Source organism: Rhizobacter terrae, from assembly GCF_003852895.1.
GTDB lineage: Bacteria > Pseudomonadota > Gammaproteobacteria > Burkholderiales > Burkholderiaceae_C > Albitalea > Albitalea terrae.
The window spans coordinates 1-57671 of the sequence record NZ_QUSW01000004.1; the positions used below are offsets into that span (position 1 = coordinate 1).

General features: G+C 67.6%; 46 protein-coding genes (1 of these 46 running past the window's edge). 17 read left to right on the forward strand and 29 right to left on the reverse strand.

Annotation, left to right across the window (positions count from 1 at the left end):
• Positions 1-323 precede the first annotated feature (323 nt).
• The 16 genes from DZC73_RS14920 to guaB form a co-directional block, all read right to left on the reverse strand.
• Positions 324-749 (reverse strand): ExbD/TolR family protein, encoded by a 426-nt coding sequence (locus DZC73_RS14920; RefSeq protein ID WP_235835141.1) that lies wholly within the window; start codon positions 747-749, stop codon positions 324-326.
• A 15-nt stretch (positions 750-764) separates the two neighbouring features.
• Complete coding sequence (locus DZC73_RS14925) at positions 765-1190, reverse strand: ExbD/TolR family protein (protein WP_124541158.1); 426 nt, start codon at positions 1188-1190, stop codon at positions 765-767.
• Positions 1191-1329: 139 nt separating this feature from the next.
• Positions 1330-2169 (reverse strand): MotA/TolQ/ExbB proton channel family protein, encoded by an 840-nt coding sequence (locus DZC73_RS14930; protein WP_124541159.1) that lies wholly within the window; start codon positions 2167-2169, stop codon positions 1330-1332.
• A 91-nt stretch (positions 2170-2260) separates the two neighbouring features.
• Positions 2261-2950: an energy transducer TonB gene (locus DZC73_RS14935; RefSeq protein ID WP_124541160.1), complete on the reverse strand. Its 690-nt coding sequence runs from the start codon at positions 2948-2950 to the stop codon at positions 2261-2263.
• Between the two features lie 139 nt (positions 2951-3089).
• The gene (locus DZC73_RS14940; RefSeq protein WP_124541161.1) at positions 3090-5837 is read right to left on the reverse strand and encodes a TonB-dependent receptor; all 2748 of its coding nucleotides are present in this window, start codon (positions 5835-5837) and stop codon (positions 3090-3092) included.
• A 418-nt stretch (positions 5838-6255) separates the two neighbouring features.
• Positions 6256-8124 carry an ABC transporter ATP-binding protein gene (locus DZC73_RS14945; protein WP_124541162.1) on the reverse strand — a complete coding sequence of 623 codons (1869 nt, stop codon included), beginning with the start codon at positions 8122-8124 and terminating at the stop codon, positions 6256-6258.
• Positions 8125-8134: 10 nt separating this feature from the next.
• Positions 8135-9577 (reverse strand): ABC transporter permease, encoded by a 1443-nt coding sequence (locus tag DZC73_RS14950; protein ID WP_124541163.1) that lies wholly within the window; start codon positions 9575-9577, stop codon positions 8135-8137.
• Between the two features lie 13 nt (positions 9578-9590).
• On the reverse strand, positions 9591-10574 hold the full coding sequence (locus tag DZC73_RS14955) for an ABC transporter permease (protein ID WP_124541164.1): 984 nt from the start codon (positions 10572-10574) through the stop codon (positions 9591-9593).
• A 13-nt stretch (positions 10575-10587) separates the two neighbouring features.
• Positions 10588-12840, reverse strand: a complete 2253-nt coding sequence (locus DZC73_RS14960; RefSeq protein ID WP_235835142.1) for an ABC transporter substrate-binding protein — start codon at positions 12838-12840, stop codon at positions 10588-10590.
• Between the two features lie 304 nt (positions 12841-13144).
• Positions 13145-14050: an LD-carboxypeptidase gene (locus tag DZC73_RS14965; protein WP_124541166.1), complete on the reverse strand. Its 906-nt coding sequence runs from the start codon at positions 14048-14050 to the stop codon at positions 13145-13147.
• Positions 14051-14065: 15 nt separating this feature from the next.
• Positions 14066-14614, reverse strand: a complete 549-nt coding sequence (gene tadA, locus DZC73_RS14970; RefSeq protein ID WP_124541167.1) for a tRNA adenosine(34) deaminase TadA — start codon at positions 14612-14614, stop codon at positions 14066-14068.
• A 23-nt stretch (positions 14615-14637) separates the two neighbouring features.
• Positions 14638-14895: a hypothetical protein gene (locus DZC73_RS14975; RefSeq protein ID WP_124541168.1), complete on the reverse strand. Its 258-nt coding sequence runs from the start codon at positions 14893-14895 to the stop codon at positions 14638-14640.
• A 71-nt stretch (positions 14896-14966) separates the two neighbouring features.
• A complete protein-coding gene (gene thpR, locus DZC73_RS14980; protein WP_124541169.1) occupies positions 14967-15506 on the reverse strand; it encodes an RNA 2',3'-cyclic phosphodiesterase in 540 nt (179 codons plus the stop codon).
• A 26-nt stretch (positions 15507-15532) separates the two neighbouring features.
• Positions 15533-17116, reverse strand: a complete 1584-nt coding sequence (guaA, locus tag DZC73_RS14985; RefSeq protein ID WP_124541170.1) for a glutamine-hydrolyzing GMP synthase — start codon at positions 17114-17116, stop codon at positions 15533-15535.
• 9 nt (positions 17117-17125) lie between these two features.
• Entirely contained in the window at positions 17126-18397 is a 1272-nt protein-coding gene (locus tag DZC73_RS14990; RefSeq protein WP_235835143.1) for an MFS transporter, read from the reverse strand.
• A 75-nt stretch (positions 18398-18472) separates the two neighbouring features.
• Positions 18473-19942: an IMP dehydrogenase gene (gene guaB / locus DZC73_RS14995; protein WP_124541172.1), complete on the reverse strand. Its 1470-nt coding sequence runs from the start codon at positions 19940-19942 to the stop codon at positions 18473-18475.
• Positions 19943-20097: 155 nt separating this feature from the next.
• On the opposite strand from guaB, the gene DZC73_RS15000 reads away from it, so the two are divergent.
• On the forward strand, positions 20098-20589 hold the full coding sequence (locus tag DZC73_RS15000; RefSeq protein WP_124541173.1) for a DUF4124 domain-containing protein: 492 nt from the start codon (positions 20098-20100) through the stop codon (positions 20587-20589).
• 33 nt (positions 20590-20622) lie between these two features.
• On the opposite strand, the gene DZC73_RS15005 is transcribed toward DZC73_RS15000, so the two are convergent.
• Together DZC73_RS15005 and DZC73_RS15010 are read right to left on the reverse strand one after the other, a co-directional pair.
• Complete coding sequence (locus DZC73_RS15005; RefSeq protein ID WP_124541174.1) at positions 20623-20961, reverse strand: RnfH family protein; 339 nt, start codon at positions 20959-20961, stop codon at positions 20623-20625.
• On the reverse strand, positions 20948-21391 hold the full coding sequence (locus DZC73_RS15010; RefSeq protein WP_124541175.1) for a type II toxin-antitoxin system RatA family toxin: 444 nt from the start codon (positions 21389-21391) through the stop codon (positions 20948-20950). The genes DZC73_RS15005 and DZC73_RS15010 overlap by 14 nt, the downstream gene beginning before the upstream one ends.
• Before the next feature lie 35 nt (positions 21392-21426).
• On the opposite strand from DZC73_RS15010, the gene smpB reads away from it, so the two are divergent.
• The 7 genes from smpB (at position 21427) to DZC73_RS29730 (ending at position 32801) form a co-directional block, all read left to right on the forward strand.
• Positions 21427-21885 carry an SsrA-binding protein SmpB gene (gene smpB, locus DZC73_RS15015; protein WP_124541176.1) on the forward strand — a complete coding sequence of 153 codons (459 nt, stop codon included), beginning with the start codon at positions 21427-21429 and terminating at the stop codon, positions 21883-21885.
• Between the two features lie 183 nt (positions 21886-22068).
• On the forward strand, positions 22069-25731 hold the full coding sequence (locus DZC73_RS15020) for a DUF4132 domain-containing protein (RefSeq protein WP_161974601.1): 3663 nt from the start codon (positions 22069-22071) through the stop codon (positions 25729-25731).
• Position 25732: 1 nt separating this feature from the next.
• The gene (locus DZC73_RS15025) at positions 25733-26833 is read left to right on the forward strand and encodes an ATP-binding protein (RefSeq protein ID WP_124541178.1); all 1101 of its coding nucleotides are present in this window, start codon (positions 25733-25735) and stop codon (positions 26831-26833) included.
• Positions 26834-26843: 10 nt separating this feature from the next.
• Positions 26844-29309 (forward strand): DUF5682 family protein, encoded by a 2466-nt coding sequence (locus DZC73_RS15030; protein ID WP_124541179.1) that lies wholly within the window; start codon positions 26844-26846, stop codon positions 29307-29309.
• Positions 29306-30424 (forward strand): VWA domain-containing protein, encoded by a 1119-nt coding sequence (locus DZC73_RS15035; RefSeq protein ID WP_124541180.1) that lies wholly within the window; start codon positions 29306-29308, stop codon positions 30422-30424. The genes DZC73_RS15030 and DZC73_RS15035 overlap by 4 nt, the downstream gene beginning before the upstream one ends.
• Entirely contained in the window at positions 30421-32538 is a 2118-nt protein-coding gene (locus DZC73_RS15040; protein ID WP_124541181.1) for an SWIM zinc finger family protein, read from the forward strand. The genes DZC73_RS15035 and DZC73_RS15040 overlap by 4 nt, the downstream gene beginning before the upstream one ends.
• A gap of 116 nt (positions 32539-32654) precedes the next feature.
• Entirely contained in the window at positions 32655-32801 is a 147-nt protein-coding gene (locus tag DZC73_RS29730) for a hypothetical protein (RefSeq protein WP_161974602.1), read from the forward strand.
• A 16-nt stretch (positions 32802-32817) separates the two neighbouring features.
• Here DZC73_RS29730 and DZC73_RS15045 read toward each other — a convergent pair whose 3' ends face one another.
• The 4 genes from DZC73_RS15045 to DZC73_RS15060 form a co-directional block, all read right to left on the reverse strand.
• On the reverse strand, positions 32818-33990 hold the full coding sequence (locus tag DZC73_RS15045; RefSeq protein WP_124541182.1) for a PLP-dependent transferase: 1173 nt from the start codon (positions 33988-33990) through the stop codon (positions 32818-32820).
• Positions 33991-33995: 5 nt separating this feature from the next.
• A complete protein-coding gene (acpA, locus tag DZC73_RS15050; protein ID WP_124541183.1) occupies positions 33996-35603 on the reverse strand; it encodes an acid phosphatase in 1608 nt (535 codons plus the stop codon).
• A 116-nt stretch (positions 35604-35719) separates the two neighbouring features.
• Positions 35720-36961, reverse strand: coding sequence for a hypothetical protein (locus DZC73_RS30275; RefSeq protein WP_124541184.1), 1242 nt, complete (start codon positions 36959-36961; stop codon positions 35720-35722).
• 86 nt (positions 36962-37047) lie between these two features.
• A complete protein-coding gene (locus DZC73_RS15060; RefSeq protein ID WP_235835144.1) occupies positions 37048-39765 on the reverse strand; it encodes a TonB-dependent receptor in 2718 nt (905 codons plus the stop codon).
• A 251-nt stretch (positions 39766-40016) separates the two neighbouring features.
• On the opposite strand from DZC73_RS15060, the gene DZC73_RS15065 reads away from it, so the two are divergent.
• Both DZC73_RS15065 and DZC73_RS15070 read left to right on the forward strand, forming a co-directional pair.
• On the forward strand, positions 40017-41291 hold the full coding sequence (locus DZC73_RS15065) for a cytochrome-c peroxidase (protein WP_124541186.1): 1275 nt from the start codon (positions 40017-40019) through the stop codon (positions 41289-41291).
• Positions 41292-41408: 117 nt separating this feature from the next.
• Entirely contained in the window at positions 41409-42764 is a 1356-nt protein-coding gene (locus tag DZC73_RS15070; protein WP_198414874.1) for an MATE family efflux transporter, read from the forward strand.
• Positions 42765-42771: 7 nt separating this feature from the next.
• Here the strand turns inward: DZC73_RS15070 and chvE are convergent, their stop codons facing one another.
• On the reverse strand, positions 42772-43839 hold the full coding sequence (gene chvE / locus DZC73_RS15075; RefSeq protein ID WP_124541187.1) for a multiple monosaccharide ABC transporter substrate-binding protein: 1068 nt from the start codon (positions 43837-43839) through the stop codon (positions 42772-42774).
• 260 nt (positions 43840-44099) lie between these two features.
• On the opposite strand from chvE, the gene DZC73_RS15080 reads away from it, so the two are divergent.
• A complete protein-coding gene (locus DZC73_RS15080) occupies positions 44100-45083 on the forward strand; it encodes an aldo/keto reductase (RefSeq protein ID WP_124541188.1) in 984 nt (327 codons plus the stop codon).
• Between the two features lie 117 nt (positions 45084-45200).
• Here the strand turns inward: DZC73_RS15080 and DZC73_RS15085 are convergent, their stop codons facing one another.
• On the reverse strand, positions 45201-46979 hold the full coding sequence (locus DZC73_RS15085) for a GGDEF domain-containing protein (RefSeq protein ID WP_124541189.1): 1779 nt from the start codon (positions 46977-46979) through the stop codon (positions 45201-45203).
• Between the two features lie 110 nt (positions 46980-47089).
• Entirely contained in the window at positions 47090-48073 is a 984-nt protein-coding gene (locus DZC73_RS15090; RefSeq protein ID WP_124541190.1) for a LysR family transcriptional regulator, read from the reverse strand.
• Between the two features lie 115 nt (positions 48074-48188).
• On the opposite strand from DZC73_RS15090, the gene DZC73_RS15095 reads away from it, so the two are divergent.
• From DZC73_RS15095 to DZC73_RS15115, 5 genes are all read left to right on the forward strand, one after another.
• Positions 48189-49211 (forward strand): zinc-binding alcohol dehydrogenase family protein, encoded by a 1023-nt coding sequence (locus DZC73_RS15095; RefSeq protein ID WP_124541191.1) that lies wholly within the window; start codon positions 48189-48191, stop codon positions 49209-49211.
• Between the two features lie 99 nt (positions 49212-49310).
• Positions 49311-50066 (forward strand): molybdate ABC transporter substrate-binding protein, encoded by a 756-nt coding sequence (gene modA / locus DZC73_RS15100; protein ID WP_124541192.1) that lies wholly within the window; start codon positions 49311-49313, stop codon positions 50064-50066.
• 20 nt (positions 50067-50086) lie between these two features.
• Positions 50087-50758 (forward strand): molybdate ABC transporter permease subunit, encoded by a 672-nt coding sequence (modB, locus tag DZC73_RS15105; RefSeq protein ID WP_124541193.1) that lies wholly within the window; start codon positions 50087-50089, stop codon positions 50756-50758.
• A 4-nt stretch (positions 50759-50762) separates the two neighbouring features.
• Complete coding sequence (locus DZC73_RS15110) at positions 50763-51428, forward strand: ABC transporter ATP-binding protein (RefSeq protein ID WP_124541194.1); 666 nt, start codon at positions 50763-50765, stop codon at positions 51426-51428.
• A 15-nt stretch (positions 51429-51443) separates the two neighbouring features.
• A complete protein-coding gene (locus DZC73_RS15115) occupies positions 51444-51824 on the forward strand; it encodes a winged helix-turn-helix domain-containing protein (protein ID WP_124541195.1) in 381 nt (126 codons plus the stop codon).
• A 12-nt stretch (positions 51825-51836) separates the two neighbouring features.
• Here the strand turns inward: DZC73_RS15115 and DZC73_RS15120 are convergent, their stop codons facing one another.
• Together DZC73_RS15120 and DZC73_RS15125 are read right to left on the reverse strand one after the other, a co-directional pair.
• Entirely contained in the window at positions 51837-54122 is a 2286-nt protein-coding gene (locus DZC73_RS15120; RefSeq protein ID WP_161974603.1) for a PAS domain-containing protein, read from the reverse strand.
• Between the two features lie 136 nt (positions 54123-54258).
• Entirely contained in the window at positions 54259-55170 is a 912-nt protein-coding gene (locus DZC73_RS15125; protein ID WP_124541197.1) for a helix-turn-helix domain-containing protein, read from the reverse strand.
• Positions 55171-55226: 56 nt separating this feature from the next.
• Here DZC73_RS15125 and DZC73_RS15130 point away from each other — a divergent pair, with 56 nt between their 5' ends.
• Positions 55227-55631, forward strand: coding sequence for a hypothetical protein (locus tag DZC73_RS15130; RefSeq protein WP_124541198.1), 405 nt, complete (start codon positions 55227-55229; stop codon positions 55629-55631).
• An 18-nt stretch (positions 55632-55649) separates the two neighbouring features.
• Here DZC73_RS15130 and dapA read toward each other — a convergent pair whose 3' ends face one another.
• Positions 55650-56537, reverse strand: a complete 888-nt coding sequence (gene dapA / locus DZC73_RS15135; RefSeq protein WP_124541199.1) for a 4-hydroxy-tetrahydrodipicolinate synthase — start codon at positions 56535-56537, stop codon at positions 55650-55652.
• Positions 56538-56774: 237 nt separating this feature from the next.
• Positions 56775-57671: the 3' portion of an NAD(P)/FAD-dependent oxidoreductase gene (locus DZC73_RS15140; protein WP_124541200.1), read on the reverse strand. It continues 426 nt past the right edge of the window; only the last 897 of its 1323 coding nucleotides appear in the window; its start codon lies off the right edge, out of view; the stop codon is at positions 56775-56777.

A 57671-nucleotide genomic window follows, 5' to 3' on the forward strand; every position in this document is an offset into this window, starting at 1 on the left:
CCTCGCGCACCTTGTCCAGCGCCTGCTTGTACTTGCCGCCCTTGATCAGCTCTTGCGCGGCCTGCAAAGGCTTGCCCACGTCCGGGCGCACGGCTTCCTGGGCTTGCGCGCCCAGCGCCAGCGTCAGCGCAGCTGCGGCCACGGTTTTCAGAAGGAGTTGTCGCATCATCACCATCTCGAATTGGAACCAAACAAGAACGCCCCGCGACCCTCACAAAAGCGAGCGCAGCGAGGCGTCCCCCAAGCCACGCCCGAGGATCCGGCTGTGCCGGTCCTCTGGGCGGCGCCCCTCGGGGGCAGGAGCGCCAGCGACCGGGGGGCCGTTATTTCACGAACTGTTCGTTGCCGACCATGCCCAGCTTGGTCACGCCAAGCCGTTGGGCGCTGGCCAGCACCATCGCCACCGACTTGTACTCAACGAGCTTGTTCGGCCGGATGTGCACTTCCGGCTGGTCAGCTTGTGCTGCAGCTTGTGACAGTTTGCTTTCCAGCGTCAGGCGATCCGGCAGCGCCTCGCCATTCCACAACACCGTCCCGTCGAAATCGATGTCGATCGTGACAACCACCGGCTCCTTGGTCGGCGGCGGCGGGTTGCCCGCGGGCATGTTCAGGTTCACGCTGTGCAGCTGGATCGGGATCGTGATGATCAGCATGATCAGCAGCACCAGCATCACGTCGATCAGCGGCGTGGTGTTGATGTCGACCATCACGTCCGGCTCGGCTCCGCCGCCACCTAGGGTCATTGCCATGTCGTGTACTCCTGTTCAGCCCTTGGGCGGGGGTTCGGTGACGAAGCTGATCTTCAGGATCGCTGCGCGCTGGCAGGCGAAGATCACCCGGCCCACCGATTCATAGCGGCTCTTCTCATCGCCACGGATGTGCACCTCGGGCTGAGGCGTCATCGTCGCGATCTTCTTGAGCCGCTGGAACAGCGCCTCGTTGTCGGGCACCAGCTGCGCGTTCCAGAAGACGTCGCCGTCCTTGTTGACCGAGATCTCGATGTTCTCGGGCTTGGTCTGGCGCGCGATGTTGGTTTCCTTGGGCAGATTCAGCGGCACCGTCTGGGTCACCACCGGAATCGTGATGAGGAAGATGATCAGCAACACCAGCATCACGTCCACCAGGGGCGTGGTGTTGATGGTGGAGACAACCTCATCGTCGCCGCTGTCGCTGCCGACGTTCATTGCCATGTGTGTTCTCCTTGCAGCGAAGACGTGAAACGCGGCAGGTGAAACATGAATCGTTGCCGGCTCGTGGCCCGCAACGTCACGCTTTCATCCCTGCTCACATTTCACGTCTCGCCATTCACGTTTCACAGACGGCGAGCGTTCAGCGAGTCGTCGTACGGGCGCCCATCAGCACGCCGTGCAGGTCGGCGCTGAAGCTGCGAACGGCTTCCATCGTGACCTTGTTGCGGCGGACCAGCCAGTTGTAGCCCAGCACCGCAGGCACGGCCACGGCCAGACCGATGGCGGTCATGATCAGCGCTTCACCCACGGGGCCGGCCACCTTGTCGATGGACGCCTGGCCGGCAATGCCGATGGCCGTCAGCGCGTTGTAGATGCCCCAGACGGTACCGAACAGGCCCACGAACGGAGCGGTGGAACCCACCGTCGCCAGGAAGGCCAGGCCGTCCTGCAGGCGCGACTGCACGTCGTCCACGGAACGCTGCACGCTCATCGTCACCCAGGTGTTGCGGTCGATGTGCTCGGTGAGCGCGCCTTCGTGGTGGTCACCGGCTTCGATGCCCGTCTCGGCGATGAAGCGGAAGGCGCTGCCTTGCTTGAGCGTCTTGGCCGCATCACCCAGGCTGGCGTGCTTGAAGAAGCCCTTGCGCGCGGCCTTGGCCTCGCCGGCGATCTTCATGCTTTCATAAAGCTTGGTGATGAGGATGTACCAGCTGCCCAGCGACATGATGAACAGGATGCACAGCGTGCCCTTGGCCACGAAGTCGCCCTGTGCCCACAGCGCCTTGATGCCGTAGGGGTTGTCGACGGTTTCCTTGGTGGAAATCGGGGCGGGAGCCACCGGAGCCGGGGTGGCCGCCGCAGGGGCTGCCGTGGCGTCAGGGGCACTGGCGGGTGCTTGGGCGTGGGCCGGTGCGATGGCAAAAGCGGCTGCGAGGGTCAGCGCCGCTGCGGCGAGGGTTCGGTTGATACGGGTGAACATGGAGAGATCTCCTGGATATCCGAAAGTCAAAAGTTTGTTTTGGATCACGCCGGTGGCCTTGTGAGCCACTCGGCGACATGAAGAATTCGCGTCAGTTGATGTTGAACACGAACTCCTGGACGGCCTGGGCATCGCCCGCGCACTGGTATTCGCGGATGGCCGATTCGACGGCTTGTGCGAGCAGTCGCTGTGCCTTGCGGTCGCTGGTGCCACGGATCTGGCCCACCTCGACGTTGGCAACCTTGCCGCCCTGGATCGTGATCTTGGCGACCATCGTCACCTGGCCGGTGATGTTCAGACCCGGAAGCTCGGGCTGGGGCATCTTGGCGCAGACGGCGCGGATGTTCACCGGGCCGGGAGGCGTCGGCGCAGCCTCGACCTTCGGCGCCACGGGGCGGATTTCCTGCGGCGGCGGAGGCGTGTCCGACGGCTTGACGGTGATCGTCGGCTGCACGGGCGGCGGCGTCGCGATCTGCACTTCCGGCGGCGGAATGTACGGCGGCGGCGGCGCTTCCATCTTGGGAGGCGGCGGCACCACGATCTCCGGCGGCGGCGGCGGCTTCTTGATCTCCTCGATCACTTTGGTTTCGATGGGCGCGCGCACCACATCGATGATTCGCTTGCCCAGGCCGGAAACGAGGGCCCAAATGACGAGCGCATGAAACGCGATGACAAAGCCGAGTCCGACGGCATGTCGCCGCGGATCGCGTTGTCGCTTGGAAAAGTCCATACCCTGGGATCTCCAGTTTCGGGTCTTCGGTTGCGGCTGCAGGAGCCGCACAGGATAACAAAATGGCCCGCTAGCTTGTGGCCAGCGGGCGCAGAGTTTGTCAGTAACTGTCTTACGCAGCGAGGTCGGCGGCAACCCGGGTTTGCACCCTTGCCGCCGCCTGCTGCGCAGGAAGCCTGGACCCGATTCCTTACTTGAACGTGTAGGTCAGCGTGGCGTACACGAAACGGCCGCGCGGGTCGCCGTATTGCGGGTCGTAGCCCGTCTGGAACGAGGTCTGACCACCAGCGTTGGAGTACGGCGGGGGACGGTTGAAGATGTTCTTCATGCCGACGGTCATGGAGAGGTTCTTCACGCCCGTGTACTGCACCTGCGCGTCATACAGCTCATACGCGCCGACACGGCGGGGCTTCCAGGCCGGATCGCTGGTGTCTTCCAGCGTGCCGGGCAGGTCTTCGTAGCTGTTCTGCCAGCTTTGCGCCAGCGTGTAGCTCCACGGACCGCGGGCCAGCGTGACCGACAGGTAGGTCTTCAGGCGAGGAATCAGACCACCGGTGTTGCTGTTGACCAGGTTGATGTTCGGCGAGAACGTACCGTCGAGGTTCTCGGTGTCGTACTTGGTGAAGTACGTGCCGCTGTAGTTCACCGTGACCTTGCCGACTTCGCCCGCGCTGAAGCGGAACTTGCCGTCGAAGTCGAAGCCGGCGAGCTTGGTCTGGCCGAAGTTCAGGTTGGTCTGGTCGATGTTGATGATGTGGCCATTGGGATTGGACGCATCAGGTGCACCACGGGTCACGAGGTAGCCGTACTTCGCCAGGTCGCCCAGGATCACTGCTGCCGGCACGCCGTTGCCGATCGTGTTCGTCAGGTGGATCTTGAAGTAGTCCACCGCGATGGACGTGCTGCTGGTCGGCTCGAACACGATACCCAGCGTCGTGTTGGTCGACTTCTCGGGCTTCAGGTTCGCATTGCCGCCGTTGAGGATCGGGAACTGCGTCGCGCAGTCACGCACGTCCTTGGACGGGTTGGACGCACTGCAATCGGCCAGCGGGTCGTTCAGTCCGGGCGGGGTCACGCCGGTCGTGTTGGGCGCGTACAGGTCCTGCAGGCTGGGGGCGCGGAAGCCCTTGCCGATGGAGCCGCGAACCAGCACTTCCTTCACCGGCTGGAAGCGCATGCCCAGCTTCGGGGTCGTGGAGCTGCCAACGCCGCCGTACTTGTCGTAGCGCACGGCGCCGTCGAGTTCAAAGCCCTTGAACACCGGGACGTTGATTTCACCGAACAGGGCGCCGACCTTTCGGCTGCGGTCCACGCTCAGGAAGTTGCCACCGTAGCCGGAGATGTCGCCGGTCTGGATGGTGGGATCCGCATTGAACTTGTAGGTTTCCTTGCGGTACTCGCTGCCCACGGCAACCGCCACGGCACCGGCGGGCAGTTGGGCGACTTCACGCGAGCCCTTGAACTGGAAGCTGTCCAGGCTGGACTTGATCTCGAAGGCGTTGCCGCGGAAGTTGGTGGCCTGGATCGCCGCATCGATGGCCGGCGTGTTGGGGCCGAAGAAGTTCACGGTACCGCTGTTGAGAAGCGGCAGGATCTTCGACAGCGAGGGGAAGCCATTGTTGACTTGCTCGACGACGTGGCTGAGCGAGTGCAGGTAGCCGCCGTCCCAGTCCCAGCCGAAGGTCGTGCCCTTGACACCGAAGGCCAGGCGCGGTGCATCGGAGATGTCGGTCAGGTCGCGATTGCCGGCGGCGGCAGCGCGCCAACGCACCAGCAGGTCAGGCGTTGCACCGCCGGTGAGGCCTTGCACATAGGCCGTCGGGTAGAACGGGCTGGTCGGCTTCAGCAGGATGGTCGAGAAGCCGTTGTACGGCGCGACGTTGTACAGCGGGTGGCTCGGCGGCAGCGCGAACTGGTCCGAAATCGGCACCGGCTGGATGACGTTGTTCTGCGAGTTGTGGTTCAGCGAGGCTTCGAGGTAGGCCTCGATGTCCGGCGTGATCGCGAAGCGAGCCTGCGAGAACAGGCTGGTGCGCTCGGCGGTCGGGGTCAGTTGGACCAGCGGTGCCGGGTCGAAGCGGCAGGCCTTGGTGGACAACTGCGGGTCGTACACGGTGTACGGCGCCGGGCAGGCGGGGTTCGAAGGATTGCGCGAACCGAAGGAACCGTCGGCGGCCGCAATGTTGGCCGGGAAGGTGTTGCCCGAGGTCGTGTCATTGAGGCTGTTGAAGCCGACACGGGAGAACGGACGGTCACGGCCGAACAGCGGCTTTTCCTTCTGCCACGACGCCACGAGCATGACGTTGTAGCGGTCCTTGCTCAGGTCACCGAAGCCGAGGGTGGCCGAGCCGCGAACGACGCTGGCGCCGCCGCCGGACGTATCACCATAAGTACCGCTGATTTCAGTGCCGGTGAAGTCCTTGCGCAGGATGAAGTTCACCACGCCGGCCACGGCGTCAGAGCCGTAGATGGCCGAGGCGCCGTCCTTCAGGACTTCGACGCGCTCGACGGCGGCCAGCGGAATGCTGTTGACGTCCACCGACACGGAGTCGCCGGTGAAGCCGATGCCGTACGGGGCGATGCGGCGGCCGTTCAACAGGACCAGCGTGCGGGTGGAGTTGAGGCCACGCAGCGAGATGGAGGAGATGCCGCCGGTGGTGGCGCCGGAAACGGAAGAAGCAGTGAGGCCACCCGAGGAGGTGACCGCGCTCACGGTTTGCAGCAGTTGTTCGACAGTCGTCGCGCCGGTGCGCTGGATGTCGTCGCGGGTCAGCACCTGGACGGGCACCGCGGATTCTGCGTCGATGCGCTTGATCGACGAGCCCGTGATCTCGACCTTCTCAAGCTGCTGCTGCGCGAGCGCAGGCAACTGCATGAGAGCGAGGGAGCCGCCGAAGGCAAGGACGATGCCTTTGCAAACCTTCGTTGTTCTGAACATGTGATCTCCTGTATGAAGCACTGAAAGGTTGATCGATAGACCCAGTCCTTGAGCAAGTCACATGCCGACTTTTTGAATAGGCTGTGGCTCGTCTGCGAAGACGTGTAAAGGAATTGTCACTGAGCGGGTTATTGGCGCTTTCAGGGTATTCCTTGATCGCTCGCATACCGCGCGGCGACAAAGATGTCTAGACCACCTCGCACTCAGCCGCAAAGCCTTATTTCATGCGGGTTTGCGGGCGTTTTACGAGTTGGTGAAACTGCGTTTCATACGTGCGCATCCCAAGCTTTAGGGGCATGTCCCTAGGCGCCGTTCAACCATCTCGTTGGCTGGTCGCAACACGCGCGCCGGGGGTTTGTAAAGGCGCTTGCGAACCCCTCTTGCAAAGTGGTCTAAGCCGCTTCGTCCGGCCGCTGATTCAGGCAGCGGCCGCCTCGATACGGGGCACTGCTGCGAGTAGCGTACGCGTGTAGTCCGTCCGCGGGTTTTCGAGCACCGTTTGGGCGCTTCCGGCCTCCTCGATGCGCCCCCTTTGCATCACCGCGATGTTGTCGGCGATGTACTCGACCACCCCAATGTTGTGCGTGATGAAGAGATAGGACACGCCCAGCTCGCGCTGCAGGTCCTTGAGCAGGTTGAGGATCTGTGCCTGCACCGACACATCCAGCGCAGAGGTGGGCTCGTCGCACACGATGAGCTTGGGCTCCACCGCCAGCGCGCGTGCAATGGCGATGCGCTGCCGCTGGCCGCCCGAGAACTCGTGCGGATAGCGCGCCAACGCATCGCGGCGCAGACCCACCTGGTCCACCAGGCGTTCCAGATTGGTACGCCGCGTGTTCGCATCGAGATCGGGACGCAGCGCCAGCAGGCCTTCTTCGAGAATGTCGAAGACACGCATGCGCGGATCCAGCGAGGCGAACGGATCCTGGAAGATGATCTGGATGGAGCGGCGCGCGTTGCGCAGGGCCTCGCCTTCCTGCGTGAAGAGGTCGGCGCCGTTGAAGACCGCCTTGCCTTCGATCACCGCCTGGTTGCGCAGCAGCTGCACGATGGCCTTGCCGGTGGTCGTCTTGCCGCAGCCCGACTCGCCCACGAGCGCCAGCGTCTCGCCGGCGCGCACCTGGAACGAGACACCGTCCACCGCGTGGAACGCGCCCTGCACCCGGCGCAGCATGCCCTTGCGGATGGCGAACTTCACGCGCAGGTTCTGCACGTCCAGCAGCACATCGCCCAGCGTCTTCTTCACCGGAGCGGCTTCCACGCCGTGCGATTCGGTGACAGGTGCTGCCGCCGGTGCACCGCTGCCATTGCGTGCTGCTTCGGCCACAGCCTCGGGTTCGTAAAGGAAACAGCGCACGCTCGCCGTCGGCGACAGGTGCGTGAGCGCCGGCGGCCGCTTGCCGCAGGTGTCGAAGGCCTTGTCGCAACGCGGCGCGAAGCGGCAGGCATGGAACTCCTGCCACAGCGGCGGCACGGTACCTGCGATGGCGGCGAGCGTGCCGCCACGCTTGCTGCTGTCGGGCAGCGCCTGCAACAGCAAGCGCGCATAGGGATGCTTGGGCGCACGGAAGAACTCCTGCGCCGTCGCCACTTCGATGATCTGCCCTGCGTACATCAGCGCCACGCGATGCGCCATGCCCGACACCACTGCCAGGTCGTGCGTGATGAGCAGCATGCCCATGCCCTGCTCTTTCTGCAGTTGCTTGAGCAAGTCGAGGATCTGCGCCTGGATGGTCACATCCAGCGCGGTGGTGGGCTCGTCGGCGACGATGAAGTCTGGCTCACCCGCCAGCGTGATGGCGATCATCACGCGCTGCTTCTGCCCGCCGCTCATGCGGAACGGGTATTCGTCGATGCGGCGCTCCGGTTCGGGAATGCCCACGCGGCGCAGCCAGTCGATGGCCTTCTCGCGCGCAGCCTGCCCGCGCAGGCTGGTGTGTGCCTCGATGGCCTCCACGATCTGGTCGCCCACGCGCATCACCGGATTCAGGCTGGTGCTGGGCTCCTGGAAGATCATGCCGATCTTGCCGCCACGCACCTTGCGCATCGCCGCTTCGGGCAGCGCGAAGATCTCGTTGCCGTCGATGTCCAGCGTGCCGTTGGTGACCTTGCCGTTCTCGGGCAACAGACGCATCAGCGCCAGCGCAGTCATGCTCTTGCCGCAGCCCGATTCGCCCACCAGCGCGAAAGTCTCGCCGCGCGCGATCGACAGCGTCAGCCCGTCGATGGCCTTGACCAGACCTGCATCGGCGTCCAGCGCCACCTTGAGATCAGAAACGTTCAGCATGGTCGTCGAATCAGGCAGCGGCTGAGGGCTTGCGCGTGCTCATGCGCTTGGGACGGAACACCCGGGCGCGCGGGTCGAAAGCATCGCGCACGCCGTCGGCGAAGAGGTTGGCCGCCAGCACCAGTGTCACCATGAAAGTGAAGGCCGCGGCGAAGCTCCACCACACCACCGGGTCGGTGCTCATCTCGGTGCGGGCGAGGTTGATCATGCCGCCGAAGCTGTTCATGCTCGGGTCGACACCCACACCCACGTACGACAGCACGGCTTCGTAGAGGATCAGCGCCGAGAACTCCAGCACCGTGGTGATGAGCATCAGGTGCGCGACGTTCGGGAAGATGTGCCTGGACATGATGCGCATGGAACCGACGCCAAACGCACTCGCGGCCTGCACGTATTCGAGCTCGCGCAGCTTCATCGTCTCGGCGCGCAGCAGGCGGCACAGGCCCGCCCAGCCCGTGAGGCCGAGGATGGCGCACAGCAGGAAGAGCTTCAGGTCGGCGCGCTCGGCGCCGGTCTCGAAGAGTTCCGGATGCTTGTCGAGGAACACCTGCACCATCAGCACGAAGGCCGCGATGAGCAGGATGTTCGGCACCGACGACAGCACGGTGTAGATGTACTGGATGACCTCGTCCACCCAGCCGCGGAAGTAGCCGGCCATGATCCCCAGCACCACCGCCAGCGGCAGCGTCGCGATGGTCGACAGCGTGCCGATCACGAAGGCCGTGCGGATGCTCTTGAGCGACTGGTACAGCACGTCGTTGCCGGTGCGGTCGGTACCCAGCACGTGGTAGGGACCGAGCAGCGCGATGATGGGCCCGAAGATGAGCGCGACCACCGTCACGGTGATGAGTGCGACGCGCCAGGGAATCGGGGTTTCGCCGTGCCACACGCGCTGCCACATCTCGCCCAGGGAAGTCTTGTTCGTGCGCGCCAGCGCAAAGACCATCGCCAGGCCGAAGAGAACAGACACCACGGCGCCGCCGATCAAGCCCTTGATGGTCCGGGCCGCCACATCACCGGCCCATTCCTGCTCCGGATTCTTCAGATGAGCGCCACCAAACACAAGGCGCGGCGCCACGCGCTCGACCTTGCCGTTGACCTCCACCGATTCCTTGCGGAAACCCACGTAGGCCAGCGGCTTGGAGTACGTCGCTTCGCGCGAGTCGATGAGGCTTTCCAGCATGGCGTCCAGCGTCGAGCGGGTGCGCGGTTCGTAAGCCACTTCCTTGCCCGGTCCGCTGGACAACGCCCGGCGGTAGTGGATGCTGTCGACCGCCGTCACGCCCAGGCACAGCAGCACGACCACGACAGAGGCCAGTGCGGGCGCATCCCGGAACACCTTGCCCCAGCTCACGCGCCAGGTGGGGCTGCGCGACACCATCACGCCGTAGACGAGCAGCAGGATCACCAGTGCCCAGATGACGACGTCGGTCCAGAGGAAAACGAATTTCATCTTTGTTCTTCCCTCAGGCCAGCCGCACGCGGGGGTCGGCCCAGGTGTAGAGGATGTCGATCAGCACGTAGGTGGCGATGTACAGCAGCGAGCCCACGAACACCATGGTGCGCACGATGGCGAAGTCCTGCTTGGTGATGGCCTCGATCACGTAGGCGCCCAGGCCCGGGATGCCGAAGAAGCTCTCGAACACCAGGCTGCCCATGAATACGTAAGGCAGGTAGGCGCCGGCGCTGGTGATGATGGGAATCAGCGCGTTGCGCAGCACGTGCTTGTAGAGCACCACCGTCTCGGCCAGGCCCTTGGCGCGCGCGGTGCGCACGTAGTCGCGGCCGATTTCTTCGAGGAACATCGCGCGGTACAGCCGCGCCTCGGCCCCCAGCCGCGCCAGCAGCGACAGTCCGATGGGCAGCACGAGGAACTTCACCACGTCGAGACCCGGCGCATAGCCCGAGATGGGCGCAAGCCTGAGCACGCGCGAGAACAGGAACTGCCCGACGATGATGTAGAACAGGCTGGAAATCGAGAGCATGAACACGCACGTGACCACGCCCCACAAGTCCCATTTGGTGTGGCGGAACATCACCAGCAGCAAGGCGAAGCTCGTGCTTGCGATGACCTGCAGCAGGAACAGCGGCAGCGCCAGTTGCATGCTCACCCACATGCGCGTGCTGACCTCGTGGCCGATGTTGCCCGCGCTCTCGCCGTCGGCGCGGCCGAAGTTCAGCGAGAACAAGGAGACCGATCGGTCCCAAAAAATCGTCTCGGTGAACTTCTCGGAGCCTTCCTTCTTGTCGTTCCAGTACAGCGGCTTGTCGTAGCCGCGCTCGATCTTCCACTTGGAGATGAGCTCGGGCGTGACGCGCTTGCCGCCGATGTTCAGGCGCGCCATGTCGTCGGGCGTGTTGACGGTGAAGAACAGGAAGAAGGTCGCCAGGTTCACGCCCAGCAACACCAGCGCGCCATAGATGACGCGTCGAGTCAGGTAGGAAAGCATCGGTGGGAAGACCTCAGGAGGCGAGCACTTCGCCGCGCGCATTCGTGCGCTCGCGACGCTTGAAGCTGCGCATGGCCAGCCAGACAATCGCGGCAACGGCCAGCACGCCCAGCACCACAGGCCACCACACGGGCTTGTTCCACTGGGCGATGCGCTGTTCACGCTCCTTGGTGTCAAGCTTGTAGTAGCGGCCCGGGTCGCGGATCAGCACCGTGGGACGCGCGTTGTGCAGCCAGTGCTGCATGGCCGCCGACGAGAACGGGAAGTAGCCGAACGACCACGGCGCATCCTCTTGCGCGATGTGCACCATCTTGTCGATCAGCTCCTGCTTCTGCGGGCCGTCGTCCATGAACTTGAGCTGGTTGAACAGCTTGTCGTACTCGGGATTCTCGTAGTTGGAGGTGTTCTCGCCGTCCGAGCGCGTCTTGCCGTTGGGGCCGTACAGCAGGAAGAGGAAGTTCTCCGCGTCCGGGTAGTCGGCCAGCCAGCCCAGCCAGAACACCTGGTGCTTGCCCTTGCGCACCTTGTCCTGGAACTGGTTGTTGTCGGTGGCACGAACTTCGAGCTGGATGCCCAGCTTGGCGAACTGCTTGACCACCCAGTCGATCTCGGCCTTGCGCTCCGGCGTGGGCAGCGCGTAGTAGTCGTAGTTGATGACCAGCGGCTGGCCGGTCTTCTCGTCGCGGCCATCCGGGTAGCCGGCCTCGACCATCAGCTTCTTCGCATCGTCCAGCGAGCGGCGCACGAGCTGGCCGTTCACCACCTTGTGCGTCACCGGGTTCACGCCGTCGGCCTTGCCGTGGCGCGAGCCGAAGATGCCGCCGGGCAGCGGACCCATGGCCGGTTCGCCGCCCTTTTGCGGGAACACCGTGCTCCACTCTTCCCAATCCATGGCGATGGAGATCGCCTGGCGCAGCTTGCGGTTCTTCAGCTTCTTCTCGGGCGTGTCGCCCAAGCCGATCACCGGATCGAGCATGTTGAAGCCCACCAGCCAGCTGGAGATGTCGGTGGCCTTGTCCAGGCGGAAGCCGCGCTCGTCGTATTCCTTGCGCACTTCGTCGGAGTCGTCCTTCTCGACGATGTACTCCTGGCCGGTGTCCACCCGCTCGAACACCTCGATGTCGTAGAAGCCCTGGCGGAACTTGCCGCGCTGGGGCACTTTCTCGCGCTCGATGGTGGAGACGATGGTGTCGATGAACGGCGTCTTCTTGCCGCAGTCATCGAGCATGCCGTTTTCCTTGTCGCCGGGCATGCCTTCGCAGGGGTACGGCTCGCCGCGGTAGTTCGGGTTGCGCTTCATGACCAGGCGGCGGTCCTGCACGTTCTCCACGAGCATGTAGGGGCCGGTGCCCACCGGCCATCGGTCCAGCGTCATGTTGGCTTCGGCCAGTCCCGGCTGCGCGTAGAAGGCGTCCGCTTCCCAGGCCACGGGGGCGAGGAAGGTCATGGACATCCAGTAGTTCCACTGCGGGTACTTGCCCTTGATGCGCACGCGGAACAGGTACTTCTCGGGCGCCGTGGCGCCGGCCAGCGGCCACTTGCGGAAGTCGAGCATCGGCCGGTCCAGGCTAGCGGGGTCCAGCCCCTTGCGCAGCTTGGCGTCCTCGGCCTTCACGAGCTCCATGTACTCCTTCAGGCCCACCACGTACTCGGAGAAGATGCCCGAGATGGGCGTGGTGATGCGCGTGGTGGCGTGGCGCTTGAGCGCGTAGACGAAGTCCTCGGCCACCAGCTCGCGGGTGCCGGTCTTCTCGAAGTCCATGGGCGTGCGGCGGTTGCCGAGCTCGCCCTTCTTCATCGAGTGGTAGACATAGTGCCCCTGCTCATCCTTGGCGAAGGCCGGATGCGGCTGGAACATGATCCCCTTCTTGATGGGGATGTCATAGACGCTCTCGACCACCTGCTCGCCCGGCGTGTCGGCCGGCAGCTCCTTGCCGTCCTTGTCCAGGTAATGCGGTTTCACCACCTCCTCGGCCGTCTTGGGCACGAGGACGAAGGGGCGCTTGAGGTAGTGGTAGCCGTACAGCGGCTCGTAGATCTGGTAGGTGTAGGGCGTGTCGTTCGACCAGTAGGACGCGGTCGGGTCCAGGTGGCGCGGCGAGCTTTCGATGACGGCGGTGAACAGCGTGTTGGAGCCGGGGCCGTCGTGGGGTTGCGGGCTGTTGTTGCAGCCGGTGGCGAGCAAGCTGCTCAAGCCGACGGCCAACACCGCGAGCAAGCGGCGCGGCGCACGCAGCAGCGCGCCGGCGGATCCGTTTGCGTTCACTTGATCATGACCGTGCATATAGCGGTCGTCCCTTCCAGGCATCGCCGGCTGCATGCGTAAACGCAGCGGGCGCAGAAAAACAATGTGCCTCGGACGATCACCGGCTTGTGGCCGGGTCCCCTCGAGGCAGCCGCGGATGATAAGCGAGGGGCAGAAGGCACCCGCTCAGGGTTTAACCCGTTCGCAAGGCTTGTGCCTGGGGCTTTAGAGCGGGCGCTCCAGATTTGGTGCGCTAGGGAAGTCACCTAGGCGACAAGTGGTCTAGGCCGGTCGGCCCGGGCCCGACATGAAACCGGGTTACGGCTCAGTGCTCGTGGTGGTGTTCCCAGCCAATCAGCACATCGCGGCCATCCACCACGAGCTGCGCCTTGGCGCCCACCGGCAACGTCACCTTGGTCGGCACGTGGCCGAACGGCAGGCCGGTGAGGATGGGCGTCTTCGTGAGCGTCCGAAGGTGCGCGATCACCGTCTTCAGCGTAAACCCTCGGTCCAGCGGGAACTTGCGGTAGTTGGTGAACTCGCCCAGCACGATGGCTTTCTGGGCGTCCAGCACCCCAGCCTGGTGCAATTGCAGCAGCGAGCGCTCGATGCGGTAGGGGTGCTCGTTCACGTCTTCCAGGAAGAGGATGCCGCCCTTGATCTTCGGCCAGTGCGGCGTGCCCAGCATGGAGTTGATCATGCACAGGTTGCCGCCCCAGATGGTCCCCTTGACCTGCAGGCCGTCGAATCCTTCGGTGGTCCGGAAACCCAGGGCTTCCAGCTCGCAGCTCATGGCTTCGAGGAACACCGCCTCGGTGATGTCGTCCACCGTGTCGCCGCCAAAGTCGTCGCACGCCAGCGGGCCCTGCCAGGTCACGCCTTTGGCATGGGCGAGCAAGCCCAGTTGCAAGGCAGTCACGTCGCTCTGGCCGACCCAGTGGGTGCCCTGCTCCACGCTCTTGGCGATGAGCTTCCAGTCGATGCGGTCCAGCAGCCGGGTGAGGCCGTAGCCGCCGCGCGTGGCGAAGGCCACGTGCGGCGCCGCCTTGGCCACGCGGTGGATGGCGGCCAGGCGCGCATCGTCATCGCCGCCGAAGCGCTGGTGCTTGAGCAGCGCCGCCTCGTCGATGCTCACCTCGAAACCGAGTTTCGTGAGCCGCTTGGCGGCACGGCGCACCAGGGCAGCCTTGGGAACCACACCAGCTGGCGTGTAAAGAATCAGGTCGTTCATTGGGAAAGGGAAAAATCAGGGCTTGGCCACGGGCAGGTCGATCTCGACCACTTCGCCCGCGGGAATCGGTTCTTCGGCGATGGTCACCTCGGGCAAGGCGGCAGGCACCGTGCCGCCGCGCCGGTTGCGGAACTGCTCGCGCCGCTCGGCGAAGAAGTCGCGCAGGATCTTGCCGCACTCGTCGGGCAGCACGCCGCTGACGACCTCGGTGTGGTGGTTCAGCCTGGGCTCGCCGAAGAGGTTCACCACGGAGCCGGCCGCGCCGGTCTTGGGATCGGTCGCGCCGAACACCACCCGCTTGAATCGGGCGTGCATCAGCGCCATGGCGCACATGGCGCAGGGCTCCAGCGTCACGTACAGCTCGCACTCCGGCAATCGGTAGTTGCCCAGCAGCGTGGCGGCATGCCGCAGGGCCACGATTTCCGCGTGCGCGGTGGGGTCATGCTCGGTGATCGGCCGGTTGTAGCCGGTGGCGATCACCTGCCCCGCGCGCATGATGACCGCGCCCACGGGCACTTCCCCGACCAGCCACGCGTTGTGAGCCTGGTCGAGCGCGATGCGCATCGCATGTTCGTCTGCCGGGGTGATCACTTCTCAGCGGCCTCGTTGCGGTCGGTGCCCTGCTGGAGCGCCTTGTTCACATCATTGAGCACCTGCTGCTGGATCTGCTGGGATTGCGCACGAACGGTGCTCGCCGCCGGAGCAGCGGTCGTGGCGTCGGCACCCGCCTGCGCGGCGGGACGCGAGGACCCGATGCTGTTCACCGCCTGCAACTGCTTCTTGGCCATGACGCCGACGATGGCCAGGACGACCAGAAGGGACAGCACGCCGAAGATGGCTCTCATGGATGGACCTCGGTCTCAATGGGCCGGCACGTGCGGCCGGATGGTGGGTGATTGTGCCAAGCCGCGGCCGTTCAAACCGCACGCAGTGGCCATTGGCGCAACACGCGATGGCCCTGGCCCGACTCGCTGTGCACGAGGTCGAAGGTGTTCGCCGTCCATTCGATGGGGTCGACTTCGAGCTCGGGCAAGGACTTGTCGTCGTACAGCAAGGTGAGATGAGGCACGAAGCGGCGTTCGGGCCGCGTGCCGACACCGTGGTGAACCAGGGCGGCGGCGAGGTGCTGATGCAGCGCCTTGGCGCCAGGCGCACCGTCGCCGGTCCGCATGACCAGCGGCGCATTGCTCGGACGAGCGAAGCTGCCCACGTGGTCGAAACGCAGTGCGAAGGGCTCGGCGCGGACCTCGTCGGCTCCCCGGCACAAGCCCTGCACCAAGGCATCGTCGAGCGCAGGAAAGCGCCCGAAGAAGTGCAGCGTCACGTGCAGCCTGGCCGCGTCGAACAAGCGCCCCTTGAGGCCATGGTGCTCACGCAGCCGCCGCCCCAGGGCCAGCAGCTTCGCGGCGGCCGCGGCATCGGGTTTCACGGCGAAGAACAAGGCATGCGATGACATGGCCCTCGCCCTTCAGCCGCTGCGGCTCACTCCCACTCGATGGTCGCGGGCGGCTTGCTCGACACGTCGTAGGTCACGCGGTTGATGCCGCGCACCTCGTTGATGATGCGGCCCGAGGTGCGCTTGAGCAGGCTGTAGGGCAGCTCGGCCCAGTCGGCCGTCATGAAGTCGCTGGTCTGCACCGCGCGCAGCGCCACCACGTAGTCGTAGGTGCGGCCGTCGCCCATCACGCCCACGCTCTTGACCGGCAGGAAGACCGCGAAGGCCTGGCTGGTCAGCTCGTACCAGGTCTTGCCGCTGACCTCGTCGCGGGTGTTGCGCAGTTCCTCGATGAAGATGGCGTCGGCCCGGCGCAGCAGGTCGGCGTAGTCCTTCTTCACCTCGCCGAGGATGCGCACGCCCAGGCCCGGCCCGGGGAACGGATGGCGGTACACCATGTCGTGCGGCAGGCCCAGCGCCACGCCCAGTTCGCGCACCTCGTCCTTGAACAGCTCGCGCAACGGCTCCAGCAGCTTCAGGCCCAGCGTCTCGGGCAGGCCGCCCACGTTGTGGTGGCTCTTGATGGTGGTGGCCTTCTTGGTCTTGGCGCCGCCGCTCTCGATCACGTCCGGGTAGATCGTGCCTTGGGCCAGCCACTTGGCGCTCTTGAGCTTCTTCGCCTCGGCCTGGAACACCTCCACGAACTCGCGGCCGATGATCTTGCGCTTGGCCTCGGGGTCGCTCACGCCGGCCAGGTGGCCGAGGAACTGGGCGCTGGCGTCCACATGCACCACCTTCGCATGCAGGCGGCCGGCGAACATCTCCATCACCATCTGGCCTTCGTTCAGGCGCAGCAGGCCGTGGTCCACGAACACGCAGGTGAGCTGGTCGCCGATGGCGCGGTGGATGAGCGCGGCGGCCACGCTCGAATCCACGCCGCCGGACAGTCCGAGGATGACTTCCTCGCTGCCCACCTGCTCGCGGATGCGGGCCACGGCTTCCTCGATGTAGTTGCCCATCACCCAATCGGGCCTGGCCTTGGCGATGCCCAGCACGAATCGGTTGAGCAGCTCGCGGCCTTGCAGCGTGTGCGTCACTTCGGGGTGGAACTGAACGGCGTAGTAGCCGCGCGATTCATCGGCCATGCCGGCGATGGGGCAGCTCGGCGTGGAGGCCATCAGCTTGAAGCCCGGCGGCAGCGCGGTCACCTTGTCGCCGTGGCTCATCCACACCTTGAGCATGCCATGGCCCTCAGCGGTGGCGAAGTCCTGCACGCCGCGCAGCAGCTCGGTGTGGCCATGCGCCCTCACCTCCGCGTAGCCGAACTCGCGGTGGTCGCTGTACTCGACCTTGCCGCCCAGTTGCGCCGCCATGGTCTGCATGCCGTAGCAGATGCCCAGCACCGGAATGCCCAGCTGCCACACCGCATCGGGCGCCTTCAGCTCTTCCGATTCATAGGTGCTGGCATGGCTGCCCGACAGGATGATGCCCTTGGGCGCGAACTCGCGGATGAACGCGTCGCTCACGTCATTCGGATGGATTTCGCAGTACACATGCGCCTCGCGCACGCGGCGTGCGATGAGCTGGGTGACCTGGGAGCCGAAATCGAGGATGAGGATCTTGTCGTGCATGGATGACACTCAGGCGGTGGAGCCCGCCTGCGCGGCGAGCCGTTGGCGGCGCATGCCGCGGAAATGGACGATGGCGAGCACGAGGCCCACGAGCTGCAGGGCCGAGCACAGGTAGAACGGCGAGCCGGTGCGCCAGTCACCCGGCGGCAGGTGCGACACCATGGCCAGCAGCGGCGGCCCCAGCAGAGGCGCGACGACCGACGTGAGGCTGTTGAGCGAACTCACGGCGCCCATGGTCTGGCCCTGCATGTCGGCGCCCGCGGCGCTGCTGATGATGCTCTGGAACGAGGCCGCGACGGCAAAGCCGAGGAAGTTGAGCACGATGATGGCGTACATCATCCAGCCCTCGGGCGCGGCGCCGTAGGCGAAGTAGGCCAGCGTCGACGACACCAGCCCGATGACCGCCAGGCGCTGCGGCGTGTAGCGCTTGAGCAGCTTGCCCAGCAGCACGCCCTGCACGATGACCGACACCACGCCCACCACGGCGAGCGACACGCCGTTGAGGTACGGCGTCCAGCCGAACTTGAACGAGGTGTAGAGCACCCAGCTCGTGTAGAGGATGAACTGCGCCAGGCCGGTGAAGGCCAGCACGGCCACCAGGAGGCCGGCGCCATGCAGCTGGGTCAGTGCTGTCAGCGCGTTGATCGGGTTGGCCCGCTTCCATTCGAACGGGCGTCGCCGGTCGGCCGGCAGGGATTCAGGCAGCACGAAGTAGCCATAGCCCAGGTTCAGCAGCGCCAGTCCGCCCGCCACGAAGAACGGCAGGTGCGGGTTGTGTTCGCCCAGGAATCCACCCAGCATCGGCCCGAGGATGAAGCCCACGCCGAACATCGCGCCCAGGAGGCCGAAGCGGCGGGCGCGTTCTTCAGGCGGCGTGATGTCGGCCACGTAGGCATTGGCCACGGCGATGTTGGATTGCATTGCGCCGCCCACCAGGCGAACGGCCACCAGCATCCACAAGGCCGTGCTCAACGCGGTCGCGAAGAAGTTGATCGCCAGTCCGCAGAAGCCCAGCAGCAACACCGGCCGGCGGCCGTAGCGGTCAGACAGGGCACCCAGGATCGGCGAGCCGAAGAAGTTGGCGATGCCGAAAGCGAAGGTCACCGCCATGTACCAGTACGACTGCTCGGCCTTCGAGCTGGTGAAGGTACCCACCAGTACCGGCAGCACTGGGATGATCAGGCCGATCGAGATCATGTCGATCAGCACGGTGAGCATGATGAAGCGCATGGCCGCCGGCCGTTTGGCGGCTTCGGGGGAGATGGCTTCGGCGTGGGACATGGACTCGGTTTGTCGAAAAGGAAAAATCCTCATCCCGGCGCTCGCCAGGATGAGGCGCTTGGCGAGGCCGAGGCCTCACTCCATCCGGTAGTTCGGCGCTTCCTTGGTGATCTGCACGTCGTGCACGTGGCTCTCGCGGATGCCCGCCGAGGTGATCTCCACGAACTCCGCCTTGTTGCGCATGTCGTCGATGCTCGCGCAACCGCAGTAGCCCATGGACGCCCGCAGGCCGCCGGCCATCTGGAACACGATGGAGACCATCGAGCCCTTGTACGGCACGCGGCCTTCGATGCCTTCGGGCACCAGCTTGTCCGCATTCGGATTCGCGCCGGTGTTGTCCTGGAAGTAGCGGTCCGCCGAGCCCTGCTGCATGGCACCGATGGAGCCCATGCCGCGGTAGCTCTTGTAGCTGCGGCCCTGGAACAGCACGATCTCGCCGGGGGCTTCCTCGGTGCCGGCGAACATGCCTCCCATCATCACGGTGGACGCGCCTGCTGCAATGGCCTTGGCGATGTCGCCCGAGTAGCGGATGCCGCCGTCGGCGATGAGCGGAACGCCCGTGCCCCTGAGCGCGGTGGCCACGTTGTCGATGGCGGTGATCTGCGGCACGCCCACGCCGGCCACGATGCGGGTGGTGCAGATGGAGCCGGGGCCGATGCCGACCTTCACGCCGTCGGCGCCGGCTTCCACCAGTGCCAGTGCCGCAGCGCCGGTGGCGATGTTGCCGCCGATCACGTCCACCTGCGGGAAGTTCTTCTTGACCCAGCGCACGCGTTCGATGACCCCGGCGCTGTGACCATGGGCGGTGTCGACCACCAGGGCGTCGACGCCGGCCTTGACCAGCAGCTCGACGCGTTCCTCGGTGCCCTCGCCCACGCCCACGGCGGCGCCCACGCGCAGCTTGCCGTGCGAGTCACGGGCAGCGTTGGGGAAGCTGGTCTGCTTGGTGATGTCCTTCACCGTCATCAGGCCGCGCAGCTCGAAGGCCTTGTTGACCACCAGCACCCGCTCCAGCTTGTGCTTGTGCATCAGCGACTTGGCCTGCTCCAGCGTCGCGCCTTCGTCGACGGTGATGAGCTTGTCGCGCGGGGTCATGATCTCGCGCACCGGAACGTCCAGGCGAGTCTCGAAGCGCAGGTCGCGGTTGGTGACGATGCCCACCACCTTGCCTTCGTCGACCACCGGGAACCCGGAGACGCCGTGCTGGTGGGACAGCTCCATCACCTGGCGCACCGGGGTGTTCGAACTGACGATGATCGGGTCGCGCAGCACGCCCGACTCGTAGCGCTTGACCCGCGCCACCTCGGCCGCCTGCTGGCGCGCACTGAGGTTCTTGTGGACGATGCCGATGCCGCCTTCTTGCGCAATCGCGATGGCCAGGCGAGCCTCCGTCACCGTGTCCATGGCGGCGGACACCAGCGGCAGGTTCAGGCGAATGTTGCGGGACAGGGAGGTGGAAAGGTTGGTGTCGCGGGGCAACACCTGGGAGAACGCAGGCACCAACAACACGTCGTCGAAGGTGAGCGCTTTGCCGAGAAGGCGCATGAGGAAAGCTCCAGACGCAAAAGCAGATTATACGGATGCGGAACAAGTTCACACCTTGGCGCTTCGTCACATCCTGGTTACCTGTGGCGGATTGCACACCCCGACTACACTGCCGGCATCGGCGAACCGCCGCCAAGTCCCCCCTTGCCCACACCATGCGCCGATTGACTGTCGTCCTCGTTTCCGCCCTCGTCGGCGCCACGCTGGCCATGCCGGCGGCTGCCCAGTGGAAGTGGCGCAGCAAGACCGGGCAGATCCAGTACAGCGACACCCCGCCCCCGGCCGGCACGCCGGACCAGGACATCCTGCAGCGGCCCAACAGCGGCCAGCAGCGCCGCGTGCTGTCGCCGGTCGCGGCCAGCGCGGCGTCCGGTGCCGCCAGCGGCGCCCGCGTCGACCCGGAACTCGAGGCCAAGCGAAAGAAGGGCGAGCAGGACGAGGCCGCCAAGAAGAAGGCGGAAGACGACAAGCTCGCCGCCCAGCGCGCCGAGAACTGTGCCCGTGCCAAGAGCTACCAGCGCACCCTGGACGAAGGCGGCCGCATCGCCCGCACCAACGACAAGGGCGAGCGCGAGATCCTGGACGACAAGCAGCGGGCGGAAGAAGCCCGCCGCGCACGCGACGTCATCAACAGCGAGTGCAAGTAAGACGGTCCTCGACGGCCGGGCCCGGCGCCCGGCCTAGTGGCTTTCGCGCGCCTTCTTCTGCGCTTCCCGCGCCTTCACCGTCTCGCGGTGGCTCTGGTAGCGCTGGCGACGCGCCTCCTTCGGATCGACCTTCAGCGGCCGGTAGACCTCCACGCGATCGGCATCGCGCAAGACATCGCCAGGCTGCCTGAGCTTGCCCCACACGCCCAGCTTCGCCTGGGTCGGGTCGATCTCCGGATGGCGGTCGATGACGCCGCTGGCCTGCAGCGCTTCCAGCACGGTCGCGCCGGCCGGGAGCACCAGGTCCACCTGGTCCACCACCCGCGGCCCGGGGCTGTAGGCCACCACCACGCGGATGTCAGCGCTCGCCATAGACCTGCTCCGCACGCTTGACGAAGCTGTCCACGAAGGTGTTTGCGATGCGGTCGAACACCGGGCTCACCAAGGCCTCCAGCGCCGGGTTGGCGAATGCGTAGGCCATGTCGAACTCGATCTTGCAGGTGTTCTCGCTGGAGCCCACGCGGGTGAACTTCCAGGTGCCGTCCAGCTTGGAGAACGGGCCATCCACCAGCGAGACCTTGACCATCGTGTCCTTCACATGCTCGTTGCGGGTGGTGAAGGCATGGCGCAACCCGGCGTAGTGGATGTGCAGCCGCGCGGTCATGCCACCCTCGTGGGTTTCAAGAACTTCCGCCTTGTCGCACCAGGGCAGGAACTTCGGATAGTCCTTGATCCCGGTGACCAATTCGTACATCTCGTGCGGCGAGTACCAGAGCAGAACGGACTTCTTGACGTGCTTCATACAATGGGTCGATTGTATTGAGCGCAGTTGCCGACATGTCCATCGCGGAAAACCGCCGAGCGCGGTTCGACTACCACATCACCGAACGCTTCGAGGCGGGCATGGTCCTGCAGGGCTGGGAGATCAAGGCCGTGCGTGCGGGGCAGGTCCAGCTGACCGACGGCTACGTGGTCATCCGCGACGGGGAGCTGTACCTCATCGGCTGCCGCATCAACGCCCTGCGCAGCGCCTCCACCCACGTCAATCCGGAGGCCGACCGGACCAAGAAGCTGCTCATGCACAAGGAGGAGATCCGCCGCCTCATCGGCAAGGTGGAGCAAAAGGGCTTCACCCTCGTGCCGCTGGACCTGCACTACAAGGGCGGCCGGGTGAAGGCCGAGATCGCCCTGGCCAAGGGCAAGGCCGAGCATGACAAGCGCGACACCGAGAAGAAGAAGGACTGGGAGCGCGAGAAAGGCCGGCTGATGCGGCACAAGGTGTCCAGCAAGTCCTGACCCTCCACCGGCGCGCGACACCCCCTTTTGGCGGTTCGATCCGCCGCGATGCGCCGCTATAGTTCGCGCCACGCACGAACAATCCAGCGCATCACCAGGGGGGTCGAGATGCTGAAATGGGTCGGAAAGATTCTGGGCGCTTCCGGGAACACGCCCGAGGGCATACCGGACGCATGGGCCAGGGTGCTTGAAAAATGGCTCGAGCGCGTCGACAAGCTGACGCCGGACAAGTCGCCCCAGGGCCTGGCGCAAGACATCCGCAGCTACCTCTTCACCGGCGAGCCGCTCGCTGTCCTGAACACGGTGGCACAGCATGAGGCCATCGCCAAGTCGCTGCACCTGGAGGGCTACTTCAGCCACCTGCCCGACGGCGCCGACAAGCTCCCCGATTTCTACGAACATTTCGAGGCATTGCCGCCGGCGACAGGCCTGCGCTGGGCCAGGTTGATGGAGGCCAGCCTCTCGAAACGGCAATGGACGCCCCGCTTCCAGTTCCCGGCGGGCCGGCATTGGCCCGAGGTCCTGCTGATCCACAACACGGGGCAAAGCGTCAACACCTGGTCGAACCGGTGGCAGGCCGGGGCATTGACGGCGCTGGCCCTCGAGGCGCTGCTCGCCGAAGACGGCCAGCCTGCCTGGGCCGTCGTGCTGTCGGCCTTCGCCACGCCCGTCAGCTCCGGCTACGGCGTGGAATACCGGCTGAAAATGGCGCGCCAGATCCGGGGCTTCGCCGATGCGCTGGACCGGCACCTCGAACACATCCGCCCGCTGCTGCTGCCGGCCGCCGTCGACCAGCGGCTGCACATGCTGGCCATGCTCGAAACGGCCCAGGTGTCCACGCTGGATCGCCTGGCCGCAGAGCTCGCCGAACTCTCCACGGTCAGCAGCAAGCAGGTGCGCGCCGCCGCCGAAGTGCTGCTGCGCAAGTGCGGCGACGTCGTGGCCGAGCCCTTGAAGTCGCTGGGCACGAAGGCCAAGCCGGAACAGCGCCAGCATGCCTTGCGCCTGCTCATGGCGCTGGGCAAGGAGCGCAAGCAGGACGCGTGGTCCACCTTCGCGCGCGAGACCGCGGGTGCCGACAAGGCGCCGTCGGTGTCGGGCCTGCTCATCGAGTGGGACGGCAGCGACGAGACCGCCGTGGCAGCCGCGGAAGCCGTGGCCTACGACTACACCGTTCCCGTCATCGACTGGTCGCCGCAGGCCAACGCGGTGCCGGACGCCTCGCTGAAACGCCTGTTCGACGAAATCGACCAGGCCATCGTCCGCGAGAACGAAGAGCAGCGCCAGCGCAACGAGCAGGCCAAGGCCCAGGGCCACAACTGGGGCCTGCGGCAGATCACGCGCCTGACCGATCGCGATGCCCGGGATCTGCGCCAGTACCTCGCCTCGCCCGAGGCGAAGCCGCCCAAGCGGCCACAGGACATGCAAGTCAGCAACCATGCCTGGCCGGCGATCGAGCGCCTGGCCCTGGACGACGGGCTGACTCCCGTGGCAACGCTCAAGCTGCTGCTGTTCTTCGGGCTGGATGCAAACCACCACCAGGGTTCGCTGGCGCACCAGATGGCTCACGCCATCAACGCCATGCACCAGAAGACTGGCCGGCCGAGCCTGCTGGAGTTCGCGCTGATGCTCGACGAGAGTGGGTTGTCGGGCAAGGCGATCCTCATCAGCTACTGCAACTCCTGGGGCCAGCCCTTCGCCTCGGGCTGGGCGACCGACGCCGTGTGGCCGTACTTCGCGCACCACGTCGACCTGCTGGTGCAGACGCTCACGGCGAACACGTCACAGAACTACTGGTTCGACCGCTCCGGGCTCTTCCGGGCCATCGCCCTGCTGCCCTCGCCGCCGCCGGCCTTGGTCAACGCCCTGTTCAGCCTGGCGCTGGGCACCGCCAAGACCGACCGCATCGCCGCGCAGGACGCGCTGCAGAACCTGCCGGGCAAGGAGGCACGCATCATCGCAGCCCTGGCCGACGGCAAGTCCGAAACCCGCGCCGTGGCCGCAACCTGGCTCGCGCGGCTTCGCCACGAAGGCGCCATTCCCGCGCTGGAACAGGCCGTTGCCAAGGAAAAGCACGACGTCGCCAAGGGCGCCATGCTCGACGCCTTGCAGGCCCTGGGACGGCCGGTGGAGAAGTACCTCGACCGCAAGGCGCTCGCCGCGGAAGCCACTAAGACGCTGGCCAAGGGCGTGCCGGCGGACCTCGCCTGGTTCCCCTGGAGCGCCTTGCCGCCCGTGCGCTGGAACGACACGCCAGACAGCGTGCCCGTCGACGTGCTGCGCATGTTCATCGTGCAGGCCTTCAAGCAGAAAACGCCCGAGCCCAATGCCGTCCTGCGCAAGTTCTGCGGCATGTTCGAGCCGCGCGACCGCGAGGCCTTCGGCCAGTTCGTGCTGGAGACCTGGCTGCGCGAGGACGTGCGGCCGATCTCTGCGGACGAGGCCATGAAGCAAGCCGTCTCCCAGGCGCAGTCCACCCATCGCTGGATGGCGCAGTCGCCGCAGTACTACCAGAACGATCCGAAGCTCGGCAAGTCGGTGGAAGAGCTCACCGCGATGTTCCTGCCCGCGCTGATGCGGCAACCGGCGGGCTCGGCCATCGCCAGCAAGGGCGTCCTCGCGGTGGCGGCGGCCTGTGCGGCCGAACGTGCCGCACCACCGGTGCAGCGCTACCTCAAGGAGTGGTATGGCACGCGCGCTGCGCACGGCAAGGCGCTGATCGCCATGCTCGCGTGGATCGAGCACCCCAGCGCCACGCAGTTGATGCTGTCCATCGGCAGCCGCTTCCGAACCAAGAGCTTCCAGGAAGAGGCCACGCGCCAGGCCGAAGCACTGGCCGATCGCCGCGGCTGGACGTTGGCGGAACTGGCCGACCGCACCGTGCCTTCAGGCGGATTCGACGAGACCGGCACGCTGGAACTCAGCTTCGGCGGCCGCACCTTCACCGCCCGCCTGCTGCCCGACTTCAAGGTCGAGCTCTACAACCCCGAAGGCAAGAAGATCGCCGCGCTGCCGGAACCGCGGCAGGATGACGATGCGGAGCTGGCCAAGGAGGCGAAGAAGGCCTTCAGCGCCGCGAAGAAGGAAATCAAGAGCATCGTCGACCTGCAGACAGAGCGCCTCTACGAGGCCTTGTGCACCGAGCGCGACTGGCCTTTCGCCGACTGGCGCGACTACCTGCAGCAGCACCCGGTGCTGCGCCACCTGGTGCAGCGGCTGGTGTGGGTCGAGCACGCGGACGGCCGCACGCTGCGCAGCTTCCGCCCGCTGGACGATGGCACGCTCACCGACCGCGACGACAACGAGGTGCAACTGGGCGACGACGCGCGCGTGCGCGTGGCCCACGACTCCGTGCTCGGTGCCGACGAGGTCCAGGCCTGGCTGCAGCACCTGGCGGACTACGAGATCAAGCCGCTCTTCCAGCAGCTCGGCAAGGGCGTCTACACCCTGCCCGAGGACAAGCAGCAGGCCGATGCCATCAAGGACTTCGAAGGCCATTTGCTGGAAGCCTTCGCACTGCGCGGCCGCGCACTCAAGCTGGGCTACACCCGCGGTCCGGCGGAGGACGGCGGCTGGTTCCACGTCTATCAGAAACGCTTCCCGACGCTGGGCCTGGAAGCGGTGCTGGAGTTCACCGGCAACCCGTTGCCGGAGGAGAACCGCACCGTCGCCCTGATGAACATGTCCTTCGGCAAGACCGGCGCAGAAGACCGATGGCAGCGCGCGAACCTGCCGCTCAAGCAGATTCCGAAGGTGCTGCTGTCCGAGTGCTACAACGACCTGCGCCTGATCGCAGCCGACGGTCCGGGGTTCGACGCCGAGTGGCGCAAGAAAAGCGAGTACTGAGATGAGCATTCCCACCCAGGCCATCCTGCGGGCGCCCGCCGAGCAACTTCACGCCGAGGAGCTGGCCCGGCTGGTGCAGACCGACACCGGCGCCAAGCCCGAGGGCTGGCGGTTGTCTCCACGCGCCGTGCGCGCCTTCGTCGTGGGCGACGACAAGCTCGGCGTGAAGCGCAAGTTCTTCGGCGACGACGCACTCATCGACCGCTGCATCGTCACGCTGATGAGCGACCGCGGCCTGCTGCTGGTGGGCGAGCCCGGCACCGCCAAATCCATGCTGTCGGAGCTGCTGTGCGCGGCCATCTCGGGCCGCACGGGCTGCGTCATCCAGGGCACCGCTGGCACCACCGAGGACCAGATCAAGTATTCCTGGAACTACGCCCTGCTGCTGGCCGAAGGCCCGACGCCGAGGGCCCTGGTGCGTGGCCCGATGTTCGAGGCCATGCGCGACGGCATGCTGTGCCGCTTCGAGGAAGTCACGCGGGTCCAGCCGGAGATCCAGGACAGCCTGATCAGCCTGCTGTCGGAGAAGCTGCTGCACGTGCCCGAGCTGGACGGCGACGACGGCATGGTGTTCGCAGCGCGCGGCTTCAACGTACTGGCCACCGCGAACATCCGCGACCGCGGCGTGCACGAGATGTCCAGCGCCTTGAAGCGCCGCTTCAACTTCGAGACGGTGCGCCCCATTTCCGACCGCAAGCTGGAGACGCAGCTCGTGCGCGAGCAGACCGAGGCGCTGCTCAAGCGCGCCCGCGTGGAGGTGGAATTGCAGCCGGACGTGGTGGACTTGCTCGTCACCGCCTTCCACGACCTGCGCCAGGGCGTCACGTCCGAAGGCATCGTCGTGGAGAAACCGACCGCGGTCATGTCCTCGGCCGAAGCGGTGTCGGTGGGCTATGCGGCCTGCCTGGACGCCCACTACTTCGGCGACGGCAACGTGGCCGGCGAGCACATCGCGCGGCAGCTGATCGGCACCGTGCTCAAGGACAACCCCGACGACGGCAAGAAGCTGCGCCACTACTTCGACGTGGTGGTCAAGCAGCGCGCACAGCGCCACGCGCAGTGGAAGCGCGTGCTGGAGGCGCGGCGCGAACTCGACCGCTGATCGACCGCCGATGGGTGCCCACACGCCGACCACCTCCGAGGCGATGCGCGCGCTCGGCGCGAGCCTGGTCACGCCCGAGCTCATCGTCTTTCCGGTGCGGCACCACAGCCCGGCCTGCGCCTGGCACCTGCACCGTCTGCTGCAGCAGACCACGCCCAGCGCGGTGCTGGTGGAAGGCCCGCGCAGCTTCACGCCGCTGGTGCCGCTGCTCGTGCATGCCGAGGCGCGCATGCCGCTGGCCATCTACAGCTATGCGGTGGAAAAGGCGCAAGGCGAGGAGTCGCCGCGCCGCCATGCGTCCTACTACCCGATGTGCGACCACTCGCCGGAGCTGGTGGCATTGCGCCGCGCCCAGGCGCTGGGCGTGCCGGCACGCTTCATCGACCTGGACTATCCGGAGCAATCGCTGATCGAGGCCGACCACCAGGCCAGCCATGAAGCCGACCACGAGTCCTCGTCGCTGCTGGATGAGCGGCACCTTCGCCGCAGCCGCCACCTGCACGCGCTGGCGCAGCGGCTGGGCTGCCGCGACCATGAGGAACTCTGGGAGCACCTCTTCGAAGTGCCTGCCACCTCGCGCGATCTCCAGACCCACGTCACCGACCTCGCGGCGTACTGCCAGCTGGCCCGGCTGGATTGCAGCGATGCCGAGCTGCAGGCCGACGGCACGCTGCAGCGCGAGGCGGAAATGGCCTGGCACATCCGCGAGGCCCTCGCGCAGCGGCAGCCCGGCGACGGGCCGGTGCTCGCGGTGGTGGGCGGCTTCCATGCGGTGGTGATGCCCGCGCTGCTGGCCACAGACATCCAGCGCCCGTCCGTCTCGCGAAGCCGCATCGCCGACGAGTCCTCCGCGCTGATCCGCTACAGCTTCGACCGGCTGGACCGCCTCAACGGCTACTGCGCCGGCATGACCTCGCCGGCCTGGCACCAGATGCTGTGGGAACGCATGCTCAAGCACGACAAGGCTGGCATCGCCGCCGGCCCGCGCGTGCGGCAGGATGCGGCGCTGGAGCTGCTCTCAGCCATCGCCCATGAGCTGCGCACGACGCACGGCCTGCCGCTGCCCATGCCCGCGCTGCGCGGCGCCTACGAGCAGATGCTGCAGCTCGCGGCCCTGCGCTCGCGCCCTGCCCCCGCACGCGAAGACCTGATGGATGCCGTCACGAGCTGCTTCATCAAGGGCGAGGCCGATGCCGATGGCGCGCTGGTGCTTGCAGTCGCACGGCGCGCCCTGGGCGGCCAGGCCATGGGCGCAGTGCCGCCGGGCACGAGCCGGCCTCCGCTGGTGCGCGACTTCGAATTCCGAGCCCGCAAGCAACGCCTGAAGATCGACGATTCGCAGCCGCGGCGCGCAACGCTGGACATCTACCGCCGGCCGGAGCATCGCGTCACCAGCCGGCTCATGCACGGGTTGGTCTTATTGGGCGTGCCCTTCGGCGCACGCGTGGCCGGTCCCGACTTCGTCGCGGGCATCGGCCTCGACCGCCTCCAAGAACATTGGGAATACAGCCACTCGGCCGCCACCGAAGCCGCCCTCGTCGAAGCCTCGGTGTACGGCGTGACGGTGCCGCTGGCCGTCGCCAGCCGCTTCGCCGCCCACCTGGACCGCATCGACGCCGGCCATGAGCCGCGTGATGCGCGCACCGGCGCACGGTTGATGGTGCAGGCCTGCGTGCTCGGCCTGCACGACCACCTGCCGCGCGTCGTGGGCATGCTGCGGCAGGCCATCGGCGCCGATGCCTCCTTCGAATCCGTGGCCGCCGCGGCAGGAAGCCTGGGCCTGCTGTGGGAATCGCGCGAGCCGCTGGAGGCGCGTGAGGTACCGGAGCTGCCGGTGCTGCTGCAAGCGGCCTACGAGCGCGCGGTGTACCTGGGACGCAGCCTGCAGGGCCTGCAAGGCGATGGCGCGGACACCATCACCGCACTGTCCGGCCTGCGTGAGCCGCTCGTGAGCCAGGCGGGCCAGGCGCTCGACGCGTCGCTGTACTGGGCACTGGTCGAAGCCTTGCACACCGCCCACGATGCGGCACTGATCCGCGGCGCCTGCGCCGGCCTGCTCTACGCGGCCGGCCGCCTGCCAGACTCAGCGCTGGCCGTGGCCCTGCAAGGCCACCTGGACGGCCTGTCCCAGCCGCGCGATGCGGTGAGCTACCTGCGCGGCCTGCTGGGCACGGCACGCGAGGCCGCCTGGCAACAGCCCGCGCTGCTGGAGGTGCTGGACACCTTGCTCGGCCGCTGGGACGACACCGCATTCGTCGCCAGCCTGCCGGAACTGCGGCTGGCCTTCGCGGAGATGACGCCCAAGGAGACCGACCGCATCGCGGAAGCCGTCGCCAGGCTGCACGGTGGCGCCGACCTCGGCCGGCTGGTGCACCACGACCTCACGGCGCCGCAGATGCAGGCCCATCTGGCCATGTCGCAAGCCTTGCAGGATGTGCTCGCTGCCGATGGCCTCGACGCATGGGTGGCCGCATGAAGCCCGCCGACCGCTGGCGACTCGTGCTGGGCCGCTACGCCGAGCGGGGCCTGGGTGCCAATGGGCTGCTGTCGGGCCAGCAATCACGCATGGACCGGGCGCTGGACTACCTCTACGGCCGCGAATACAAGGGCCGCGGCTTGCGCGAAGACCCAGGACCCGGCTCGCTGGGTCCGTCGCAGCTCACGCTGGTGGACTGGCTGGGCGAGGTGCGCGAGCTGTTTCCGCACGACACGGTCGAGGTCATCGAGAAGCACGCACTCGACCGCTACGGCCTCACCGAACTCGTCACCGATCCGAAGACGCTGGAACGGCTCGAACCGAACCAGCAACTGCTCAAGACGCTGCTCACGCTCAAGGGCCACCTCAAGGGCGATGTGCTGCACCTCGCGCGGCGCATCATCCGCCAGGTGGTGGAGGAAATCCGCCGCAGGCTCGAATCGGAAGTGCGGCGCACGCTGTCGGGACGCCTGAACCGCTTTCGGCATTCACCGATGGCCGTGGCCCAGAACTTCGACCCGGCGGGCACCGTGCGCCGCAACCTCAAGAACTACGACCGCGAGAGCCAGCGCATCGTGGTCGAGCAGTTGCGCTTCTTCGAGCGCAACACCCGCCGCCTGCCCTGGGACATCATCCTGTGCGTGGACCAGAGCGGCAGCATGGTCGACTCGGTGATCCACAGCGCGGTGATGGCGGGCATCCTCGCGGGGCTGCCGGCCTTCCGTACGCGCATCGTCGTCTTCGACACCAGCGTCGTGGACCTGAGCGACCACGCCGATGATCCGGTGGAGGTGCTGATGCGCGTGCAGCTGGGCGGCGGCACCGACATCGCGCGGGCCGTGCGCTACTGCAGCCAGTTGGTCGAGAACCCGCACCGCACCGTGCTCGTGCTGGTGACCGATTTCTGTGAAGGCGGGTCGCCGGGCGAACTGGTGCGCGCCGTGAAGACGCTGGCCGAGGCGCGCGTGAAGCTGCTGGGACTCGCGTCGCTGGACGACCAGTCGCAGCCCGTCTATGACCACGCCATGGCCGAAAGCCTGGCCGCCTGCGGCATGGAGATCGCGGCGCTCACGCCTCAGCGGCTGGCGCACTGGCTGGTGAAGGTGATCTCGTGAGCAGCATCCGCGAGCAACTGGCCGCACAGCTGGCGCGGTTCGACGACGACGCCTACGCGGCGCTCGCCAACCGCGGCCTGCTTCGGCGCGCACAGAAGGACCTGGAGAAAGGTGCCGCGACCATCGCGCAAGACTCGGCCGAATCGTTGGTGATGGCCTTCGGCGAGCACCGCATCCGCTTCGACGCGCGCGGCCCGGCCCACGCGGATTGCAGCTGCCCTGCGATGGGCATGTGCCAGCACATCCTGGCCGCCGCCATCAGCCTGCAGCGCATGGCTGCGGATGAACCGGCAGCGGCATCGCCGGAGGCGGCGAAGACGGATGCGCCGCCGATCGATGACGTGCAGGCCCTGCAGGCCGAACTGCTGTCCGTGCCGCCGGACGCCTTGTCCAAGCACGCCGGCAAGGCCGGCTACCGCTGGGCCTGGCAGTACGTGCAGGACCTCGACCTCGAACAAGGCTTCCGCGTCTCGGGCGAGCGCCATCTGCTCATGTCCTTCACCCAGCCGAGGCTGGCCTTTCGCTACATGGGCGGCGGCATCGACGGGCTCATTGCCGATGCCGACATCCGGCAGGCCGAGAAATACCGTGTGGCCGCCGTGCTGGCCCTGCGCCGTGCGCTGGGGCTGCAGACGCCGCCGCCTGAACCTGCCGGCGGTGCGCGCACGGCCTCGCTCGACCTCGGCCGCGACCATGCGCTCGCCCAGACGCGGGACCTGTCCATCGACGAATCCCGGCGACGACTACGCACCGCGGCGTCGCAGCTCTTTGCAGAGTGCGTCGAGCTGGGCCTGGCGCACCTGTCGCAGGGCATCCAGGAGCGCTTCTCGACCCTGGCGGTCTGGGCGCAGGGCGCGGAATACCACCGCCTCGCGCTGCTGCTGCGCCGGCTGGCGGACCACGTCGACTTGCTGCTGCAACGGGCCGGCGGTGCCGACGAGCACCGCCTGCTGGATGAGCTGGCCATCGCCAACGCCTTGGTCGGTGCGCTCGACGCTGCCGCCGCGCGCCAGGCCGCGCCGGTGCATCTGGTCGGCCGCGCGCGAACCCGCTACGACGAGACGGGCACCCTGGAACTGATGGGCCTCGGCGCCTCGGCCTGGCGTTCCGCAGCGGGCTACGTGGGACTCACGATGGTGTTCTGGTGCCCGGTGGACCAGGCCTTCATGTCGTGCAGCGATGCGCGGCCCGAGAACCAGCGTGGGTTCGACCCGGTGGCACGGCACCGGTCACCCGGCCCCTGGTCCGGCCTGGGCGCACCGGCACAGGCGGCCGGCCGCCGCATTGCGCTGCAGGGAGCCCAGGTGAATGCCAGCGGCCGCGTCTCCGGGTCGGAGTCGGCTACGGCCACGGTGTCCGTCCCCCTGCCGGCCCAGGACTTCGCCGCAGCGCTGCCCGTGTCCCGATCCTGGAGCGAGTTGCTTCAGCGCCGCGGGTCAGGCCAGCGCAGCCTGCTCGCGGAGCCGCAGCCGATGAAGGACTGGTGCGTGATCGCACCTGCCAAGTTCGGAGCACCCCAGTTCGATGCCAACCGGCAGGCGCTGGTGTGGCCGCTCTTCGACGACAGTGGCGACCGGCTCGATGCCGAGCTGGTCTACGACGACTACACCGGGCATGCCATCGGCCGCATCGAACAGCTGGCGGCGGACGACACGCCGGCCGGCACGCTCGTCGTGGCTCGCCTGAGGCCAGGGCCGTCGGGCACCGTCTGCGAGCCGCTCAGCCTTGTGCGGCCCGGTGCGCCGCCTGGCCAGTCGGCGATCGATTCACTGCACTTCGACACCGCGCCGCAGCGCAACGTCGTGTCGCGCTGGCTGGACAAGTTCAGGCAGCGCCGTGATGGCGATGCCCTCCCCTCGGCCCTCGCAGCGACCATGCCGGCGCTGCTCCAGGAACATCGCCACTGGCTGTGCCGGCATGCGGAGCGCGGCATGCCGGAGCAACAGGCCCAACGCGTGACGATCGAAGCGCAGGCCTGGTCCGGCCGGCTGGCCGATGCGGGCTTCAGCAGCTTCGCGCCGGCATCGGCTGCATCGCCAACGCCTGCGGCCTTGGTGCTGCGCTGGCACTACCTCAACCTGCAGTGCGAACAGTTGCTGGCCCCTCGGGCCTGATGGGGCCGGTCGGACCAGCCCGCCATTCGTCACCCCGGCTGTCGATTCGTCGCAATCGCCCCCCGGCCCCGGCACGCCCTGCGGACACTGGGTCCCGTCAACCACAGGAGACCCGCATGATTGCCCGCTTCATCTGCCGCCGCCCGTCCTTCGGGATGATCGTCGCCCTGGTGATCGCCATCACGGTGGCCACCAGCACCTCGTCACACGCCCAGACTGCCGGCGGCGAGGCGGTTTCCGCAGCGCCGGCACCGTCCCTCTGACGCTTGCCGACCGGGCTCAGTGCAGTGCGCGCAGCGCCTGGTCGAGGTCGTCGATCAGGTCCTGCGTGGCCTCCAGCCCGATGCACAGCCGCACCAGCGTGCCCTTCCATTCCTCGCGCGGCCGGATGGCCTTCAGGTCGTAGGGCACCACCAGGCTGACCGGGCCGGCCCACGAATAGCCGATCTTGAACAGCTTCAGCGCATCGACGAAGGCATCGACCTGCGTGCTGCCGTAGCGCTCGTCGATCACGATGGAGAAGATGCCTGCCGCCGCCTTGCAGCTGGCCTTCCAGTGCTCATGCCCGGGCGAGCCCGCAAGCGCCGGATGCAGCACCTGCGAGACCTCCGGCCGGCTGGCACACCACTGCGCGATCGCGCGGGCCGAACGGTCCTGCGCGTCGTAGCGCATCACCAGCGTGGGCAGGCCGCGCAGCACCGCCTCGGCATCGTTGGCACCCACGCCCAGGCCGGTGCGCATGTGGGTGAGCTTCAGGCGGGTGTGCAGGTCGTCGTCGCGCGTGGTCACCGAGCCCATCAGCACGTCGCCGCCACCCGAAGGGAACTTGGTGAGTGCATGCATGGAGATGTCCACGCCCAGCCCCGGCGCGATCTCGAAGGGGTTGAAGGCGATGCCCGAGCCCCAGGTGTTGTCCAGGGCAGTCACCACCTTGCGGTCACGCGCGATCTTCAGCAGCGCCGCGAGGTCCGGAAACTCCATGGTCACCGAGCCCGGCGCTTCCAGCCAGATGAGCTTGGTCGCCGGCGTGATGCCATCGATCAGCGACTGCGGGTTCATGCAGTCGTACAGCCGCAGGCCGATGCCCCAACCCGCCAGTTCGTGCCGCGCGAGTTCCTTGCCCGGGTTGTAGGCGTTGGACGGGATCAGCACTTCGTCGCCCGTGCGCAGCAGCGCGAAGTCGATGAGCCCGATGGCCGCGAGCCCGCTGGGCGTCAGCAGGCAGCGGGTGCCGCCTTCCAGCGTGGCGATGCGCTCTTCCAGCGTGAAGGTGGTGGGCGTGCCGTGCAGGCCGTAGGTGTAGCCCAGCTTCTCGCGCCAGTCGCGTGCACGCATGGCCGCGGTGTTGGCGAAGATGACCGTGGATGCCTTGAACACCCCCGGCTGCGGCGCATTGAAGCCGGCCGGCGGCGTGTAGGGATGGTGGATGAGGGTCGTGCTGCGCTCGGTCATGGCCATCATTCCAGCGCCGCGCTCAGGTCGCCCATAGGCTTGAAGCCGTTCTCGACGAGGGCCTTGTCTCGCGCCACCACGCCGGGCAGCGGCTCCAGGTTGAAGCGCCGGGTGATGAAGCGAAGGATGGACCCGGTGTCATAGGGCGTCTTGTCCACGAAGCCCTTCTTGGCACGCGGCGAGATGATGATGGCCGGGATGCGCGTGCCCGGGCCCCAGCGGTCGCCGCGGGGCACGGCCGCGTGGTCGTAGAAGCCGCCGTTCTCGTCGTAGGTGACCACGATGAGCATGCGCGACCACTGCGGGCTTTGCCTGAGCTTGTCGATCACCTGCGCGATGTGCACGTCGCCATCGGCCACGTTGGCGTAGCCCGCATGCTGGTTGAGGTTGCCCTGCGGCTTGTAGAAGGTCACGGCAGGCAGCTTGCCGGCGGCGGCATCGGCGAGGAAGCTCGCGTCGAAGTCCTTGAAGTGCGCCTCGCGCGCGGCCGCCTTGGTGGCGGGGTCGAAGGCGCTGTAGTAGTTCAGCGGCTGGTGGTGCGGCTGGAAGAGGACCTGCCCGCCGTAGATCTGCTTGCGCGCCTCGGGCGTGCCGGCCGTCACCGTGTTCCAGCCGCCCGAATACCAGGCCCAGCTCACGCCTTTCGCATCCAGCCGGTCGGCGATGGTCGCCTGCGTCTGCGCCGGCAAGGTCGTGGGCTTGGCCGGGTCGGACAGTCGCGCATCCGAGGCCGGCGGCGGGTTGCCGCTGGGCTGGTAAGGCGGCTGCATGGTGTTCACCGCACGGAAGCTGCCGTCCGGCTCGCGCGGGGTGATGTTGCCGTCCTTCTTGTAGACCGGCCGGCCGTCAAGCACGGTGGCCGGATTGTCCTTGGACGGAATGAGCCGCACGAAGCGGCCCTGCGCATCCGTCTCGGTCTCGGCGATGAGCACGCGGCCCGGCGACTCCGGCGCGTCGGCGTTCGGGTAGATGGGCACGCAGGCGCACACGAGGTACTGGTGGTTCAGGTACGAGCCACCGAAGGCGCCCATGAAGAAGTTGTCCGCCAGCGTGTACTGCTGGGCCAGCTTCCACATCTGCATGCTGCTGCCGTCGTAGTAGCCCATGCTCAGGCCGCCGGCGTCCGAGTAGGCGGCGAAGCGGTCGTTGCTGCCGCCGTTGATCTGCATCTGGTTGACGAAGAAGGCATGCACCAGGTCGCGGGTGATGACGTCCTGCGGCACCTTCACGCCGGTGGCGCCGAAGCCTGCCGGGTCGTCGATGCGAAAGGGCTTGTTGGGCATGCCCACCGTCTGCGCCTGCGGGATGGCCACCGGCTGGCCGCCGGCCGTCACGCCGCCCCACACGGGCGGCAGCGCGGGCAGCGTGGACCCGTTGAAGTCCTTCTGCGGCTCGGCGGCGCCGGTGGACGAGGGGTTGACGCCGGGCACGCCATTCGCACCCGGGAAGAGCCCGTACAGGTTGTCGAAGCCCCGGTTCTCGGCGTAGATGACGACCACCGTGTCGATGGCCTGCACGGCAGCGTCGTTGCCGCCGGGGGCGGTGCCCATGGAACCGCAGGCGCTGAGCAGTCCACCGGCGACGAGCGCACCGGCAAGCGTGGTCTTGTTCATGGTCGTGAGGGCTCCGAGGCGTGAGGGCGCCGATTGTCTCGGATGTCGGCCGGCCTGCAAACCGGCACCCTCAGTGCCCGAGCGGCGTGAGGTGCCGCTCGCCTTTCACGCCATCGTCAGTTGCAGGTGGTCGGCTGCCAGTACCAGGTGCTGATGGTCGGGTCCGTGCCATCGCTGCCGTTGGTGCCGGCGTTGACCTCCTTGTAGAACTTCCCGTTGGGCGGGAACTTCACGATCGTGCCCTTGGGATAGTTGTGGTTGTCCTGCCAGGTGACGTAGGTGCAGCTCGGCGGAGGGGGCGGCGTCGTGCCGCCTTCGGCCGCCGCGAAGGCCTTGAAATACTGGAAGTTCGCGGTGTTGCTGCCCGAGCCGGTGTCGCCCGACGCGCCGGGCGCATCGCGCTGGAAGTCCCAGTAGGCCAGCAGCGGGATGCCGTTGCCCTTGGCAAAGGTGGCCACGGCCTTGGCGTGGCTCAGGGTGAACACGCCGGCATCGTCGTTGTGGCCGATCATCGGCGTGATGCCCACCATGGACAGCAACTGCGTGGCCGACTTGCCGGAGTAGACGCTGGTGAGCTGCTGCGCCGTGGCCTGCGCCGCCTGGATGGCGAAGCGGCCCATGTCGCCGTTGTAGCCGTAGTCCATGGCCATCACGTTGACGACCTTCACCTTCACGCCGGCCGCGACGGCGCCCTTCACGAGCCCGAGGCCGAGGTTGTCCAGCCCATCGGGCATCACCGGCAGGGTGAACGAGATGTTGAGGTCGGGGTACTTGGCCTGCAGCGTCTTGATCGCGGCATTGCGCACGCTGTTCAGCGACGACTTGCCCAGTTGCGAGCCTTCGACGTCGAAGTCCAGGTCGCGAAAGCCGTGGCGCTGGATCAATCCGTCGATGAGCGAGGCCATCTGAGAGGCGCTGCAACGCGCTTCGAGGTAGGTGCCCGAAGCCCCGCCGAAAGACACGATCACCTTGCCGCCTGCGGCGCGGAAGGCCGCCACGTCGGACTTCATGTCGACGTCGATGGTGTGCCCGCCGTCGTCGAAGGAGCAGCCGTTGCCCGCGACGATGAAGGCCAGCGTCGCCGCATGCAGCCCCGCCTTGTTGCGGGCGTCCATCAGGCTCTTGACGTTGTAGCCGCTTTGCCCGAAGGCCCAGGTCGCGAAGTACGGCGCGACGACCGTGCCGGTGGCGGCCGCTTCGGCCGTGACGCCTGTGGACAGTGCCTGTGCGCGGCCCTCCGCCTGCGCGGACATGGTGTCCGTTTCATCGGTGCCGCCGCCACACGCGGCGAGCGCGCCGGCGCTCAACATGCACGCCGCCAGCCGGTACATCGTGGAACCTTGTCTCGTCGGTTTCAAGTCGTTCTCCATCCTGTGTTGGGCGATGTGTGGGGAGGCGAAGACCGCGCCCAATCCAGCCTCGCGCCTTCCTCGGAATCGGTGGCTCAGAGCTCCATGCGGGCGCCGAAGTAGAACTGCCGGCCGTTCGAGTACAGCGCGCGCGGCTGGTCGCGGTTGTCGCCGTAGTACTTCAGCACCGGGTTGTTGAGGTTGAGCGCGTCCAGCGTCAGCGTGATCTTGTCGGTGAGCTTGTAGTTCAGCGATGCGGCCAGGTTGCCCACGCCATCCATGTGCTGCGCGAAGGAGCGGTCCAGGCCCACGAGGTAGCTCGAGCGGTACGTGTAGGCCAGGCGCGCGCTGAAGCGGTCGTTCTCGTAGTAGCCCTCGAGGTTGTAGGTCTGCTTGGAATTGCCGACCACGTCCGAGCCATCGGCGGCGCGGCCGTCGGTGTAGGTGTAGTTGGCCAAGCCGCCGAAGCCGCCGCCGAAGGCCTGCTGCCAACCCAGCTCCAGGCCCTTGTTCTTCGCCGCGATGTTGCTGGGCGAGGTGATCTGGTAGGTGTTGAACTTCTTGAAGGTGTTGTTGTAGTACGTGGCCGGCGACACGCCGAAGGTCACGTACGAAGACATGTCCATGTAGAACAGGCCCAGCGACAGCGCCGACTTCGGCGCGAAGTACCACTCCAGAGTCGCGTCGAAGTTGGTCGAGCGGATGGGCTTGAGGCTGGGATTGCCGCCATTGCCGGTGAGCGTGTTGTCGTCCAGGCTCACGGCGCCCACCAGCGCGCTGTAGTCGGCGCGGGCCATGGTGCGCGCCACCGCCAGGCGTCCCACCAGGTTCTTGCTGAGGTCGAAGCGGATGTTCGCGCTCGGCAGCACGTCGGTGTAGTTGTGCACGTCGGTGGTCGGCGTGTAGGGACCGTTGACGTTCGTGAGGCCGATGGGGTTGGGCCCGCCCGGCACGTTGGTGATGGTCGTCTGCTTCGTGTTGACCACGCGCACGCCGACGTTGGCGCGCCACTTGTCGCCCACGAGGTTGGCCATGGCGTAGACCGCCGTGTCCTGCTCCTTCACGTCGAGCTCGGCCGCCCAGTTCTGCGTGTTGGGGCCGCCCGAGGTGTCGTACGCACTGGCCCAGGCCTGCACGGCCGCGGGGCTGAGCTGCCACACGTTGCGCAGGAAGCCCGCGCCACCGCCCAGGCCCGAACCGAAGTTGCCCGGGTAGGTGGCGCCATCCCACGTGGGCAGCGGCGCGCCGGTCGTCCCGTCGCAGGTCGCGCAGCTGGCGGACTCGGGCCAGTTCACCGCGCGGTGGTGCTTGGCGAAGCGCAGGCCGAACTTGGCCGATTCCCAGATGCCGCGGTCGACGTTGAGTTCGGCATCGAGCTGCCCGTAGGTCTCCGAATCCAGCGTGGACACGTGCGAGCCCCAGCCCGCCAGGGTCACCACGTTCGCGAACTTCGACGGGTCGCCGCCGGGGAAGGCCATGTCCGCCGGGTTCATGCCATGCAGCGTGTAGCTCATGCCCACGCCGGTGAGGCCCGCTTCGTAGCCGATGTCCAGCGGCGTCTTGCCCACGCCGTGCGTGTAGCCCGCGCTGCCGGTGAGGCGCAGCTTCTCGTTCACGCGGTAGCTGCCGTTGGCGTCGACGTAGTAGGTTTCCGCGCCGGAGCCTGGGCGATAGATCTGGTCCACCACGCCAGGGAAGAGCTGTCCGTTCGTCGGGCCGGTGGCCGTGGCCGGCTGGAAACCGGCCGTGCCGAACTGCGCCGAGGTGAGCGTGTTGTTGACGACGGTGTAGCCCGGCAGCGGCACCACGCCCACGAAGTTGCCGGCCGTGTCCACCGCGTTCAGGTTGGCCAGCGGCTGGTTGTAGAAGCTGCGGTTGTAGTTGGCCGCGCTGAGCTTGGAGTAGAAGCCGTTGAGGTCCAGCATCAGGTCGGCGCTGGGCTTGAACTGCAGGTCCAGCACGCCGCCGTCGCGCTTGCGGGTCTGCTCGAAGAGGGCGGAGTTGATGCCCGCCGGTGCCAGCACGCCCGCCAGGTCGGGGTGCGCGATGGCCGCAGGGCTGGCCGGGTCGATCGCGCCGTAGCCGAAGATCTCCTGCCCGTCGCGCCGCTCGTGGCGCTTCTCGGAGAACACCTGGAACAGCACGCCACCGGTGCCCGCATCGTTCTTCCAGTTGAAGAGCGCGTTGAGCTGCGGATCGGTCTTGCGCGCCAGGTCCGCGTAGATGGCCTGCGCCGACAGCTCCACGGTGAAGGGCTTGCGGAAGTCCAGCGGCTTGCGCGTCTCGATGTTCACCGCACCGGCAACGCCGCCTTCGACGAGATCGGCCGTCTGGCTCTTGTGCACCGTCACGCGGCTGACGATTTCCGAGGGCAGCAGCGAGTAGCTCACGCTGCGGCCCACCGTGCCCACCTGGTCGAGCACGAACCAGTCGCCGGTGCCCACCGCATGGCCGTTGATGAGCGTCTGCGTGAGGCTGGGGCTGGTGCCGCGGATGCTCACGCGGTCGTTCTCGGCAAAGCCGCCCTCGCCGCCGGCCGACGAGGTGATGTTGACGCCGGGCACGCGCTGCACCGCGTCGGCCACGTTCTTGTCGGGCAGCTTGCCGATGTCCTCGGAGGTGACCACGTCCACCACCGAGTCGGCGTTGCGCTTGGCCTGCAGGGACTGCTCGCGGGAGGCGCGGATGCCGGTGACGGTCACGGTCTCCAGCTTCTGGGGCGCCTCGGGTTTCGCAGGCGGGGCGTCAGCCTGCTGGGCGAACACTGCCGACTGGCAGAGAGCGAACACGGCGGCGGCCGCGATGGGGGTCATGCGAGGCTTCATGAGGTCTGTCCCGTGGTGGTGTCCGCGAGCCGCACGATGCATCGGCCGCTGGACCCAAGGTGGTTGTCGTTGGCAATGCCAATGTATTACCAGTTATCACTGAAGCCGCCTCTTTGTGGTAGTTTTCCCGGGACCATTGCGTAATGTCACTGGGCCCTGAACTCAGACCAGTTCAATACAACATGCGGTGGCTGCGGCGCGCGCGCCAGAGCATCCCGGCCCGTTGGCATACTCGCCTCATGACGCTCCTTCGCGCCCCTCGTCGACTGCTGGCCGCATGGGCCGTGGCCGGCGGGCTCGCGAGCGTGGTGTTGGCGCAGCCCACGAACCGGCCGGCCTACCTGCCTCTTGCCGGCGGCCTGAAGGCACAGGCCGAGCTCGCCGAGATCGGGCGCGAGATGTTCTTCGACGCGCAACTCTCCGCCTCGGGGCGCGTGTCGTGCACAAGCTGCCACGACCCCGCGCACGGCCACGCCCCCGCCAATGCGCTACCCGTGCAGCCTGGAGGCAGCACGGTGCAAGGCTTCCGTGCAGCCCCCTCGCTGCGCTACCTGCACGCCCTGCCGCCCTTCACCGAGCACTACTACGACAACGACGGCGACGCGAGCATCGACGCCGGACCCACCGGCGGCTACACCTGGGATGGCCGCGCCGCATCGGCCCACGAGCAGGCGCGGCTCCCGCTGCTCTCGCCCCATGAGATGGGCAATGCCTCGCCAGCGCAGTTCACCAGGCGCCTCAGCGGACGGCCGTATGCATCGCGACTCGCGGCGCTCTTCGGCTTCGCACTCGCCGATCAACCCGAGGCCGCACTCGATGCCGCCGCCATGGCCCTTGAAGTCTTCCAGCAGACCCCCGCCCTCTTCGCACCCTACACCAGCAAGTACGACGAGGTGCTGCGCGGCCGCGCGCAACTCAACCAGCAGGAGACGCGAGGACTGGCCGTCTTCAACGACCCCGAGCGCGGCAACTGTGCTTCCTGCCACCTGAGCGAGCGCAAGCCCGACGGCGCGTTCCCCCTGTTCACCGACTTCGGCCACATGGCGCTGGCCGCGCCGCGCAATGCAGCGATCCAGGCCAACGCCAACCCATCGTTCTTCGACCTTGGCCTGTGCGGCCCCTTGCGCACCGACTTCAGCGACAAGCCCGCCTACTGCGGCAGCTTCCGCACGCCCAGCCTGCGCAACGTGACCGTGCGCCGCAGCTTCTTCCACAATGGCGTTTTCCACAGCCTGGAGGATGTGATGCGCTTCTACGCCGAGCGCGACACGCATCCCGAACGTTTCTACGCCAAGGACGCCAAAGGCGGCGTGCGCGTGTACGACGACCTGCCGCCGACCTACCACGCCAACGTGAACCAGGCGCCACCCTTCGGCCGCCAGCGCGGCGACACGCCGGCCATGACTGCACAAGAGATGGCCGACGTGATCGCCTTCCTGCACACCCTCACCGATGCGGACCTGTTGCCTCCACCGCTGCATGCCCGCACGGGCAATGCGCCTATCGCACCCTGACGCTGCGTGAGGGTTGCGGGCTTGGTGAATACTGCGCGCAGTCCGACATTCCCCCTTCATCCCATGACCCAGGCATCCTCCGGTGCGGCTTCGCCGCCGCCGTCTTCCGCCGCGCGCATGGCGCAGCCCGACAACCGCCCCTTGTGGAAAGCCTTCCTCGCGTTTCTCGGCCCCATGGTGGTCGGCAACGTTTTGCAATCGCTGTCCGGCACGTTCAACGGCGTCTTCATCGGCCAGATGCTGGGCACGCGCGAGCTGGCGGCCACCGCGTCCGTCTTTCCCATCGTGTTCTTCTTCATCTCGCTGGTGATCGGTGTCGGCGCCGGCGGCTCGGTGCTCATCGGACAGGCCTGGGGCGCACGCGAGCCGCACAAGGTCAAGTCCATCGCCGGCACGGCCATCGCGCTGGGCTTGCTGGTGGGCCTGGTGGTGGCGCTGGTGGGCGGCACCTTCACCGAGGCGCTGCTGCGCGCGCTGGGCACGCCGGCCAACGTGCTGCCCGAAGCCATCGGCTACGGCCGCATCATGATGCTGGCCATGCCGGGGCTGCTGGTGTTCATCCTCATCACGCAGTTGCTGCGCGGCGTGGGCGACACGGTGACGCCGCTGTATTCACTGCTGCTGTCCACCTGCACCTCGGCGCTGATGACGCCCGCGTTCATCCGCGGCTGGTTCGGCCTGCCGCAGCTGGGCGTGAACAGCGCGGCGGCGGCGTCCATCCTGTCCTTCCTTGTGGCGCTGGGCTACATGGCAGTGCACCTGCGCCGCGCCAACCACGTGCTGGCGCCCGACCGCGAGCTGTTCAAGGCCATCCGCATCGACGGCCGCATCTTCAAGCTGGTGATGAAGATCGGCATGCCCACCGGCGTGCAGATGGTGGTGATCTCGCTTGCCGAAATCGCGCTGCTGGCACTGGTCAACAGCTACGGCTCGGATGCGACCGCGGCCTACGGCGCAGTGAACCAGGTGGTGAACTACGTGCAGTTCCCTGCACTGTCCATCGCCATCACCGCGTCCATCCTCGGCGCGCAGGCCATCGGCGCGGGCAAGCTGGAACGGCTGGGGCCGATCACGCGCACCGGCATCCAGATGAACTTCGCCATCACCGGCACGCTGGTGCTCATCGGCTACCTGTTGTCTCGCCACCTGATGGGCCTGTTCATCACCGACGCGAAGGTGCTGGACCTGGCGCAGTCGCTGCTGCACATCATGCTGTGGAGCAGCGTGGTGTTCGGCTGCGCCTCGGTGGTCAGCGGCGTGATGCGCGCCTCGGGCACGGTGCTGATCCCGACGGCGATCTCCATCTTGTGCATCGTGCTCATCGAGGTGCCGTCGGCGTACATCCTGTCGCACCACATCGGCCTGGAAGGCGTGTGGTGGGCCTACCCGATCGCCTTCTGCTCGATGCTGGTGTTCCAGAGCGCGTTCTATCGGCTGGTGTGGCGCAAGTCGAAGATCGAACGGCTGGTGTGACGAAGACTCAGACCTGCCCGGGCTTGTAGTAGCCGCTGTCCAGCAGCACCGCGCGCCAGTTCGCGCGGTCCACGCGCACTGGCTTGAGCAGGTAGGACGGGACGATCTTCACCCCGTTGTGATAGGTCTTCTCGTCGTTGATCGCAGGCTTGCGGCCCGACACGATGTCGTCCACCATCGACGCGGTGAAGCGGGCGAGTTCGCGCGTGTCCTTGAACACCGTGGACGACTGCTCCTCGCGCTGGATGGACCGCACCGACGCCAGTTCCGCATCCTGCCCCGTCACCACCGGCCAGGGCTGCGCGGGCTGGCCGTAGCCCGCGCCCTTGAGCGCATTGAGGATCTCGATGCTGATGCCGTCGTACGGCGAGAGCACCGCATCCACCCGCTTCTTCGCGTACACCGAGCCCAGCATCGTCTGCATGCGCGCCTTGGCCAGTGCGCCGCTCCAGCGCGGCGTGGTCACGTCGGTGAGCGCGGTCTTGCCCGAGACGACCGACAAGGCGCCGGACTGGATGTAGGGCAGCAGCACCGACATCGCGCCATCGAAGAAGAAGCGGGTGTTGTTGTCGTCGGCCGAGCCTGCGAACAGCTCCAGGTTGAAGTGCCGGGGCGGATGGTCCTTCAGCTGCAGCCTCGACTCGATGTCCTGCGCCTGCAGCACGCCGACCTGGAAGTTGTCGAAGGTGGCGTAGCTGTCCACATGGGCCGTGCCGCGGATGAGGCGGTCGTAGGCCACCACCTTCACGCCCTGCTTGCCGGCACGGTCGAGCACGCCCGTGAGCGAGGAGCCATCCACCGCGGCGACGACCAGCACCTTCGCGTCCTTGTGCAGCATCGCCTCGATCTGCCCGACCTGCGTCGCCACGTTGTCGTTGGCGTATTGCAGGTCGCTGCGATAGCCCAGCTTGTCCAGCGCGCGCATCATGCCCAGGCCGTCGTACACCCAGCGCAGCGAGGCCATGGTGGGCATGGACAGTCCGACCATGCCCTTGTCGGGCGGCAGTGCTGCAAGGGCGCGCTGCAGGGGCAGCAATGAAGAGGCGAGCGCGAGCAGCGCATGGCGACGACGCATGACGACTTGTCTCCGTGTGGTGGTTTTCGAATGGGGTGCGATCGTAGGGAGCGCGACGTCGCCTGCCCAATGAAGATTTCGCGGCCAGCCATGTGTGAATTCGAATCGTGGGAAACCCGGCCTTCCGCTTCCGAGCGCGAATCGTTTTTGCAATCGCAAGCACGCGAAACGCGATTGGTGCGACGGGCCATCCGCTCCTAACATCGGCGCCTTTGCGCAAGGCGGCGGCATTGCCGCGCCCGTTGAATCGAGGACCGGACATGGAATACAGGGAACTGGGGCGTACCGGCTGGAAGGTGTCGAGCGTGAGCTTCGGCGCCTGGGCCATCGGCGGCTCGTGGGGCCAGACCGACGACAGCGAGGCCATGGCCACGCTGCATCGCGCGCTGGACATGGGCGTGAACTTCTTCGACACCGCCGACGTGTACGGCGACGGCCGCAGCGAGCGGCTCATCGCACGGCTGCGGCGCGAACGCAGCGAGCCCTTCCACGTCGCCACCAAGGCCGGCCGCCGCCTGGACCCGCATGTGGCGTCGGGCTACTCGCGCGCCAACCTCACCGCCTTCGTCGAGCGCAGCCTGGACAACCTGCAGGTGGACGCGCTGGACCTGCTGCAACTGCATTGCCCGCCCACACCAGTGTTCTACATGCCCGAGGTGTTCGGCGTGCTCGACGACCTGGTGAAGGCCGGCAAGCTGCGTCACTACGGCGTGAGCGTCGAGAAGGTCGAGGAGGCGATCAAGGCCATCGAGTACCCGGGCGTGCAGTCGGTGCAGATCATCTACAACATCTTCCGCCAGCGGCCGGCGGACCTGCTGTTCACGCTGACCCGCCAGCGCCGCGTGGGCATCCTCGCGCGGCTGCCCTTGTCCTCGGGCCTGCTGAGCGGGCGGCTCACGCGCGAGAGCACCTTCGCATCCGACGACCACCGGAACTTCAACCGCGAAGGCGCGGCCTTCGACCGTGGCGAGACCTTCTCGGGGCTGGACTACGACGCCGGCCTGCGAGCGGTGGAGGCGCTGCGCCCGCTGGTTCCTGCAGGCCAGACGCTGGCGCAGTTCGCGTTGCGATGGATCCTCATGAACCCCGCAGTCACCTGCGCGATTCCAGGCGGGCGCCGGCCCGCCCAGGTGGAAGAAAACATGGCGGCGGCCGACCTGCCGGCGCTGTCAGGCGAGGTGATGGAAAAGGTGCGCAAGGTGTACGAAGAGGAAGCGAAGGCGCAGGTGCACCAGCGCTGGTGATCTGCGAGCACCTGGTTCAATGTTGCGGCCAATCGACTCAGAAAATGAGGCGATTGATCAACCGAATCGCCTCACGCCGCCGCTGAAGCCAGGCCGGACAACGTCCCTCGTTGAAACTCAGCGCGCAACCAGTTCGCCGCGCATGCCTGCTGCCCGGCTCGCCACGCCCACGCGGTTGCGCCCGTCGCGCTTGGCGTTCAAAAGCTCTTCATCCGCCGCCTTGAGCAAGGCGTCCGATGAAGCGGATGCGATGGCCGTGTCCGCCACACCAGCCGAAAAACTCAGGCCGTCGATGACCAGCCCTTCGAAGTCGAAGACCTTGGTGCGCCAACGCTTGAGCAGCGACTCGACCTTCCTGCGCGCCGCCTCGGCCGCGGTGCGCGGCATCAGCAGGCAGAACTCTTCGCCGCCGTAGCGGCAGGCCACGTCGCTCTTGCGCACGTGCTGCGCCAGCAGCTCGCCGAAGGCAGCCAGCAGCAGGTCGCCGGCGGCATGGCCGTGGTCGTCGTTGACGTGCTTGAAATGGTCCAGGTCGATGATGACCAGCGACATCGGCCGCTCCTCGCGCTGTGCGAGCGCGAACAGCGTGGGCAACGTGTCGTTGAGGTGGCGGCGGTTGAACAGGCCCGTGAGCGTGTCCTGCGTGGCCTGGCGGCGCAGTGCGTCCTGCAGGGCCTGCACCTCGCGCACCTTGTTGAGCAACTGCTCGTTGGCGGCAGCGAGTTCGGCACGCGCGCGCTCGGTGCTGCGGCGGCGGGCGTCGTTCTCGTCCAGGCGGTGCTGCAGGCGAAGCAGTTCGGTCTGCAGGTTGGCCGCCTGGTAGCGCGCCCGCGACGCGAGCTGGGCCTGCGCACGGTGCAGGTTCTGCCATTGGCGCAAGGCCAGCAAGGCCTGCGACGGGTCGTCCAGGCGTTCGCAGGCCTCGCTCATCACACCGAAGAACTGGGCGCGCACGCGCAGGCTCAGGCCTTCGATGTCGTCGCTGGTGGCCAGCGCGGCATGCGGGCGCAGGATGTCCGCCGCGGCCTGAACCTGGCCACGCACCAGCGCCAGCAGCGCACGCGCCGTGACGCGTTCGAGCTGCTCGTCGGGCAGGCGCGATTCGCCCTCTGCCAGCGCTCGCCGCACCAGCTCATCGCCGAGGGCGGTGTCACCCGCACGCAGCGCCGCGATCGCCATGGATTCGAAGTGGGTCGCCATGCGCCCTCGCCCGCTCGCATCCGCCGGCATCGCCAGCAGTGCATGCACGTCAGGCATGCATTCCGAGGCCCGGCGCAGCTCGGTGAGGCAGATCACGCGGTTGATGAGCAACACGCTCACCAGCCGCTGGTTCTTCAGGCCCTGGCAGCGCGCCAGGCCCTGGTCGACGTGCTGCAGGCCGTGCTCGTAGTCACCGATCTGCAGCAGCTCATGGGCGAGGTTGCAGTGCAGCACGGTGTCGAAGCCGCGGCCCTGCGAGGGACGCGCATCGCGCAGGGCCTCGAACATGTAGGCGAAGGCGCGGGTGGAGTCACCCAGCGCCGAATAGCAGCCTGCAATGGTGTTGAGCAGCACGCCGAGCTGGTCGTGGCGCAGGAGGCGCACGCCTTCGTCGCGCAGCGGCAGCACCTGCAGCAATGCCTCGTTGACGCGGCCCTCGCGCCACATCGAGCGCGCGATGCCGGCACCGGCCAGGATGCGGCCGGCACCATCCCCGCAGGCTTCGAACGCCGCCAGGGCCTGCCGCAATTCGGCGGCGGCCTCGGCGGCCGTGGCGTAGTAGAGCTGGTGGAAACCCGTGGTCAGGCGCGCCCAGGCCTCGGCACGCGCATCGCCGGTGCGGGCGGCAGCGTCCTGCGCACGCGCGGCGAGCAGGCGGGCCTGAGCCGAATCGACGTGCAGCAGGTTCCAAGGCACGGTGGGCCTGGCGCAGTGCGGGGCTGGAGGGAAGGCGCTCGGTCGCCATGGCGCGGATTATCCGCGGGAGCGCCCCGGCCGGGCATCCGCCGTCCGGCGGATGGTGCGGCTCAGCGTCCGCTCTTCGCCCCCAGGCGCTTGAGTGCCGCATCGCTCACGCTGGCCACCCTCGCCTGCATCTGCGGGCGCAGCGCATCGGCCAGGGCGCGGATGCGCGCACTCAGGTGGCTGCCGCGAGCCAGCACCATCACGAGCGGATAGGGCTGGCTTTCCAGGCCGGGCAGCACGCGCACGAGACGGCCGGCGAGCAGGTCGTCGGCCACGTCCAGGCGCGACTTGAGCGCGATGCCATGGCCATCGATGGCCCACAGCCGCGACACCAGGCCGTTGTCCGCCGTGCGCCGCACGCGCGGGCGGATCTCCACCGGCCGCCCCTTGTACAGCAGCGACCACACATGCCCCGGCCGCCCGCTGATGCGCAAGGCGATCCCCTCATGCTGGTCCAGCTCGGCGACGCTTGACGGTGTGCCTGCCCGCTTCAGGTATTCCGGTGCCGCCACCAGCACCGCGGTGTTGTCCGCCAGCGGACGCACGATCTGGTCGGCCCGCGCGGGCACCCCGTAGCGCAGGGCGGCGTCCACCGGCTCGCGGCCGATGTCGCTCACGCGGTCGGCCACCTGCAGTTCCACCTGCACCTGCGGGTGGCGCTGCAGGAAGTCGTCCAGCATGGGCCGCACCACCTGGCTGCCCAGGTCGTTGGACACGGTGAGGCGGATGCGGCCGCGGATCTGCGTCATGGGCGCGTGCAGTTCCGCCGCGCCCTGGTCGAGCAAGGCCAGCGCCTCGCGAGCCCGCTCCAGGAACTGCTCCCCCTCGGGCGTCACCTTCAGCGCTCGGGTGGTCCGGGCAAAGAGCGTTGCATCGAGCTGCGATTCGAGCCGGCGGATGGCCGCAGTGGCGGTGGCCGGCAGCCAGTCGGCTTCGCGCGCAGCAGCGGCCACGCTGCCGAGGTCCGACACACGCAGGGCCAGGCGCAGTGCCGCGAGATCGAGGGCAACGGCCGGTTCGGCGTGGCCGGTTTGAGTGTTTGCCATTGGTCTCAATCAACAAATCTGGTTTGTCATAGCCGGAGTCTGCCACGTCTCGATCGCAGGCCCGTCGACGCGCACCATGGCGTCCTGTTCAGACATTCCGAAGAAGGACCTCGCCATGAAAGCCATCGCCCACCGCCAGAACCTGCCCGTCACCTCCCCGCAGGCGCTGGAGCTCATCGACCTGCCCGAGCCCGTGGCCGGCCCGCTGGACTTGCTGGTGCAGGTGCAGGCGGTGTCCGTGAATCCGGTGGACGTGAAGGTGAGAGCCGGCATGCCGGTGCCGCCCGAGGGCCACCGCGTGCTGGGCTGGGATGCGGCCGGCACCGTCGTTGCCATGGGCAGCGAGGTGAAGGGCTTCGCGGTGGGCGACCGCGTGTGGTACGCCGGCGCCATTGACCGCGCCGGCAGCAACAGCGAGCGGCAGGCGGTGGATTCGCGCATCGTCTCGCGCATGCCGGCCTCGCTGGATTTCCTGCAGGCTGCCGCCCTGCCCCTGACCACCATCACCGCCTGGGAGCTGCTGTTCGACCGGCTGGGCGTGCCGCAAGGCGGCGGCGCGGGACAGAAGCTGCTGGTCACCGGCGCGGCCGGCGGTGTGGGCTCCATCCTCGTGCAGATCGCGCGGCAGTTCACGCAGCTGGAAATCATCGGTACCGCATCGCGCCCCGAGACCCGCGACTGGGTGCTGGCCCAGGGCGCGCACCACGTCATCGACCACCGCCAGCCGCTGCACGAGGCGCTGAAGTCCGCGGGCCTCGGCCAGGTGAACTTCGTGGCCAGCCTCACGAAGACGGAGCAACACTACGCGGCCATCGTCGAAGCGCTCGCGCCGCAAGGCAAGCTCGCGCTCATCGACGACCTGTCGGCGCCGCTGGACATTCGCCCGCTCAAGGGCAAGTCGCTGTCGCTGCATTGGGAGATGATGTTCACCCGCAGCCGCCACCAGACCGCGGACATCGCCCGCCAGGGCGAGCTGCTGGCTGAGGTGGCCCGGGCGGTGGACGCTGGCCGCATCAAGACCACGCTGACGCGCCAGTTCGGCGAGCTGTCGGTGGGCCGGCTGCTCGAAGCACACGCCCAAGTGGAAAGCGGCACGACCATCGGCAAGGTGGTGCTGGGCGGATTCGCGCAGAAGTAGACCCCGCCTGCGCCTGCGCAAGTTGACGAGGCCCGCCCGCCGGGGCCTCGTCATGTTTGCGCTTATATTTCGGGGCAACTCCTGTCCGAGGCCCCCGACATGACCCGCTTCATCGCCCGCGCGGCCGGCGTTCTCACGCTGTGCATCGCCGCCACGGCTGCCCACGCCGCCGAGCTCACCGTCAGCGCCGCTGCCAGCCTCACCAACGCCTTCAGGGACATCGGTGCCGCCTACGAGGCACGGAACCCCGGCACCAAGGTGCTGTTCAACTTCGCCGCCTCCGGCGCCTTGCTGCAGCAGATCGCCAAGGGCGCGCCGGTGGATGTGTTGGCCAGCGCCGACCAGGAGACCATGGACCTGGCGCAGCAGCAGCAACTGGTCAAGCCCGAGACCCGCCAGAACTTCGCGGGCAACAGCCTCGTGGTCATCGTGCCCGGCGACTCCAAGCTCGCACCGAAGAGCGTGCAGGACCTGCTGGATGCCAAGGTCACGCGCATCGCCATCGGCGTGCCGGGCAGCGTGCCGGTGGGCCGCTACACCAGGGGCGTGCTGGAGAAGGCCAGCCTGTGGGCACCGGTCGAAGCGAAGATGATTGGCGCCGCCTCCGTGCGCCAGGCACTGGACTACGTGGCCCGCGGCGAGGTCGACGCCGGCTTCGTCTATGCCACCGACGCGGCCATCATGCCGGACAAGGTGAAGGTGGCCTTCACGGTGCCGACGCAGGTGCCGGTGCTCTATCCCATCGCGCCGATCGCCGGCAGCGCCAACACGGCCGATGCCACCAGGTTCACGGCCTTCGTGCTGTCCGCTCCTGCGCAGGCCATCCTCGCCAAGTACGGCTTCACCAAGCCTTGAGCTGACGCCCGCCGCATCGCATGGACGCCGCGTGGATCGCCCTGGGCCTGTCGCTGAAGGTCGCCTTGTGGGCCACCGCCCTGGCCACCGTCACCGGCACGGCCATCGGCTTCGCGCTGTCACGCTGGCGCTTTCCGGGGCGCGAACTGCTGGACGCCATCCTGCTGCTGCCGATGGTGATGCCGCCCACCGTGCTGGGCTACTACCTGCTGGTGCTCATCGGCCGCAAGGGTTGGCTCGGGCACTGGCTGGAGGCGAGCTTCGGCATCCGGCTCATCTTCACCTGGCAGGGCGCGGTCATCGCGGCGTCGGTCGTGGCCTTTCCCTTCGTGTGCAAGTCGGCCCGCGCGGCGTTCGAGAACGTGGACGCGCAACTCGAACAGGCCGCGCGCGTGCTGGGCGTGTCCGAAGCCGGCATCTTCTTTCGCGTGAGCCTGCCACTGGCGTGGCGCGGCATCCTGGCCGGCGTGCTGCTGGCCTTCGCGCGGGCGCTGGGCGAATTCGGCGCCACGCTGATGGTGGCCGGCAGCATTCCCGGCAAGACGCAGACCCTGTCCATCGCGGTGTTCGAAGCGGTGCAGGCGGGGCAGGACGACGTGGCCAACCTGCTGGTGCTGCTGACCTCGGCCGCCTGCGTGGCGGTGCTGCTGATGGCTGGCCGGCTGGTGCCGCCGCGGGTGCAGGAGCGGTGACGCCATGACCTGGGACATCGCCATCCGCAAGAGCCTCGGGCACGACCACCACCGCTTCGAACTGGACGTCGCCTTCCGCAGCAACGCACGCCGCCTGGTGCTGTTCGGCGCCTCGGGCGCGGGCAAGACGATGACGCTCAAGGCAGTGGCTGGATTGGTGAAGCCCGATGCAGGCCACGTGCGCATCGACGGCGAATCCCTCTTCGACGCGCAGCGCCGCATCAACCTGCCGCCCCAGCAGCGCACGGTGGCCTACCTGTTCCAGGAGTACGCGCTCTTCCCTCACCTGACCGTGCGCCAGAACGTGGCCTTCGGGCTGCAGCACGGCTGGCGCAATCCGTCGAAGCACGTCGAACACCCCGCGGTGCAGCGCTGGCTGGATGCCTTCGAGCTGGAGCCGCTGGCACGCCGCTATCCGCATGAGCTTTCGGGCGGGCAGCGCCAGCGCACGGCCCTGGCGCGGGCGCTGGTTTCGCAACCGCGGGCCATCCTGCTGGACGAGCCCTTCGCCGCGCTGGATGCGCAGCTGCGCGGCAAGCTGCGCGAAGAGCTGCTGGCCCTGCAACGCAGCCTGGGCACGCCCATGGTGCTCATCACCCACGATCCGGCCGATGTCGACGCCTTCGCCGACGAGGTCATCCACATGGCTTCCGGCCGGGTGCAAGGCTGAGGTAGGCTTGCCGCCATGGCACGCCCCAAGTCCTCCACCTCGCCCGGTTCGCCTCAGTTGCGCTTTCGCGTTCGCGTCACGCGCGGCGACGACATCGCCATCGGCCCCGGCAAGATCGCGCTGCTGGAAGCCATCCGCGAGCACGGGTCCATCACCGTGGCGGCGCAGAGCATCGGCATGTCCTACCGCCGTGCCTGGCTGTTGCTGGACGAGGTGAACCGCCTGTTGCGCAAGCCTGCCACCGCCTCGGCCCAAGGTGGGCAGCACGGTGGCGGCAGCGTGCTCACGCCCGAAGGCGAGGAGTTGATCGCGCTGTACCGGCAGATCGAGGACCGTGCGCAGCAGGCTTGCGCACCGGAGATTGCGCGGCTGCTGAAGATGGTGGCGAAAGGCTGACCGGCGCAGGCCCTAGGCCCGGCGCCCGCGCCCGTCGGACTTGGCCTGGTACAGCCGGTTGTCCGCACGTTCCACCAGGCCCTGCCAGCCGGTCTCCTCGTCGGCCTTGAAGGCCACGCCCACGCTGGCGCCCACGCGCAGCACCAGCGCGCCGACATCGAACGGCTCCTGCCCGGCCCGCACGATCTTGTCGGCCACGGCCTCGGCGTTCTCGCGCTGGCGCACGCCGGCCAGTGCCACCGCGAACTCGTCGCCGCCCAGGCGGGCCACCGCGTCGGTGGGACGCACCAGGCGCTGCAGGCGCTGGGCGAACTGGCGCAGCAACTGGTCGCCCACCGGGTGGCCGTAGGTGTCGTTCACTGCCTTGAAGTGGTCCAGGTCGATGTAGAGCAAGGCCAGCGAGTCCGCGCCGCCCTGCTCGGTCTTTTCCTGCAGGTAGGCTTCGAAGCCCACGCGGTTGAGCAGGCCCGTGAGCGCATCGCGCTGGGCCATCTGCATGAGGCGCGACTTCTCCTCCTTGTGCTCGGTGATGTCCTGCGCCACCGCCACGTAGCCTTCCACCACGCTGCCGTTGCGCAGGGGGATGTAGCTGATGGCCAGGTGCCGCCCCTCGCCGCGGTGCGCATAGGTCTTCTCGAAGCTCACCGTCTCGCCGGCCATGACACGGGCCACCCAGGGCTCGCAACGCTCGAACTCCTCGCTGCCCATCACCGCCTCCACCGTCTGGCCGATCACCGCATCGCGCGTGGCGCCCGACCAGCGCTCGAAGGCCGAGTTCACGAAGCGGTAGCGGCCATCCACGCCCACCACCGCGATGAGCGCCGGCACTGCCTCGGCGATGGAGCTGAGCGTGGCCGCCTGCAGCGACAGCTGCCGCCGGTTCTCGATCGCCTCGGAGATGTCGCGCATGACGGCGGTGTAGCGCTGCACGCGGCCCTCGGCATCGCGGTGGGCGATGACCAGGTCGTTCACCGGCACCACGCGGCCGCCGGCCGCCAGCACGGTGGCCTCGCCCACCCAGGCGCTGTGCTCCTTCACCGCCGGGGCGATCTCGCTGCGAAAGCGCGCGTTGGTCTCGGGCGTGTTGAACTCGCTGAAGTGGCGCGAGGTGACCGGCTCGTCCAGTGCGATGCCGGTGGACTGCCGCGCTGCCGGGTTCATGTAGGTCACGTCGCCGCGCCAGTTGGTCTGCACCACGTTGTCGGGCGTGTGCTCGATGATCTCGGTGAGGTCGCGCAAGGCCCGCTCGCTGGCCACGCGGTCGGTGATGTCCACGCCCGTCGTGTAGAAGCCGCGCACCGAGCCGTCCGGCGCCTTGTCGGGGATGAGCTGGCTCTCGATGCGGCGCATCTGTCCGTTCACCATCTCGTCGAACTCGAAGCGCTGGCGTTCGCCGTTGAGGACCGCCTCCAGCATGCGGTTGACCTCCTCGGTGTTGGCGCGTCCCAGCAGCTCCTCGCGCGTGCGGCCGACGATGTCCTTGAACTCCTTGCCGAAGCGCTCGCAATGCGCCTGGTTCACGAAGCGGTAGCGCGATTCGCGGTCCAGGTAGGCCATGCGAATGGGCACGCTGTCGGTGATCTGCCGCAGGAACCGTTCGCTGTCGGTGAGCGCCTTCTCCAGTTGCCGGCGCGCGGCGGAGACCAGCCAGGCCTGCGTTGCCGCGAGTGCGACGAAGAGGATCAGCAAGGACACCGTGAGCGCCAGCAGGCGCTGCCCGCGCGACACGCTCAGCGCGGACTCCAGCGCCAGCCGGTCGCGCTCGTTGCGGATGATGTCCAGCGCCGCATTGACGTGTGTCCGGGCCTGCTCCATGTAGGCCTCGCCGGTGTCGCTGAGCACGAGCTTGATGGCGGCGTCCTGGTGGCCGTCCTGGTAGAGGCGGATGGTCTCGGCCAGCTCCGACAGCTTGAGTGCCACCAGTTGCCGCGCCTTGTCGGCCTTGCCGCCATAGCTCGGGTCGTTGACCTTGGGATCATCCAGCGCCTTGAGCAGCTGGGGCATGCGTTGCACCGCGGCCGTGTACGGTGTGAGGTAACGGTCGCGGCCCGTCAGCAGGTAGCCGCGCTGGCCGGTCTCGGCATCGGTGAGCCCCACCAGCACGCCCTGCAGTTGACGCAGCCGGACGCCCAGGTCTGCCTGGACGGCGGCGCTGCGCAGGGTGCCTTCGGTTTCCCGCGCCAGCAGCAAGGTCACGACGATCAGCCCGGCCAGGGATGCGACCAGGGCGGCAATGATCCAGCGAAGCAGGTTCCGCCGCCGCGCCAGCGCAGCCTCCACAGCACCGTCGAGTCCCAAGCGCACACCTCCGGACCGGCGCATTCCGGCCACCGTGGCCGGATGCCCGCGTCCGCAGTGTAGGGGGCTTCAGGGCGTGCCGATGGCCTCGGTTTCCAGCAGCCGCGCCTCGACAGGATGACCGTGTCGGGCCTGTTCACGCCGACGGATGGCGCATGCTCTGCGCGGCCTGCCGCCAGGTGGTGGGCGACTGACCCGTCTCGCGCAGGAAGAAGCGGGTGAAGTAGGCCGGATCGGCGAAGCCCAGGCCCAGGCCGATCTGCTTGACGCTCATGGTCGTGTAGGCCAGTTCGCGCTGGGCCTCCAGCACGATGCGCGCATTCATCACCGCCAGCGCGGACTGACCGAGCACGCGGTGGCACACGCGGTTGAGCTGGGTGGGCGTGATGCCCAGCTCAGAGGCACAGTCCGAGAGGCGGACCTGTTCGCGAAAGCGCGCTTCCACCAGGGTGCGAAAGCGCCTGACGTGCTCGAACGCGCGGTCTCCGTCGTCGACATTGCGCTCGCCCTGCCCGAGTGCACGCTGGACCAGCACCACCAGATGCAGCAAGGCGGTGTCGATGGCCAGGCCCCGCCACGGCTCGGCGGCAGTGAACTCGTCGCGAAGCGCCATGACCGCGCTGCCGATGGCGTCGGCCGCCTCGCGCGGCAAGGCCTGGGCGCGCAGGCGCAGCGTCTGTGCCAGCAGGGCCTGCTCGTGGGCCAGCAGGTCGCGCAGGTGCTGCTCCAGCACGGTGATGACCAGGCCGTCCACCTTGCGCGAGAACGCGAAGCCGTGCGCGGACAGCGCCGGCACCGTCATCGCGCAGGGGCCGCGAAGCTGCCACGCATCGCCCTCGGCGGAGACCTTCACCTGGCCGCTTCGGATGTACAGAATTTGAAACAGCAGGTCGTGGCGGTGGGGCTTGATCTCCCAGTCGTGCAGCCGGCTGCGCGCGGCGATGCTTTCGATGTGGAGCCAGTCCACGCCCAGTGAACGGCCCTGCTCGCCGTAGAGGGCGTAGGTGGGCAAGGCAGTCGCGACGGGCCGGGTGCGGGCAAGCGGCATGATGTGCGAATTGTGCAATCAATCGGGTCCGGTCGGCTTGGCGCTATGCTTGACCGATGCGCCCGCCCGTCTTCGTCCCCGTCCTCGTCCTCTTTGCCGCGCTCAGCCAGAGTGCACCCGCCTTCGCCGCCGATCCTGCGGCTGCGCCCGAGGCCGCGTCCTGCCCCGAATGGACGCTGCCTGCCATGCGCAAGCTGCAGAACAAGCTGCGCGTGCAGAAGGTCTACGAAGGCCGCCACGAGCAGCAATGCCTGCGCTTCTTCATCGAGGACTGCAACGGCAAGGTCGCCAACATCGCGGTGCGCGAGCGCCATGACGAGACCTGCGGCGGCGACCCGGCCACCGAGCCGGTGGTGGACCGCTTCCGCCTGCACAAGAAGGGCAAGCGCATCGAGTGGTACAGCGTGGTCGAGGGCGAATACCTGCCCTTCGACCAGCTCAAGGCGGCAGGCAAGCCCTGAGCTTTCGTAGAAGTCCGACTACCGCGAGACCTGCGCGTCAAAAGCCTCCAGCGCCTGAAGCACCCGGGCCCGGCCGGCATCACTGGCGTCGATCAGCGGGGCACGCACGGCGTCGGCAATCAACCCTTGGGCTTGCAGCGCGGCCTTGACCAGCGCCGGGTTGGGCTCGCTGAACAAGGCGTCGATGAGCGGCAGCAGCGCATGCTGGATGGGCCTTGCCTTGGGCAGGTCTGCCCGTTGCAGCGCATGGAACATCGCCACGAAGGCCTCCGGGCGGACGTTTGCTGCCGCGGTGATGGCACCGGCGCCGCCCAGGCACAGGTTGCCGAAGGCCTGCGCATCTTCGCCTGCCAGCACGGCGAGGCGGCCGTCCTGGATCAGTGCCTGCGTCTTCGCGGCCGAGCCACCGCAGTCCTTGATGCCGGCGATGTTGCGATGCGCCGCCAGCGCGAGGATGGTGGGCAGCTCCATCGCCACGCCGGTGCGGTAGGGAATGTCGTAGAGCAGCAGCGGCGCACGCGACAGGTCGGCCAGGCGCTCGAAGTGCTGCACCAGCGCCGGCTGCGACGGTCGCGCGTACGGCGGCGGTGAGCTGATGACACCCGCCAGCGGCAAGCCGTTGAAGGCGGCCAGGCGTGCGTGCATCTGCCCCACGTGGTTGCCGCCCAGGCCCGCGATGACCGGCAGGCCATCGCCACTGGCGAGGATGGTGTCGAGCACTGCCACCTGCTCGGCATCGTCCAGCGCCCACGGCTCGCCGGTGGAGCCCAGCGCCACGAGGCCCTTCACGCCGGCCGACTTGCAGCGCCGCACGAGGCGCTTCAGCCCCGCATGGTCCACCGACCGCGGGCCATCGTTCAGGAAAGGGGTCACGATGGCGACCCAGATTCCGCTCCAATCAGACATGGTTTTCTCCTGCGCAAAGACCGGCATGGAACCTGTCGGGCGAGGCGGCGGAGGTCAGCGTGAATCGGGAGGCGGGCAAGCCGCGTGGGATGTCGCGTGTTCCGTCGCTTGTCCGACGGAACAGCTGCCCCGGTCAGACAAGCGGCTGTTTTTTGGATTTGAGCTGGGCGATCGGTTCGCACGCCATGCAGCCGCCCGCGCGGGGCAGCAGAAGGATGCGATGCGAAACGGCCGAACTCATGGCCGCGGAGTATAGAGGCGCTCGCCCTGCTCCGTCTCTGCTTTCATCACCTCCCGGCTGGGCGTGAAGCGCAGGTGCGTGATGTCGGTCGGGAAGAACATGCCCCAGGTCCACTCCACGAAGATGCGCAGCTTGCGGCGCAGCGTGGGCATCTGCGAGAGGTAGTACGCCCGCCAGACGAGCCATGCGGGCAGCCCGGACAAGGCGATGCCAAACACCTCGGCCACGCCCTTCATGTGGCCGATGCTGGCCATCTGCCCGCGCGAGCGATGGGTGAAGTCACGCAGCGCCCTGCCCTCCATGGCAGCGAGCAGGTTCGCCGCGAGTTGCCGCCCCTGCCGCACGGCGAACTGCGCCGTCGGCGGCGAGGGCTTGCCGTCCTGCGCATTGGGCACCAGGGCGCAGTCGCCCAGCGCCCACACGCCCTCGTGCCCGGGCACGCGCATGTCCGGACGCACCACGATGCGGCCGCGCTCCATTGGCAGCCCCAGGGCCTCCACCAGGCGGTTCGGCCGAGTTCCGATGGTGCCGATGACGGAGTGCGCGACGATCGCCTCTCCGCTGGACAGCTCAACGCCCGCTTCGTGGATGCGCACCGCACGCGAGCCGAGCTTCACGTCCACGCCCCGCCGGCGCAGCGAAGCCAGCGCCGATTGCCCCAGCCGCGCTGGCAGCTCCGGCAGCAGGCGATCCAGGTCCTGCAGCACGGTGACCTTCAGCTCGGCATCGGCAACGCGCGGATAGAAGCGGCGGATGCTGTGCAGGCAATCGACCAGTTCGCCGGCCACCTCCACGCCTGAGAAACCGCCGCCGATGACGATGAAGTGGCCGAGCGACCGGCGCAGCAGCATGTCCGATTCCAGCTCGATGCGCGCCAGCCGGCGCAGCACCAC

Bases quoted from the DNA above. Each gene is read 5' to 3' on its own strand.
- DZC73_RS14920 (WP_235835141.1), bottom strand. From the start codon at position 749: ATGGCAATGACCCTAGGTGGCGGCGGAGCCGAGCCGGACGTGATGGTC.
- DZC73_RS14925 (WP_124541158.1), bottom strand. From the start codon at position 1,190: ATGGCAATGAACGTCGGCAGCGACAGCGGCGACGATGAGGTTGTCTCC.
- DZC73_RS14930 (WP_124541159.1), bottom strand. From the start codon at position 2,169: ATGTTCACCCGTATCAACCGAACCCTCGCCGCAGCGGCGCTGACCCTC.
- DZC73_RS14940 (WP_124541161.1), bottom strand. From the start codon at position 5,837: ATGTTCAGAACAACGAAGGTTTGCAAAGGCATCGTCCTTGCCTTCGGC.
- DZC73_RS14945 (WP_124541162.1), bottom strand. From the start codon at position 8,124: ATGCTGAACGTTTCTGATCTCAAGGTGGCGCTGGACGCCGATGCAGGT.
- DZC73_RS14950 (WP_124541163.1), bottom strand. From the start codon at position 9,577: ATGAAATTCGTTTTCCTCTGGACCGACGTCGTCATCTGGGCACTGGTG.
- DZC73_RS14955 (WP_124541164.1), bottom strand. From the start codon at position 10,574: ATGCTTTCCTACCTGACTCGACGCGTCATCTATGGCGCGCTGGTGTTG.
- DZC73_RS14965 (WP_124541166.1), bottom strand. From the start codon at position 14,050: ATGAACGACCTGATTCTTTACACGCCAGCTGGTGTGGTTCCCAAGGCT.
- tadA (WP_124541167.1), bottom strand. From the start codon at position 14,614: ATGCGCATCGCGCTCGACCAGGCTCACAACGCGTGGCTGGTCGGGGAA.
- DZC73_RS14975 (WP_124541168.1), bottom strand. From the start codon at position 14,895: ATGAGAGCCATCTTCGGCGTGCTGTCCCTTCTGGTCGTCCTGGCCATC.
- thpR (WP_124541169.1), bottom strand. From the start codon at position 15,506: ATGTCATCGCATGCCTTGTTCTTCGCCGTGAAACCCGATGCCGCGGCC.
- guaA (WP_124541170.1), bottom strand. From the start codon at position 17,116: ATGCACGACAAGATCCTCATCCTCGATTTCGGCTCCCAGGTCACCCAG.
- DZC73_RS14990 (WP_235835143.1), bottom strand. From the start codon at position 18,397: ATGTCCCACGCCGAAGCCATCTCCCCCGAAGCCGCCAAACGGCCGGCG.
- guaB (WP_124541172.1), bottom strand. From the start codon at position 19,942: ATGCGCCTTCTCGGCAAAGCGCTCACCTTCGACGACGTGTTGTTGGTG.
- DZC73_RS15000 (WP_124541173.1), top strand. From the start codon at position 20,098: ATGCGCCGATTGACTGTCGTCCTCGTTTCCGCCCTCGTCGGCGCCACG.
- DZC73_RS15005 (WP_124541174.1), bottom strand. From the start codon at position 20,961: ATGGCGAGCGCTGACATCCGCGTGGTGGTGGCCTACAGCCCCGGGCCG.
- DZC73_RS15010 (WP_124541175.1), bottom strand. From the start codon at position 21,391: ATGAAGCACGTCAAGAAGTCCGTTCTGCTCTGGTACTCGCCGCACGAG.
- smpB (WP_124541176.1), top strand. From the start codon at position 21,427: ATGTCCATCGCGGAAAACCGCCGAGCGCGGTTCGACTACCACATCACC.
- DZC73_RS15025 (WP_124541178.1), top strand. From the start codon at position 25,733: ATGAGCATTCCCACCCAGGCCATCCTGCGGGCGCCCGCCGAGCAACTT.
- DZC73_RS15030 (WP_124541179.1), top strand. From the start codon at position 26,844: ATGGGTGCCCACACGCCGACCACCTCCGAGGCGATGCGCGCGCTCGGC.
- DZC73_RS15035 (WP_124541180.1), top strand. From the start codon at position 29,306: ATGAAGCCCGCCGACCGCTGGCGACTCGTGCTGGGCCGCTACGCCGAG.
- DZC73_RS29730 (WP_161974602.1), top strand. From the start codon at position 32,655: ATGATTGCCCGCTTCATCTGCCGCCGCCCGTCCTTCGGGATGATCGTC.
- DZC73_RS15045 (WP_124541182.1), bottom strand. From the start codon at position 33,990: ATGACCGAGCGCAGCACGACCCTCATCCACCATCCCTACACGCCGCCG.
- acpA (WP_124541183.1), bottom strand. From the start codon at position 35,603: ATGAACAAGACCACGCTTGCCGGTGCGCTCGTCGCCGGTGGACTGCTC.
- DZC73_RS15060 (WP_235835144.1), bottom strand. From the start codon at position 39,765: ATGACCCCCATCGCGGCCGCCGCCGTGTTCGCTCTCTGCCAGTCGGCA.
- DZC73_RS15065 (WP_124541186.1), top strand. From the start codon at position 40,017: ATGACGCTCCTTCGCGCCCCTCGTCGACTGCTGGCCGCATGGGCCGTG.
- DZC73_RS15070 (WP_198414874.1), top strand. From the start codon at position 41,409: ATGGCGCAGCCCGACAACCGCCCCTTGTGGAAAGCCTTCCTCGCGTTT.
- chvE (WP_124541187.1), bottom strand. From the start codon at position 43,839: ATGCGTCGTCGCCATGCGCTGCTCGCGCTCGCCTCTTCATTGCTGCCC.
- DZC73_RS15080 (WP_124541188.1), top strand. From the start codon at position 44,100: ATGGAATACAGGGAACTGGGGCGTACCGGCTGGAAGGTGTCGAGCGTG.
- DZC73_RS15090 (WP_124541190.1), bottom strand. From the start codon at position 48,073: ATGGCAAACACTCAAACCGGCCACGCCGAACCGGCCGTTGCCCTCGAT.
- DZC73_RS15095 (WP_124541191.1), top strand. From the start codon at position 48,189: ATGAAAGCCATCGCCCACCGCCAGAACCTGCCCGTCACCTCCCCGCAG.
- modA (WP_124541192.1), top strand. From the start codon at position 49,311: ATGACCCGCTTCATCGCCCGCGCGGCCGGCGTTCTCACGCTGTGCATC.
- modB (WP_124541193.1), top strand. From the start codon at position 50,087: ATGGACGCCGCGTGGATCGCCCTGGGCCTGTCGCTGAAGGTCGCCTTG.
- DZC73_RS15110 (WP_124541194.1), top strand. From the start codon at position 50,763: ATGACCTGGGACATCGCCATCCGCAAGAGCCTCGGGCACGACCACCAC.
- DZC73_RS15115 (WP_124541195.1), top strand. From the start codon at position 51,444: ATGGCACGCCCCAAGTCCTCCACCTCGCCCGGTTCGCCTCAGTTGCGC.
- DZC73_RS15125 (WP_124541197.1), bottom strand. From the start codon at position 55,170: ATGCCGCTTGCCCGCACCCGGCCCGTCGCGACTGCCTTGCCCACCTAC.
- DZC73_RS15130 (WP_124541198.1), top strand. From the start codon at position 55,227: ATGCGCCCGCCCGTCTTCGTCCCCGTCCTCGTCCTCTTTGCCGCGCTC.
- dapA (WP_124541199.1), bottom strand. From the start codon at position 56,537: ATGTCTGATTGGAGCGGAATCTGGGTCGCCATCGTGACCCCTTTCCTG.